Source organism: Pseudomonas sp. GL-B-19, assembly GCF_019956415.1.
In the GTDB taxonomy this organism is placed as follows: Bacteria; Pseudomonadota; Gammaproteobacteria; order Pseudomonadales; family Pseudomonadaceae; genus Aquipseudomonas.
On the sequence record NZ_JAHBDK010000021.1, the window covers coordinates 57,672 to 114,008 of the forward strand.

A 56,337-nucleotide genomic window follows, 5' to 3' on the forward strand; every position below is an offset into this window, starting at 1 on the left:
TCAAGAGAATTGCCACTTGCCAGATCAAGTCATAGCTCCCGGTTCGGTCATACACCACCCCGCCCAACCAGCCGCCGAGAAACGAGCCAAGCTGGTGAAACAGGAAAACAATCCCACCGAGCATGGACAGGTTTCGCACACCAAACAAGGTCGCCACCGTGCCGTTGGTCAACGGCACCGTCGACAGCCACAGAAACCCCATGGCCATGCCGAACAGGTACGCCGTGGTCGTCGTCACCGGCGCCCACAGGAATAGCGCAATCACCACCGCCCGCAGCAAGTACAGACCAGTCAGCAAGCGCGGTTTCGACATACGCCCGCCGAGCCAGCCGGCGGTGTACGTACCGAAGATGTTGAACAACCCGATCAGCGCCAGCACCGTGGTGCCGACGGTGGCCGGAAGGTGTTGATCCACCAGATAAGCCGGCAAATGCACCCCGATGAACACCACCTGGAAACCGCACACGAAGAAGCCGAACGCCAACAGCCAAAACCCCGAGTGAGAGCAAGCTTCATGTAGCGCTTCGGAGAGGGTTTGTTCATGGCCGAGAACCGGCAATGGTTTGTCCTTGAGCATGCTCACCAGCGGCACGATCAACGCCACCAACAGGCCCAGCACCAGCAACGCGGCGGACCAGCCGAGCCAACCGATCAAGCCCAACGTGCCCGGCAACATCGCGAACTGACCGAACGAACCGGCCGCACTGGCGATGCCCATGCCCATGCTGCGCTTCTCGGGTGGCACCGCACGGCCGACCACGCCGAGGATCACCGAGAACGAGGTGCCGGACAGGCCGATGCCGATCAACAGGCCGGCACTCAGGGACAGTGTCACGGCGGAATCAGACAGCCCCATGAACACCAGGCCCAGGGCATACAGAACGCCACCGACCAGCACCACTTTCGCCGCACCGAAGCGGTCGGCCAGCGCACCGGTGAAGGGCTGCGCCAGGCCCCAGATCAGATTCTGCAAGGCGATGGCAAACGCAAAGGTCTGACGCCCCCAGCCGAACTCGGCACTCATCGGCGCCAGAAACAGCCCGAAGCCGTGGCGCACGCCCAATGACAACGCAAGAATCAGCGCACTCCCCAACAACACCCAACCGCAAGTACGCCACATCGATGTCATTTCTTATTCCCCGGTAGCGGGTATATACCCGCTTAAGATCGGAAAAACCGGCTTCAGGCCAGTTCATCCAGCAGTCGCAGCAAGGTTTCACGTTTCTCGGCGCCCAATCGATCAATCAACCGTTGCTGGGCCGCTTCCCAGGCCGGCAAAGCGGCCTTCAGACGTTCGGCACCGGCCTCGGTCAGTCGGACGATGCGATTACGCATGTCCTCGCCCTCGACCAACATCACCAACCCTTCGCCTTCCAGCACCCGTAAGTTGCGCCCGAGGGTGCTGCGGTCCAGGCCCATGGCTTCGGCGAGGGTGGAGATACTCGGTTGATCCAGACGCTGTAAATTGCACAGCAAAGAATACTGGGCAACGTTGATCCCGAAGCCGTCGAGAGCGCCGTCGTAATGCCTGCTGACGCCACGGGCGGCGCGACGCAGGTTGATGCATAAACATTGGGAGTCGAGCATGGTGCGTGTATATACCCGCGGTTGTATTAAATCAAGATATCGATGTGTCTGATGGACCGTATTCGCGAGCGGGGCCGGTACTTTTACCACAGGAGCCGTCAGACCAACGCCAATCCTATCAGCACCGCCGTCTCCAGTAACTCCAGCATCGCCCCGGCCGTGTCCCCTGTCGTCCCGCCCAATCGACGCAACATCACCTGCCGCAGCCACGCAAAAACCACTGCCGCCAGCACAAGCGCCCAAACCCCACTCAGACCTGCAATCAAAACACAGCCCAACGCACTGACCACCAACACCTGTTTACCCGCCAATCGCGGCAGATGATCAGCCAGCGCCTGCCCCAGTCCGCCCGCGCGCACATACGGCGTGGCCAGAAACAAACCCAGCATCGCGCTACGGCCGATCAGCGGAACGATGATCAAGAACACACCGTGCTGCTGCTCGATCAATGCCAGCAACGCCGCGAACTTCAGCAACAACACCAACACCAGCGTCACCACCGCAATCGGTCCGCTGCGCGGGTCTTTCATGATCGTCAGCGTACGTTCCCGGTCGCCAAATCCGCCGAGCCATGCGTCGGCGCTATCGGCCAGACCGTCCAGGTGCAACGCCCCGCTGAGCAGAACCCAAACCGTCAGCAACAACGCGGCATGCAGCAACAATGGCGTACCCAGTAACAGCCAATTCAGTGCCCATAGAATCGCGCCGAACAACAGCCCCACCAGCGGATAAAACAACAGCGAACGGCCCAATTCCAGAGGCGTCGGCATGCCGGGCAGGCGAATCGGCAGACTGCTCAAAAATTGCAGGGCAATCCAGAATGGCAGCATGGTCAGATCGCTTCCTTGAGAATAACGCCGGGTTCGACGCTCAACGAAAACAACGAGCCATGAGCGACTTCGACATTGAGTAACTGCTCGCGCGGCAAACCCCGGGCTTGCGCCAGCAACAAACGCATGACCCCACCATGGCTGATCAACAGAATCCGCTCGCCAGCATAAGCAACAACCAGTCGTTCAATGGCCGCCACTACCCGTTTGGAAAAGTCCGCCACCCGCTCACCGTCCGGCGGCGTAAACGAATAAGGATCAGCCCAGAACAGGCCCAATGCTTCGGCATCGGTTTCCATCAACGCCGCAGCGCTCTGCCCTTCCCAGGCACCGAAGTGCATTTCTTGCAGGTCTTTTTCCAAGTGCACCGGCAATCCCAGTTGCTCGCCGAGCTCTTCAGCAAACCGTGCACAACGCTGTAATGGCGAGCTGACCAAACGATCCCATGGCCCCTGCTCGATCACCGCCGCGCGCATCTGCTCCCAGCCTTTTGCGGTCAGTGCGTCATCGAGACTGCCGCGCAACCCGCCACCGAGTTCGGTCTCGCCATGTCGCAACAGGTCCAGACGCAACGTCATGCCGGACGGTCCGCAACGGCCGCTTCGGCGAAGGTCGCCATCTGCCCGTGAAGATCGCAGGCCAGACGCAACAACGGCACGGCCAGCGCAGCACCGCTGCCCTCGCCCAGGCGCAGACCAAGATCCAGCAACGGTTCGGCGTTCAGGGTTTCCAGCACATGACGATGGCCAGGCTCGGCGCCACGATGACCGAACAGCAGCCACTCACGACAATCAGGATTCAAACGCACCGCCACCAATGCCGCGACACTGCAAATGAACCCATCGACCAGCACCGCCACGCCATCCTGCGCACACGCCAGATACGCGCCAACCAGCGCGGCAATTTCAAAGCCGCCGAGGTTGAACAGCGTCTGCAAAGCGTCCCCGCGCTGAGCACTGTGCAGCGCCAACGCACGCTCGATAACCTGAGCTTTGTGACTGACGCCCGCCGCGTCCAGACCGGTGCCCGGCCCGGCCAGATGCACCACCGGGCAATCGAGCAAGGCACAGGCCAATGCACTGGCTGCGGTAGTGTTGCCGATGCCCATTTCACCGCCGATAAACAACTGCACCCCGGCTGCGATGGCGCGCTGCACGCTGTCACGACCTGCCTGCAATGCCAGTTCGCCCTGGGCCGTCGTCATGGCCGGGCCTTTGACGAAATTCGCCGTGCCGGGGCCAACGTTCAAGTGGCGCACACCAGGCAGATTCAAGGTTGGCGTGACCGTGCCCAGATCCACCACCTCAAGGGAAGCGCCCAACTGTCGCGCCAATACACTGATCGCCGCACCGCCGTTGACGAAGTTGTGCAGCATCTGCCCGGTGACTTCCTGAGGAAACGCCGACACGCCTTCAGCCACGACACCATGGTCACCGGCAAAAATCGCGATCCACAGGTGATCCAGACTCGGCTTGACCTGCCCCTGCAACCCGGCCAATTGCACCGCCACTGATTCCAGTTGGCCGAGGGAGCCGGCTGGTTTGGTCAGTTGCTGTTGGCGCGCCTGCGCCTGTTCGACGGCTTGCGCATTGATCGGCTTGCACGGGTTCAGCCACCAGGATTGAGTCATAACGCAGTTCCTTTCAAAGTCAGGGGCAGGCCAGCGACGGTCAGGACGACACGCTGGCAGCGCTCGGCCAACGCTTGATGCAGCCAACCGGCTTCATCGACGTAGCGGCGAGTCAATTCGCCCAACGGCACGACACCCATTCCGGTCTCGTTGCTGACAAAAATGATTTCACCCGGCAACGAGGCCAGGCAGTCCAACAGGGCTTCGCGTTCAGCGTTGAGGCGTTCGGCGTCATCGAGCATCAGTAGATTGGTCATCCACAGCGTCAGGCAATCCACCAGCAGGCAGCGGTTGGCACGTGCGGTTTCGCGCAGGACGCGGGCGAGTTCGACCGGTTCTTCGATCAATGCCCATTCGGCGGGACGCCGGGCGCGGTGATGGGCGACGCGGTCGTTCATTTCGCCGTCCAGCGGTTGGCTGGTGGCGATGTAGGTCACGGCCAGTTGGCTGTCGGTGGCGAGTTTTTCGGCCAGACGACTTTTGCCGGAGCGGGCGCCGCCGAGAATCAGTTGGAGCATGGTCATTTACCTTTAAATGGCGGCGTTGCGACTGGCCTCATCGCGAGCAGGCTCACTCCCACAGTGGGTCGATGGCGAACACAAAATTTATATTCACTGGCGATCCAATGTAGGAGTGAGCCTGCTCGCGATGAATTCACCTCAAATCCCGCAGAGCTGACGCAGCAGCCCGGTATCCAAATGCTGCTCCACCAGATCCGCCAACCGCTCGATATCCCGCTCGCGTAATGCGTGGTAATCGACCTCCTGCACCGCCTGCAAACCCGCCCAGCGCAGCAACGCACTGCACGCCGCCGGTGATTCAAACAGACCATGCAGATAGGTGCCGAATATCTGCCCATCCACACTTTGCGCACCATCGCAGCGACCATCGTCCAACTGCACGGCTGCGTTTTCCAACGCGGGCCCGGTGGTCACGCCGGCATGGATTTCATAACCGCTGACGACGGCATCTTCCAGGGCCAAACGCCCGCGCACGTTGCGCAATTGCTTCTCTTCTTCGAGCTGTGTTTCGAACGCCAGCAGCCCCAGACCGGCACTCGAACCCGGTGCGCCTTCCAGGCCCAACGGGTCATGCAGGTGCTCACCGAGCATTTGCAAACCGCCACAAATCCCCAGCACTTTTCCGCCATAGCGCAGATGGCGACTGATCGCCAAATCCCAGCCATTGGCCCGCAAATACGCGAGGTCGCTACGCACACTTTTCGAGCCGGGCAGGATGATCAGGTCGGCTGGCGGAATCGCCTGGCCGGGGCCGATGAATTGCAGATCCACTTGCGGGTGCAGGCGCAGTGGATCGAAGTCGGTGTGGTTGCTGATGCGCGGCAGCACCGGCACCAGCACTTTCAGCACCTGATCGGCCTTGTCGGTCTGGCGCTGATCGATGCCGTCTTCGGCCTCCAGGTGCAGGTCCATCACGTATGGCAGGACACCGATCACCGGTTTGCCGGTGCGCTCTTCGAGCCAATCGAGGCCGGGCTGCAGCAAGGCGATGTCGCCGCGAAAACGATTGATGATGAAGCCTTTTATTCGCGCCTGTTCAGTCGGCGAGAGCAATTCCAGCGTGCCCACCAGATGCGCAAAAACTCCGCCGCGATTGATGTCGGCAATCAGCAACACCGGGCAATCCACCGCTTCGGCAAAGCCCATGTTGGCGATATCGCCGGCCCGCAGATTGATCTCGGCGGGCGAGCCCGCGCCTTCGACCATCACCACCGGATACGCCGCGCTCAAGCGTTCATGGGAGGCCAGCACCGCTTGCATGGCGATGGCTTTGTAGTCGTGATAAGCGACGGCGTTCATCGTCGTGACGGCGCGACCATGAATGATCACTTGAGCGCCGGTGTCGCTGTTGGGTTTGAGCAGCACCGGGTTCATGTCGGTGTGCGGTTCAAGGTTGGCGGCCTGGGCCTGCACGGCTTGCGCGCGACCGATTTCACCACCGTCAGCGGTCACCGCGCTGTTGAGCGCCATGTTCTGCGGCTTGAACGGTACGACACGCACGCCCTGGCGCACCACCCAGCGACACAGCGCCGTCACCAGAGTGCTTTTACCGGCGTCGGACGTGGTGCCCTGCACCATCAATGTGCTCATTGGGCTTCCTTGACGTAGGTTTCAAAGGCTTGCGCCAGGCGTGTCCAGTCCGCTTCGTCAGCGGGCAAGCCAAAACGAAGACTGCTGTTGTGTGGGAACAAGCGCAGCAAAATGCCCTGACGGGCCATGAACTCATGCAACTGCTCGGCTTGATCGGTGATCAGCCATTGGAACAAGGCGCATCCGCCCTGCGGCTTGAACCCGAACTGCTCAAGCAGCCGCGCCAGCCGCTCGCTGGCTTCTTCGCTGCGCTGTCGCTGGCGGGCGTGACCTTCGGTGTCCAGCAGACAGGCCTGGCCAATCACTCGGGTCGGCCCGCTGACCGCCCACGGCCCCACTTGCTCGGCAAGCAAGTTGAGCAGCTTGCGCTCAGCGAGTACAAAGCCCAACCGCACACCAGCCAGACCGAAAAACTTGCCGAACGAACGCAATACAATCAAGCCGACCAGATGGGTAAACGGCGCCACACTCAACTGCGGCGTGTTGTCCATGAACGCCTCGTCCACCACCAGCCAGCCGCCGCGCGAGGCCAGTCGGGTGTGCCAGTCGAGCAGACGACTCGGGGTCAGGCTCAGGCCGGTCGGGTTGTTCGGGTTGACCACCACCAGCACGTCGAGGCTGTCGATAAAGAAGTCGACTTCCTGCTCCAGCACCTCACGCACGATGTAACCACAGCGCCGCCAGGCTTCGGCGTGTTCGGCGTAGCACGGCGACAGCACGCCGACCTTGCCGGCACGCCGTAAACGCGGGAGTAATTGGATGGCCATTTGCGAACCGGCGACCGGCAGCACTTGAGCCGCGCTGTAATAGTCGCAGGCCGCCTGCTCCAGGCCGTCTCCGGTTTCCGGCAAACGTGCCCAGGCGCGCAGCGGGATGTCCGGGACCGGAAATGGCCAGGGCGCCAGGCCGCTGGACAAGTCGAGCCAATCAGCTTCTGCGATGCCGTATTCGCGCGCCGCCTTGCGCAATCGGCCACCGTGCTCAAGCATAGAATTCAGCCCCCACGCAGAGAATCAGCAACCATAACCATACCCCTCGCTGAACCAATTGCCAGCCACGGTCAATGGAATCGGCATCCGCCGGCACGCCTTCGCCCAGTTGCGGACGCTGATGCAGTTCACCGTGATAAATCGCCGCCCCGCCCAACTCGACGCCCAATGCACCAGCGCCCGCCGCCATCACCGGGCCGGCATTCGGGCTGTCCCAGGTCGGGCCTTGCGTACGCCAGCATTTCAACGCCAGGCGGGTTTTTCCCAGCAGCGCGTAGGTCAACGCCACCAAGCGTGCGGGAATGTAATTGAGGACGTCGTCGATCTTCGCCGCCGCCCAGCCGAATCGCTCAAAGCGTTCATTGCGATAACCCCACATCGCATCCAGCGTGTTGCTCAAACGGTAGAGCACCACACCGGGCGCACCGGCCACGGCAAACCAGAACAGCGCGGCAAACACCGCATCGCTGCCGTTCTCCAGCACCGACTCGGTGGCCGCACGGGCGACTGCGGTTTTATCCAACTCGCTGGTCTGGCGACTAACCAGATACCCCACACGTGTACGCGCTTCTTCCAGGTCATCACTGCGCAGGGCTTTGGCCACCGGCTCGACGTGTTCACCGAGGCTGCGCATGCCGAGGGCGCAATACAGCGCGAGAATCTCGACGACCCAACCGACATAAGGCGCCCAGGACAATGCCGTGGCGAGCAAGGTTAGCGGCAGCACCGCCAGCACCCACGCGGTGACGCCATGGCTGCGCCAGCCGCGGCCACCGCCGTTGAATCGTTGCTCGATGCGCTCGGCAAAACGGCCGAACGCCACCAGCGGATGCCAGCGTTTGGGCTCACCCAGCAGCGCGTCCAGCGCAACCGCGGCGACACTCAATAACGCCACACTCATTGACTCACTCCCCAATAATTTTCATACAGCAACTCACTGAGCGGACGCGCTTGCGCCCACCCTTCGAGCACCAGCATCGGCGCTGGATAGAATTCCTTGACCGGTCCCAGACAAAGAATCGCCAATGGCTTGGCCCCGGCCGGCAAACCCAGCAGGTCCGCCAACGCTTGCGGCTCAAACAGCGACACCCAGCCCATGCCCAGGCCTTCGGCACGAGAGGCCAGCCAGAGGTTCTGGATCGCACAGGACAACGAGGCCATGTCCATTTCCGGCAAGGTGCGCCTGCCGAAGATGTGGCGTTCGCGATCGTCCATCAACGCCGCGACCAACACCTCGGCGCAGTCGTTGATGCCTTCGACCTTGAGCTTCATGAATTCGTCGGTGCGCTCGCCGAGGGCTTCGGCGGTGCGGATGCGTTCTTCTTCCACCAGCAACTGGATCTTGCCGCGCAGGGCTCGGTCACTGATGCGGATGAAGCGCCAGGGCTGCATCAGGCCGACGCTCGGCGCTTGATGCGCAGCTTCGAGCAGGCGTCGCAATAGTTCGGGCTCGACGGTGCCGCCGCTGAAGTGACGCATGTCGCGACGTTCGGCGATGGCGCGGTAGACCGCTGCGAGTTCGGCTTCGGAGAATGCGTTGTCGCTCATGGCCTCTTCGCGAGCAGGCTCGCTCCCACAGGGTTCAGGTGATCCAATGTAGGAGTGAGCCTGCTCGCGATGGCGGCTTCAAGGTCAGGCGCAAAAAGCGCGGCAACCGCCGATGGATTGGACGGAAAATAAAAGTGCACATAAGAAGCTGTCATCCGCCCCTCACGATAAACCGCCTCCGCACCCCGCCCGCCATTCGGGCTCAGGCCACGCGCAATCGGCTCAAGCTCGGTACTGGTCAGCGAATGGTGATACGTGTGCCCGCGCAACGCACCTTCCGGCAGTTCGACCGCTTGCAACGCCAACGCGGCCAGACGCTTTTGCATCACCGCGTCGCCGTTGAGCAGCCCCACCAGTTCGGCGCGAGTGCCTTCGACATCAGTCAACGAGTCGAGCAGATACAACATGCCGCCACACTCGGCCAACAGCGGTTTACCCGCTGCTTGGTGTGCGCGAATCGCATTCAGCATCGAGGTATTTTGTGACAGCGCCACATGGTGCAATTCCGGATAACCGCCGGGTAGATAAAGGCTGTCAGCCTCCGGTAATTCACTGTCGCGGATGGGTGAGAAAAAGGACAGCTCGGCGCCCATGGTTCGCAACAAATCCAGGCTCGCGCCGTAGGTGAACGCGAACGCTTCATCACGGGCCACAGCAATTCGCACACCCGCGAGCAACGGTTCGACCGCGATTACATCCGGGGCTGCAAATTCCACCGCCGGCGGCAATGCCACTTCACAGCTGCTGGCCAACGCATTGGCCGCCGCATCGAGGCGCAGATCGAGATCATTCAGCTCACTGGCCTGGACCAGACCTAAATGCCGACTAGGCAATTCGATCCCGGTTTCCCGCGACAAAGCGCCGTACCAGCGCAAACCTTCGGTCAGGCTGCCTTCGAGCAATTGCGCGTGACGCAAGGTGCCAACACGGTTGGCCAACACGCCGGCAAACGGCAAGTCCGGCTGATACTTCGCCAAGCCCAACGCCAACGCACCAAAGGTCTGCGCCATGGCAGTGCCGTCGATTACAGCAAGCACCGGCACACCAAAGTGCCGCGCCAGGTCGGCGCTGGACGGCGTACCGTCGAACAGCCCCATGACGCCTTCGATGAGGATCAAGTCCGCGTCACCCGCCGCTTCCCACAACAGTCGACGACTTTCCTGCTCGCCGACCATCCACATGTCCAGTTGATACACCGGCGCACCGCTGGCGCGCTCGAGAATCATCGGGTCGAGAAAGTCCGGGCCGCATTTGAACACGCGCACCTTGTGCCCCTGATTGCGATGCAAACGGGCCAGGGCGGCGGTGACGGTGGTCTTGCCCTGACCGGAGGCCGGCGCGGCAATCAGTACCGCCGGGCAATGACGTGGTTGATTCACAGCTCGACGCCTTTTTGCGCTTTGATCCCGGCCTGGAACGCGTGTTTGATCACGCCCATGTCGGTGACGGTGTCGGCCAGTTCAATCATTTCCGGCTTGGCGCCGCGACCGGTTACCACCACATGTTGCATCGGTGGGCGCGCCTGCAAATCGCTGAGCACCTGATCAAGGTCGAGGTAGCCGTGCTTGAGGGCGATGTTCAACTCATCCAGTACCACCAGACCGATGGACGGATCGCTGAGCAATTCACGGGACACTGCCCAGGCGGCTTCGGCGGCGGCAATGTCACGCTGGCGGTCCTGGGTTTCCCAGGTAAAGCCCTCGCCCATGACATGAAAACGCACTTGCTCCGGGAAGCGGCGGAAGAACAGTTCTTCGCCGGTGCTGTTGCGGCCCTTGATGAACTGCACCACACCGCATTGCATGCCGTGGCCCATGGACCGGGCGAGCATGCCGAATGCCGAACTGCTTTTGCCTTTACCGTTACCGGTCAGCACCAGCAGCAAGCCGCACTCGTTCGGGGAATTGGCGATGCGTTCGTCGATCACGGCTTTTTTGCGCTGCATGCGCGCCAAATGACGTTCGTCACGATCTGGGGTATCGGTCATGGGGGAGCTCTCCGTTGAGGCTGGATAACGGCGGGCAGGCACAAGAATAGACGGCAAGAAGCCTGGCATCGCCCACCGTGATGCCACTGGATGAATCAGGCCGGTCTCCGGGCTCATGAGCAGCGTTCTGCCGGACTGCGCGCCTTCCCATGTCGACAATTGACACAGTGGCTCAAGGCACAGTCTTGACTCATTTACCGTTGCGGGGGCAGCGCCGGGATCGTGAGGATTCGTCGTTTGACGATAGTCACTCACCGGCTTCCCTGTTTCACTCTGTCGGCCACTGCCACAGAGCACCTGAAACAAGCCGCGAAGGTTAGAGGGTTGGGGGTGGAGCGTCAAATGAAGACAAAGCCGCGGCGAGCGATATACTGCCGCCGGCCAATTTACTGACGCCAATCTTGCAGCACACGGCCAGCAGTGATATCAAAGAGCCACAACCCAACAACAACACAATTACAAGGGTGAGCAACATGCAAGGCATGATCATCAGCAATCCGAAGCTGGAATTCCTGCGGCCGGTACTGGAACGCTGGTTTGACTGTATCGACCGCTACAACACGACTCGCGGCGATAACGAAGCGCCTTACTGGCATGACGAAAAGGCCAACCTTGGCTTGCTCTCTACTGCTGCGTGGATGGCGGAAATGGTCACACTGCAAAACTCACCGACGCGCAAACAAATCGAAGAGGGCGAACGCAACGCCCGCGCCGATCTGTTTATCGCGACCGCCGAACAGCGTGCCTATCTTCAGGCCACTCAACGCTGGCCCAAGGTCAACAGCCTGAACCTGTCGCAGGCGTTGCAGGACATCACCAGCGACGCCAAACGCATCAGTTACGCCAGCGACCTGAAACTCGGCTGTTTGTTCGTTGCCCCGCAAAAAGCCCAGCAGAGCGCCACCCCGGAAGAACTTCAGGACATGGTCGACGACCTGCAAAAGGAACATTGCTGCGCGGTGGCCTGGTATTTCCCCTACGCCTACCGCAAGTTGCGTAACGAAGCCGGTAACTATCACCCGGGCATCGCCGTCTTGTTCAAGGAAGCTCGCGGCTGACTGGTTGAACCATCGCTGCGTTTATCTTCTCTATGAATAAGACACTGCATTCATAGGGAAGACCAGCATGCGCAAGTCCCCGATTGTTCTCGTCATCGTGCTCGCCGGAGGGCTTGCCGCCTGTGGTGAAACCTCCCGCCTGCAAGTCTCCGACGGCACCGGCCCGTCACCCAAGCTACCCGAACCGAATAAAACCCTGATCCCGACGGTGAACGTCGCTCAGGCGGTCGGCTGGCCAGACGGCGTTAAACCCACAGCTGCCGCCGGGACCCAAGTGGCCGCCTTTGCTGAAGGCCTCGATCACCCGCGCTGGCTCTACGTACTGCCCAACGGTGACGTGCTGGTGGCCGAAACCAGCGCGCCGCCCAAACCCGATGACCGCAAAGGCATTCGTGGCTGGGTCATGGGCAAAGCCATGGGGCGCGCCGGTGCTGCGGTCCCCAGCCCGAACCGCATCACGCTGCTGCGTGACAAGGACCACGACGGCATCGCCGAAACCCGCACGGTGTTCCTGGAAAACCTCAATTCACCCTTCGGCATGACGCTGGTCGGCAATGACCTGTACGTGGCCGACACCGACCGCCTGCTACGTTTTCACTATGAAAGCGGTGCCACGGCGATCAAGTCACCACCGATCAAAGTGGTTGATCTGCCAGGGGGCACGCTGAATCATCACTGGACCAAAAACGTCATCGCCAGCAAAGACGGCAGCAAGCTATACGTCACGGTGGGCTCCAACAGCAACGTCGGGGAAAATGGCCTGGACCAGGAAGAAGGCCGCGCGGCGATCTGGGAAGTGGACCGCGCCACCGGCAATCACCGGATATTCGCTTCCGGGATTCGCAACCCCAACGGCTTGGCCTGGGAGCCCCGCAGCGGCGCGCTGTGGACGGCGGTCAACGAGCGGGACGAGATCGGCAGCGACCTGGTGCCGGACTACATCACCTCGGTCAAGGATGGCGGGTTCTATGGCTGGCCATTCAGCTATTACGGCCAACATGTCGACATTCGCGTCGAGCCGCAAAATCCGGACCTGGTGGCCAAGGCCATCAAGCCGGACTACGCGGTGGGTCCGCACACTGCATCGCTGGGCCTGACGTTCGCTGAAGGCAACACCCTGCCCGCGCAATTCAAGGAAGGGGCTTTCATCGGCCAGCACGGCTCGTGGAACCGTAAACCGCACAGTGGCTACAAAGTGATTTTCGTGGCGTTTGCGGGCGGCAAACCGAAGGGGCAACCGGTTGATGTGCTAACCGGTTTCCTCAATAACGACGAAGAGGCCAGGGGTCGGCCGGTGGGCGTGGTGATCGATCAACAGGGTGGCTTGCTGGTGGCGGATGATGTGGGGAACAAGGTGTGGCGCGTGACCGCAGCCAAATAACTGCCCCCCCCCAATCCCCTGTAGGAGTGAGCCTGCTCGCGATAGCGTTGGGACAGTCACATCGATATTGCCTGATCCAACGCTATCGCGAGCAGGCTCACTCCTACAGGGTTCAGCGCTTTATTAGGGATTGCGTGCCAGGTGCTGGGGCTGCAGAACGCGTTTGGCGCTCAGGTATGCCCTCTGCCAATAGGCTTTGGACAGACTGTCGAGCTTCACCGTGCCGCCAGTCGCGGGCGCATGCACGAAGCGGCCTTCGCCGACGTAAATCCCGGCATGGCTGACCTGAGAGCCGCCATTGGTGGCGAAGAAAATCAGGTCACCGGTTTGCAGGCCTTCCTTGCCCACATTGGCGGCTTGCATGCTGATCATCTCGCGCGTGGTACGCGGCAAGGAAATGCCGGCAACATCACGGTAAACGTAGCCGATCAACCCACTGCAATCGAAGCCCGAATCCGGCGTGTTGCCACCCCATCGATACGGCGTCCCCACCAGGCCGAGCGCGCGGAACAGCACGTCTTCTGCTTCAGGGGAAAAGGACTGCGGGTTACCGAAAATAATCGGCGCGCGAACCACCGGCGCAGGCGGGGTGCGGCTGGCGCAGGCGCTGAGCAGCGCTGCGGAGAAGAACAGGAGTGCGAGGCGGGCCGACATCGTCATAAGCAGAACATCCTGATCTGGCTGCGGCTTTTTCTGCCGGGAGTGCAGAAAAGAAAACCGCCTGCGCGGGGCGCAGGCGGTTTGCCATCATTGATAGATCAGAATTCTAGCGGCTACACGGCAAACTTCAAGTAAGACTTTAACTTCGCCTTACTATTTGTACGTTTACTTGCGAGCGGTGACCACGGTCGGGGCCATCGCGAGGGCGCGCTTGGCTTCGATGAAGGTCTTGTTCCAGTAGCTGTCACCCAGGCTATCGACCCGAACACCACCGCTTTTGCGGCTGCTGGAGTGGATGAACTGGTTATCACCCAGGTAGATCCCGGCGTGACTGACGCGGCCGCGACGACCGTTGGTGGCGAAGAACAGCAGGTCGCCTGGCTTCAGTGCGCTGCGAGCTACCAGTGGCGCGTCCACGTTGATCATTTCGCGAGTGGAGCGTGGCAGGTTCATGCCCGCTTCTTCGCGGAACAGATAACCGATGAAGCCGCTGCAATCGAAACCGGCTTCAGAGGTACCGCCGAAACGGTAACGGGTACCGATCAGGGACATGCCACGTTCGAGAATGCTGTCGGCCAGACCCGGAAGCTGGTACGACTTGCCGTCGGCAAAGCTGGCCAGTTCTTTATTGGTGGCCGCCTCTTCCTGGTAAAGAGAATCCTGGAAAAGAACGGAAGAAGACTGTGCCGTAACTGAATTTTTAGCCTGCTGTTGTTGCTCTTGCTGGGACACTGGAGAGTGAGCAGCGCAACCGAACAACAGGGTGACGAGTGCGAGAGGCACGAGGGGTGCGAAGCGCTTTAGCATGGGCACGACCGTGGCTGATAGTTCTAAAGAAGCCGAGACTATGCCCGCTATCATCCTCATTTGCAAATTCAATCGAACTTTATGTGACTTATCGGTTTCTCGCTAACATCTAAGCGCTTAAGCCCATTTTAGACACTCGCGCAGCCTGCAGCCCTGTAGGAAAGTGCATTTCCTGGCGCCTGAAATATGCCAAAACCCCTACCAGGCTTAGGTTTTACCAGGCTTTGTTACCCGGCTTTTGTTACCAGCCCAGGGTTTCTTTCAGGAAGGGGATTGTCAGCTTGCGCTGAGCTTGAAGAGAGGCCTGATCGAGACGCTCAAGCAACTCGAACAGCGCACTCATGCTGCGAGTACCGCGGGTCAAAATAAAATGTCCGACTTCATCGGTCAGGTGCAAACCGCGACGCGATGCACGCAATTGCAAAGCGCGCAATTTGTCTTCATCGGAAAGCGGGCGCATCTGAAAGATCAGGGCCAGGGTCAAACGCGACTTCAAGTCCGCCAGCTTCACCGGCAATTCACGCGGCGAGGTCGACGCGGCGATGAGCAGGCGACGACCGCTGTCGCGCAGACGATTGAACAGATGGAACAGCGCCTCTTCCCAATCCGCGCGACCGGCAACCGCCTGCAAATCATCCAGGCAGACCAGTTCGTATTGTTCGAGGTTATCGAGAATGGAGATGCCACGATCAAGCAGCTCGGCCAATGGCAAGTACACCGCCGGCTCGCCCAACTGCTCGAAGCGCAGGCAGGCCGCCTGCAACAAGTGCGTACGCCCTACCCCGTCCTTGCCCCAGAGATAAATCAGGCTTTCGGTCCACCCGGCGTCGGCTTCGCATAGCCGCTCGACATAGCCGAGTGCTGCGGCATTGGCGCCTGGGTAGTAATTGATAAAGGTAGCGTCATCACGCAGACGCACACCTAGGGGCAGCTGAATCGGTTTCATGCTGACTGAACAGTTCCAAGGGAACCGTTAGTGACCTCTGTGTAAAGTTTGCGAAGTTTATACCCGTGACGCTGGTCGCACAATGCGACAGACCACAAGCAAAATCAAAGGTTTGCGTTAACGCACTGGTTTGGTGACAGTTTTGTTGGCGGTGCATGTGACAGCCACACAGGGGATGCAGGCCAACCCGACAATGACTCGGGTTGGCCGCGACGCCCCTTCAACGAACCTTACCGCTATGGCTAATCCGCACCGCTGTACATATCAGAATCTTTATATAAATCATTCACATGGCGCACCAGCACCATGATTACCGCCGCCACCGGCAACGCCAGCAACACACCCGTGAAACCGAACAGCTCGCCGCCCGCCAGAACGGCAAAAATCACCGCCACCGGGTGCAGACCGATCCGGTCCCCTACCAACATTGGCGTGAGCACCATGCCTTCCAGCGCCTGACCGACCATGAACACCGCGACGATGCCCAACATTGGGTAAAGGTCGCCACCGAACTGGAACAGTCCGGCAATCAGTGCCGCGCCAATCCCGATGACAAAGCCCATGTATGGCACGATCGCGGCCAGACCGGCGATCACACCGATCAACAACCCCAACTCCAATCCCACCAGCATCAAGCCCGCAGAGTAGATCACCCCCAGCGCCACCATCACCAGCAATTGCCCGCGCACGAATGCACCCAGCACTTCGTGGCATTCGCCAGCCAACAAGACAGCGCGCTCTTCGCGATCTCGGGGCAACAGGTTTCGCAGCTTCACCATCATCAGGTCCCAGTCCCGCAGCAGGTAAAAACTCACCACCGGGATCAACACCAGATTGGCCAACCAGCCAATCAACACGAGACCGGACGCGGTGGCCTGACTCAGCACCACACCGACGATGTCACTGGTCTGCGTCATGTGTTCGCTGATCGCAGCCTTGAGCCTGTCAAATTTCCAGAAGCCTTCCGACAACCCGAACTTCGATTGCGCCCACGGCAGTGCGGTGTGCTGCAGCCAGTCGAGCATTTGCGGTGCCAACTCATACAAACGAAACAGTTGCTTGGCCAGCAGCGGTACCAAGACCAATAGCAGCGTGGTGAAAATCAGGGTGAACAGTGCGAATACCGCCACCACACCCCACGTCCTTGAAAGCCCGACCTTCTCCAGTCGATCCACCAGCGGATCGAACAGATAGGCCAGCAGCAACGCCACCAGAAAAGGGGTCAGGATCGGATGCAACAGCCAGACAAACGCGCAGAGCAGAACCACTCCACCCAACCAGAACCAACGGCGCGTATCGGCCATGTACCACTCCATATGCATCTATATAAAGAAAGAAAACCTTACCAGCGGAAGCGCAATTGCGGCGTCGGTGCCGGGGCTGGCGCTACAGCAGGCGCCGAACCCTGCACCACAGGCTGAACTGGCGCTACGGGCGTGACAGCTTCACCGGCCGGTACTTCCTGCAACTTCGCCAGCGACAACTGCGAGCGCAGCTGCTCAGCGCTGCCATTGACCCGATAAAGAATGCGATCACCGCTAACACTTTGCAGACGCGCGCCAAACGGATCGAGCAATCGCCCCAGCGTCGCGTAACGCTCCAGGTTCATGCCCTGCACTTCCAGCAATTGTTCGCCCGAAGCACCTGGCCTGACGACAAACCGTGGCGCCATTCGCTCGCTGACCGCCAGCATCACCGCATCGGCCACCGCGGCCTGATCCGCGCCTTCCACGCTGCCCGCTTCCTTCTTGTCGCCCATCCACAAATTCCATTTAGCTTGCCATTGACCGCCCTCTTCCCGGGCATGCACCGCCAGCAAAGCGTCAGCGTTGTAACGTTCCGATGCTTTATGCAGAGGCGCCTCATCCGTGCCTTCAAGCGTCGGCGCTGTCGCCACCAACTGCTCACTCAAATCCGCCAGCGGCAAGCGCAATGGCAAACCGCGGTGCTGTGCCGCTCGACGCAGAGGTGCGGCACTGGCCTGGCCATCGCCCACCAGGCTCGAACCTTCGGTGGAGTCGTTCAACCACCAGCCGAGAATCGACGGCCGATTCGCGCCCCACAACGACAGACCCGCACGACGCAACGCCTGCTCGGTGGAGGCCGGGTCGAAGTCGACCTTCAGCACTTCCGGCGGCCCCGCGTCAAAACCGTATTGACTGATGATTTGTTGCGGATCCTTGCGCAGGGCTGCCAACCCCGGACTTTGCGCCGCCTTGGGATCGCCGGTCAGTCGTAACACCAGCGTGTCCAGCGCGCGCTGGGTCGCTTGATCACGCTCCTCGGGCGCCTGACTGGTGACAGGCTCGCGCACCTGATAGAGACCTTTCACGGTTTCGGCATGGCTGGCGAGGCTGAAAAGGGAAAAACAGCTCAAACACAAAAGCTTGGAAAGAAAACGCATGGAAGATTCCTGACGACAAGAGCGGCTGGAACTGACCGCATGAAGACATTGAGCAAGGCTGTGACCATCGCCTCGCGCAAAACATTCACCCGACCCCGATAAGTTTTTGACGCTGCCATAACGATAGACGGTTAATCGCGATACCTTATACAGCCGCTAATACGGTCAATATCAATTTTTTTAATGGGATATGCCCCTGCCGTCGGCGTGAGGATGGCCGCTGCCCCTCAAGCCTGATAAAATCGCGCGCCTTCGCAGACCGGCAACAGCCGGGTAGTCCGAATTTCGTGTGAGGCAATCGCCCCCCGTCGAATTCGGTGTCCCCGCTGGACTCGGTCGTTACCCCTGAATCCCCCCTAAAGGCCTGGATCATGAGCAAGCAACCCTCCCTGAGCTACAAGGACGCCGGTGTAGACATCGACGCCGGTGAAGCATTGGTCGAACGCATCAAGAGCGTCGCCAAGCGCACTGCGCGCCCGGAAGTCATGGGCGGCCTGGGCGGTTTCGGCGCCCTCTGCGAAATCCCGGCTGGCTACAAGCAGCCCGTACTGGTTTCCGGCACCGACGGTGTGGGCACCAAGCTGCGCCTGGCACTGAACCTGAACAAGCACGACAGCATCGGCATCGATCTGGTGGCCATGTGCGTGAACGACCTGGTGGTCTGCGGCGCTGAACCGCTGTTCTTCCTCGACTACTACGCTACCGGCAAACTCAACGTCGAAACCGCGACCCAGGTCGTGACCGGCATCGGCGCAGGCTGCGAACTGTCCGGCTGCTCCCTGGTCGGCGGCGAAACCGCTGAAATGCCTGGCATGTACGAAGGCGAAGACTACGACCTGGCCGGCTTCTGCGTCGGCGTCGTGGAAAAATCCGAAATCATCGACGGTTCGAAAGTCGCTGCCGGCGACGCCTTGCTCGCCCTGCCGTCTTCCGGCCCGCACTCCAATGGCTACTCGCTGATCCGCAAGATCATCGAAGTGTCGGGTGCCGATATCGAAAACATCCAGCTCGACGGCAAACCGCTGACCGACCTGCTGATGGCCCCGACCCGTATCTACGTGAAGCCGCTGCTCAAGCTGATCAAGGAAACCGGCGCTGTCAAAGCCATGGCCCACATCACCGGTGGCGGCCTGCTGGACAACATTCCGCGCGTTCTGCCAAAAGGCGCACAAGCGGTGGTTGACGTGGCGAGCTGGACCCGCCCTGCCGTGTTCGACTGGCTGCAAGAGAAAGGCAACGTCGACGAAAACGAAATGCACCGCGTGCTGAACTGCGGCGTGGGCATGGTCATCTGCGTGGCTCAAGAGCACGTTGAAACCGCATTGAACGTACTGCGTGAAGCTGGCGAGCAGCCATGGGTCATCGGCCAGATCGCCACCGCTGCCGAAGGCGCGGCCCAGGTCGAACTGAAGAACCTTAAGGCGCACTAATGTCCGCCACCTGTGATGTCGTGGTGCTGCTTTCCGGCACTGGCAGTAACTTGCAGGCCTTGATCGACAGCACGCGGACCGGCGACAGCCCGGTCCGCATCGCTGCGGTGATTTCCAACCGCGCCGATGCTTATGGCCTGCAACGCGCCAAGGACGCGGGTATCGACACCCGCACCCTGGATCACAAGGCTTTCGAAGGCCGCGAGGCCTTCGATGCCGCACTGATCGAATTGATCGACGCGTTCAATCCCAAACTCGTGGTACTGGCCGGTTTCATGCGCATTCTCAGCGCTGATTTCGTGCGCCATTACGCGGGTCGCCTGCTCAATATCCATCCGTCGCTGCTACCCAAATACAAAGGGTTACACACTCATCAGCGCGCGCTGGAGGCCGGCGACACCGAGCACGGCTGCTCCGTCCACTTCGTCACCGAGGAACTCGATGGCGGACCACTGGTCGTACAAGCAGTAATACCGGTAGAGTTGCAGGATTCGCCGCAGAGTCTGGCGCAGCGAGTCCATGCTCAGGAACACCTGATCTACCCGTTGGCTGTACGCTGGTTTGCCGAAGGTCGCTTATCACTTGGCGAACAAGGTGCTTTACTGGATGGGAAGCTACTCGCGGCCAGCGGCCACTTGATTCGAACCTAGGAGATATTATGCGTCGTGCCCTGCTCTTCGCTTGCGCTCTGCTTGCCTTGCCCCTGACACAGGCTTCGGAACTTCAACCTTTCTCCGCCAGCTATACCGCCGACTGGAAGCAGCTTCCCATGAGTGGCACGGCTGAACGCAGCCTGACCAAGGAAGCCAACGGCGTCTGGAAGCTCAGCTTCAAGGCGTCGATGATGATTGCCAGCCTGACTGAAGAAAGTACTCTGACCCTGGACAAGGACACCCTATTGCCTCAGTCCTACCGCTTTGAGCGTGGCGGCCTGGGTAAAGCCAAAAAGGTTGATCTGGATTTCGACTGGACCACCAAAATGGTCACCGGCACCGATCGTGGCGACCCGGTCAAGGTTCCACTGAACCGTGGAATGCTCGATAAGTCCACGTATCAGCTGGCCCTGCAGGAAGATGTCGCCGCCGGCAAAAAGAGCATGAACTATCAGGTCATCGATGGTGGCGAAGTCGATACCTATGACTTCCGCGTACTGGGTTCGGAAAAAGTCGACACCAAGGCCGGCCAGATCGATGCGATTAAAGTCGAGCGCGTGCGCGACCCGACACAAAACAAGCGCATTACCGTCCTGTGGTTTGCCAAGGACTGGGATTACCTGCTGGTCCGTCTGCAACAAGTTGAAACCGACGGCAAGGAGTACAACATCATGCTCCTCGACGGCACGGTCAACGGTAAAGCGGTCAAAGGCAGCTAAACCGGGCTCGACACGAAAATCCGGAATCCGATAAGGGTTCCGGATTTTTTTTGCCTGCTGGAACTCAAATCAGCGCCAACGCTTGCGCCAGATCGGCGCGCAGGTCGTCGACGTCCTCGACCCCCACGGACAATCGCACCAGCGCATCGCCGATGCCAAGTTGCGCACGGGTGTCGGCGGGGATGGTCGCGTGAGTCATGATCGCCGGATGCTCGATCAGGCTTTCCACCCCGCCCAGGCTCTCCGCCAGCGCAAATATCTGCACACTCTCCAGAAAGCGTTTGGTACCCGCCAGGTCGCTGTTCAGATCGAGTGAAATCATCCCGCCGAAACCGTGCATCTGCTGCCGCGCCAGTTCGTGCTGCGGATGTGACGGCAGGCCAGGGTAGTAGACGCGCGCCACTTGTGGCTGTTGTTCCAGCCATTGCGCCAACGCCAAGGCGTTGCTGCAGTGGCGCTCCATGCGCAATGCCAGGGTTTTCACGCCGCGCAGGGTGAGGAAGGCGTCAAACGGCCCGGCGATGGCGCCCACTGCGTTTTGCAGAAATCCCAGCCGCTCGCGCAGCTCCGCGTTCTGCCCAACCACCGCGATGCCGCCGATCACGTCGGAGTGACCGTTCAAATACTTGGTGGTCGAATGCACCACGATATCGAAGCCCAATTCCAGAGGACGTTGTATCCACGGGCTCGCGAAGGTGTTGTCGGCCACGCAAATGATGCCGCGCTGGCGGCAGATGCGTGCGATGGCAGCGAGGTCAGTGAGGCGAAGTAACGGATTGCTCGGCGTCTCGACGCAGACCATTCGTGTGTCGTCTTGGAGCGCCGCTTCGAAGGCTGCAAGGTCCGTCAGATCGACGAAGCTGAAACGATGCCCGGCGCTGCGCCGACGCACCTTGTCGAACAGGCGAAACGTACCGCCATACAAATCATTGCCCGAGACGATATGCGAATCGGCATCAAGCAATTCGAGCACCGTGGAAATCGCCGCCAGCCCGGACGCGAATGCAAAGGCCTGGGTTCCCCCTTCGAGATCCGCCACACAGCGCTCCAGCGCCCAGCGCGTCGGGTTGTGCGAGCGCCCGTAGTCGAGACCTTTGTGCACGCCAGGGCTTTGCTGCATATAGGTGGAGTTGGCGTAAATAGGTGGCATCAACGCCCCGGTGGAAGGGTCCGGCGCCTGCCCGGCATGGATCACGCGTGTGGCAAATCCTTGTGGCGCAGCCTCTTTATCGTGACTCATTTCAGGGATCTCCGTAGATGATTGAGTAGATCGAAGCGGGTAATCAGTCCGTGGAAGCCCGAGGCATCGGCAATGATCGCCACCAGCCCACGGTCGAGTTCCGCCTGCAATTGCGCCAGACTGGCAGCGGCAGGCAGGGTTTGCAGCTTGTCGGTCATCGCGCTGGCCACCGTCAAACGGAAGTGCGAGGCCTCCTGGTGCACCCCCAGCAGAATGTCGGACTCGTCAATCACGCCGACCAGCCGCTGGCCGTCCACCAGCACTGGCAGCTGTGACACGTCCGCCAGGCGCATGCGCTGGAAAGCGGTCAGCAGCGTGTCGTCAGGGCCCACGCTGATCACTCGACCATCCTCGAAACGGCGCGAGATCAAGTCGCGAAGATCGCCGTAGTGTTTGTATTGCAACAGGCCCTGATCGTTCATCCACTGATCGTTGTAGACCTTCGACAGGTAGCGGGTACCGGTGTCGCAGACAAAACTCACGACCCGTTTCGGCTCGGTTTGCTCGCGGCAATAACGCAGCGCCGCCGCCAGCAATGTGCCAGTCGACGAGCCGCCGAGAATGCCTTCGGCGCGCAACAGTTGGCGGGCATGATCGAAGCTTTCTTCGTCGCTGATCGAATACGCGTGGCGCACGCTGGACAGGTCGGCAATCGAGGGAATGAAATCTTCGCCAATGCCTTCCACCGCCCAGGAACCGGGGGTTCCCAGGGTGCCGCTGCGGCTGTATTCGGCCATCACCGAGCCGACCGGGTCGGCCAACACCATGACCAGGTTCGGCTGCACGCGGTTAAAGAAGCGGGTCAAGCCGGTCAGCGTGCCGGCCGAACCGACGCCAACAACGATGGCATCCACATCATGCTGGGTTTGCGCCCAGATCTCTGGCGCGGTGCTGCATTCGTGAGCCAGCGGGTTGGCCGGGTTGTTGAATTGATCGGCGAAGAAGGCGTCGGGAATCTCCTTTGCCAGCCGTGCGGCTACATCCTGGTAGTACTCGGGATGGCCCTTGCCGACATCGGAGCGGGTGATGTGCACCTCGGCGCCCATCGCCTTGAGGTGCAAGACTTTCTCGGTGGACATCTTGTCAGGCACCACCAACACCACTCGATACCCCTTGGCACGCCCGACAAGGGCCAGGCCCAGGCCGGTGTTGCCGGCAGTGGCCTCGACGATGGTGCCACCGGGTTGCAGGCGACCATCGCGCTCGGCGGCGTCGATCATCGCCAGACCGATGCGATCCTTGATCGATCCACCGGGGTTTTGTGATTCGAGTTTGAGGAACAGCGTACACGGGCCGGTATCGAAACGGCTGACACGCACCAGCGGCGTGTTTCCAATCAGTTCAAGGACGGCGGGGCGGGATTCGTTCGGCATGTCTTCACCTTGCTATGGTTATTCGCACTGGATGGACACCAACCTGCGGCGCGTCATCGTGTGACGGTTGCAGGAAATACCTCGCTTGGACCATAGGCCGCGATAGCGTCATTCGCAACCGCGTACGGCCGGCCGGTCGCCCGATATTCATTCAGCGAACGGGTATGAACCCGTAAGAAAGTGGAACGCGTGCGCAGAGGAATGCTCTATAACTTCAAGGTCTTTTTTGACCGAACGACTTTTCCAGCCTGGGAGGCTTTCCATGACCGTTACCGTCAATACCATTTGCGCCGAAGGTTTTCGCCACAGCGTTCAAATCGACGACCATGAACTGTTTGCCGACGTGCCGACCTCGTCAGGCGGTGAAGGCTCGGCACCAGAACCCCACGATTACTTCGATGCGGCGTTGGGGGCGTGCAAAGCCTTGACCCTGAAGATGTATGCCAGGAAAAAGGACATCCCGCTGACCGGTGTCACGGTCGAAGTCAAACGCGACAACAGCGAAGAACAGAAAGGCAAATATGCGCTGCACGTCAAACTGACCCTCAAGGGCGTGCTTACCGATGCGCAGCGCGAGGAACTGCATCGCGTGGCCGACCGTTGCCCGGTCCACAAGTTGATGACCACCACCGACGTCAGCATCGAAACCCACCTGTCGGAAGGTGCGTTCAGCCAGTAGCGGCAATGGCTGTGCAAGCGGGTTATGCTCCACGCATCACCCGCTCAACCTGGAATGCAGCATGAATACTCCGCTCGTGATCCGCCCTCGCGTCGAGGATGTCGAAGGCCAGCCGATTCTTCGACCGTTGCCATCAGCCAAATGCCGCAGCGTCGGGCCTTTCGTGTTTTTCGACCACATGCTGCAAACCCGGTATCCAGCGGGAAAAGGCATGAACATCCGGCAGCATCCGCACATCGGCCTATCGACGCTAACCTATTTGTTTGAAGGGCAAATCCAGCACAAGGACAGCCTCGGCTCCGATCAAGTGGTGAATGCCGGAGATGTCAGCTGGATGACCGCCGGCAGCGCGATTGCCCACGTTGAGCGCACCCCCGAGGCGCTGAAGAGCATGGGTTTCACGATGCACGGCTTGCAGATCTGGCTGGCATCGCCCAAGGAGCACGAACAGGGCCCGGGGCACTACAGCCATCATCCGGCGGCGACCTTGCCGGTCAGCGATAACCTTGGCGTGAAGATCCGGATGATTGCCGGGTCAGGCTTTTGTCTGGAATCGCCGGTACCGGTGCTTTCTCCTACGTTGTACGCGGAGTTGAACCTGCAAACGGCGACTACGTTGCTGATTCCCACCGAGCATGAAGAGCGAGCGCTGTATGTCTTGAGCGGCGAGGTGCTGCTGGATGGCGAGGCGCTGGAACTGAATTCGCTGGTGGTGTTGCCTGCGGGGGAAGAGATGACCCTGTTTGCCGAGAGCGATTGCCATGCCGTGTTGTTTGGTGGCGCTCCGCTGGACGGGCCGAGGAGGATCAACTGGAATTTTGTGGCGAGTGATCCGGCGGTCATCGATGAAGCACGGCGGCGCTGGGCGGCCGGGGATTGGCCGACGGTGCCGGGGGAAAGTGAGCGGATCGAACTGCCGCGGTAGACCTGATCGCCTGATCGTTCTCACGCGACCCGTCTGATCGTTCCCACGCTCCGCGTGGGAATGCAGCCCGTGACGCTCCGCGTCACTGGACGCGGAGCGTCCCTAGAAGCATTCCCACGCGGAGCGTGGGAACGATCAGCCAGAATGAAAAAACCCGCCGAAGCGGGTTTTTTTTTACAACGCAGTTAAACCGACAGTTCAACCAAAAGCTTATTCAGACGGCGCACATACGCGGCCGGATCCTTCAAGCTGTCACCGGCAGCCAGTGCCGCCTGATCGAAGAGAATGTGCGACAGGTCGCCGAAACGCTCGTCGCTCTGCTCGTTGTCGAGCTTCTCGATCAGCGGGTGAGCCGGGTTGAATTCGAAGATTGGCTTCGAATCCGGAACCTTCTGACCGCTGGCCTCCAGGATCTGACGCATCTGCATGCCCAGGTCCTGCTCGCCGATCGCCAGAATCGCCGGGGAATCGGTCAGACGGTGAGAAACCCGTACTTCAGCAACCGATTCACCCAGTGCAGTTTTCAGACGTTCAACCAGACCTTCTTTGGACTTGGCGACTTCTTGCGCAGCCTTCTTGTCCTCTTCCGAGTCCAGATTGCCCAGGTCCAAGTCACCGCGCGCCACGTCAACGAAGCTCTTGCCGTCGAAATCGCTGAGGTAGCTCATCAGCCACTCGTCGATGCGATCGGTCAGCAGCAGCACTTCGATGCCTTTCTTGCGGAAGACTTCCAGGTGCGGGCTGTTTTTGACTTGTGCGTAGGTTTCGCCGGTCAGGTAGTAGATCTTGTCCTGTCCTTCCTTGGCGCGAGCCAGGTATTCGGCCAGCCCAACCACTTGCTCGCCTTCATTACCGTTGGTCGATGCGAAACGCAGCAGGCCAGCGATTTTCTCTTTGTTGGCGAAGTCTTCTGCCGGGCCTTCTTTCATGACCTGACCGAAGTTCTTCCAAAAGCTCTTGTATTGCTCAGGCTCGTTCTTCGCCAGTTTTTCCAGCATGTCCAGAACGCGCTTGGTCAGCGCCGACTTCATCGAATCGATGATCGGGTCTTTCTGCAGGATTTCCCGCGACACGTTCAGCGACAGGTCGTTGGAATCGACCACGCCTTTGATGAAACGCAGGTACAGCGGCAGGAACGACTCGGCCTGGTCCATGACGAACACGCGCTGCACGTACAGCTTCAGGCCTTTCGGCGCTTCACGCTGGTACAGGTCGAACGGAGCACGGGCCGGCACGTAGAGCAGCGAGCTGTATTCGAGCTTGCCTTCGACCTTGTTGTGGCTCCAGCTCAGCGGATTCTCGAAATCGTGAGCAACGTGCTTATAGAACTCCTGGTATTCCTCGTCCTTCACTTCGGTGCGAGGACGGGTCCACAAGGCGCTGGCACGGTTGACGGTTTCCCATTCCGCGGCCGGCTGCTCTTCACCTTCAGCGGCGGCCACTTCTTTTGGCAACTCGATCGGCAGAGCGATGTGGTCGGAGTACTTCTTGATAATGTTGCGCAGACGCCAGCCATCGGCGAATTCGTCTTCACCGGACTTCAGGTGCAGGACGATGCGAGTGCCGCGCTCGGCTTTCTCAATGGTGGCAACTTCAAAATCGCCTTCGCCCTTGGACGACCAGTGCACGCCTTCGCTGGCAGCATCACCGGCACGACGGCTGAACACGTCGACTTTGTCGGCGACGATGAATGCAGAGTAGAAACCCACACCGAACTGACCGATCAGGTGCGAATCTTTCTTCTGATCACCAGACAGGTGTTTCATGAAGTCGGCAGTGCCGGATTTGGCGATGGTCCCAAGATGGGTGATCGCTTCTTCCCGGCTCATGCCAACGCCGTTGTCTTCGAGAGTGACGGTTTTGGCGTCCTTGTCGAAGCTCACACGGATTTTCAGTTCGGCGCCACCTTCCAGCAATTCAGGCTTGGACAGGGCTTCGAAACGTAATTTATCGACAGCGTCAGAGGCGTTCGAGATCAATTCGCGAAGGAAGATTTCCTTGTTGGAATACAGCGAATGGATCATGAGGTGCAGCAGTTGCTTCACCTCGGTCTGGAAGCCCAGGGTTTCCTTTTGAGTTTCCACACTCATGGTCATCAAACTCCAATCAGATGGCAGTGGCCGCGACCTTCAGGGTCAGCGGCGGGTTGTCATCCAAGTTGGGGGCTGTGTTCAGGATTTCAAGGGCTCTTCAATTTTGAAATGAGCGCGGGCCGTCGCAATGGGCTCGGATTCAGTACTTTGCCAGGCTGTAACGGCCACGTTGGCGACCCGGCGCCCCTGTCGGCACACCTGACATTTGGCCCAGGTATCGCGAAATTGCCCGGCGCGCAGGTAATCGAGGGAGAAGTCGATGATTTTCGGCACCCCCGGTGAGCCGGTGAAAATCAGCAAATGCAGCGCGGCCGAGAGCTCCATGAACCCGGCGATCACGCCGCCATGAATCGCCGGCAATAAAGGGTTACCAATGTTGTCCTTGTTAGCCGGCAGGCGAAACAGCAGATCATCCCCCACCCGCGAACATTCGACGCCGATCAGTTTGGCGTAAGGAATCAGGTGCAACAGTGACGCGTAGTTGCCCTCCTCGTGAGCCTGTTGCAGTTGTTCCTTGAAGGAATCAGTCATTGCGCACCTCCTGCGATGACGCCGCCAAAGCTTTTAGTGCCTTTGATGGCTTTACCCATGCGCATGAACGTGCCGACGACATGCGCGATGGGGTGCTCGGGATCGTCTTGATAGGCGAAACCGCGAGCGAAGATCACGTCGGTGGTCACTCGGTAGCATTGGGCGAAACCGTAGACATCTTTATGCGGTTCGGCGGCATGCATGTAGTCGATGCGTAGGTCGAGGGTCGGGCAGACTTCAAATTCGGGCAGCACGCACAGGGTCGACATGCCGCATGCGGTATCCATCAACGACGTCAGCGCACCGCCGTGGATCACGCCGGTTTCCGGGTTACCAACAATTTGCGGGCTGTACGGCAAGATGACCGTTAGTCCGTCATTACTGGCGCTGTGCACCCGCAACCCGAGGACCTGACAATGCCTGAGTGCTGACAGGAATCGCGTCGCACGCTCAAAAACAGGGTTTTCGGCCATGTGATAAAAAACTCTAGTTAGTGGGGATCCGAAGTTTTGGAAAGACCAAAAAGTTCCTGACAGAAATTACCCGATATATTTGTGTGAAATGAGGAACTTATCATTGCCGGCTGTGCTCGAAAGGCCAGTAGTTATTTCCATAAGGAGAAACACCCCATGCGTAAGACTTTAGCTATTGCCTTGATGTTGACCGCTTCCCTCGGTCTCGCTGCCTGCGATAAAAAATCCGAGGACAAAGCTCAAGATGCAACCAAACATGCTGAGCAAGCTCAGCAAGATATGAACAAAGCTCAGGATAAAGTGAACGACGCTGCGAAAGAAAACGCCGAAGCTGCCAAAGCTCAGGCTGAATCGAACAAAGCCGCCGCACAGGAAGCCGCACCAGCAGCTCCAACCGAAGCACCTAAAAACTAAAACAGTTTTTAGCGTGATAAAGAAAACCCGCCAAGTGCGGGTTTTCTTTTGCCTGCCATTTGCTCAGTTAGAGCAAAACGCTTCTAAAACCCGGACTAAGCATCAGTAACAACGAACAGACGAAACCGACAAACCAGACCAAACTGCGCTGCCAGGCCAAATCGCCCCAGTAACACAGTAAGTAGATAACGCGTGAGATCACAAAGATGATCGCCAGCAGGTCGATCAACCATCCTGCGGTTTGTGTGGTGTGGGCCATCAACACCCCCACCGCAAACAATATAAAGGCTTCAAAACAGTTTTGATGTGCTGCCACCGCACGGGCGCCGAAGCCGGTAAGTTGCGCCTGTTGCTGACGCGGCAGGTGATTGTTGTAACCGCCCAGCTCCTTCATCGCCTTGGCCACCGGCATGCGAGCGACATAAATCAGTAATGCACTGATGAACACACACCAGAACGGAATATTCATCAAGCGGCCTCTTTGTTTGCCTCGGGCAAGGGTGCCTCTGTAGGGGTATAGACCATCACGTCTAGAACGTCGGAATGAAACTCCCGGCGATACAACACCAGCACTACGCCGGCACTCATCAGCATGAACAGCCACGGACTGACGAACCAGGCCAGCATGGTCATGCCGAAGTAGTAGGAACGCAGGCCGAAGTTGAACTGGTTGGCCGCCATGGAGATGACCCGTGCCGCTCGGGCAGCGAAGGCTTTGCGTTCTTGTTCGGAAACGTGGCGCTCACCGACCATCGGCGCCGAGCCAATCAGAATCGCCGCAAAGTTGTACTGCCGCATGCACCAACTGAAGGTGAAGAAGGCGTAGACAAACACCAGCGCCAGGCACAGCAATTTGATCTCGGACATGCCCTGGGACGCCTGCTGCACCATCGGGATATCCGCCAACAACGACACCGCCCTTTCAGAAGCACCGAGCACGGTGAGAATGCCGGCCAGAATAATCAGGGTGCTGGAGGCAAAAAACGAGGCGTTACGCTCCAGGTTACCGACCACGCTGGCATCGGCGATGCGGTTGTCGCGCAGCAGCATGCGACGCATCCAGTCTTCACGGTACAGGTGCAACACACTGGCCAGGCACGCGGTGTCGCGGCCCTTCCACGTGGCATAACGGGTGTAACCGCCCCAGCAGATGACAAACCAGAGCGCGGCGAGGATGTGGATCAGGTTGGCGTGGATGAACGACATGCAGGTCCTTTTGATGTAAAGGCGAAATACTCGAAACCTTGTGGGAGCGAGCCGGCTCCGGGCGGCGTTCCGACGATAGCGGTAGATCAGTCAACATCTCTGTTGAAAGTAAAATCGCCATCGCGAGCAGGCTCGCTCCCACATTGGAAATTTGCAAGGCTTCGACGTTAGCTTATGGAAAAAGACACTGCACTGACTCCAAAAAAAATGCCCCGTATCGATTGATACGGGGCATTTCTGTTTCAGCTTGATGGCCCGCTTGTGGCAGGCCATTCAGCGACTTAAGCCAGCGCTTCTTCGCGCTTGCCCAGCAGGCGATCGCAAACTACTGCGACCACCAACGTCATGACCGCGGGCACCAGCCACGCCAGGCCCTGCTCGCTCAGCGGCAAGTGAGACAGCTGAGTCGGCATCCAGTCCGCCAGACCCGCGCCCTTGAGCGCGTCGATCATGCCGAAGAGGAACGATACCAGCATCACCGGACCGACAATCCGGCCTTGCTCATGCCAGAAGTCCTTGCAGAAGCTCAGCGCCACCAAGGCGATGCAAGGCGGGTAAATCGCTGTCAGTACCGGGATCGAGAAGGCAATCAGCTTGGTGAGGCCCAGGTTGGACACCAGCAAGGAGAACACCGCCAGGATGATGACCAGCGTCTTGTAGGACAGTGGCAGCACACGGCTGAAGTACTCGGCGCAGGCACAGGTCAGGCCGACCGCTGTCACCAGGCAGGCCAGCGAGATCAGCACCGCCAGGAAACCGCTGCCCAACGAACCGAAGGTGTGTTGAACGTAGGCGTGCAATACCGCCGCGCCATTGGTCGCACCGGCTGCCACTTCATGGCTGCCCGAACCGAGGCGGAACAGGCTGACGTAAACCAGCGCCAGGCCCACGCCGGCAATCAGCCCGGCAATGATCGCGTAACGGGTAATCAGCACCGGCGATTCAACGCCACGGGAGCGGATCGCGTTAACGATGACGATGCCGAACACCAATGCGCCCAGGGTATCCATGGTCAGGTAACCATTGATGAAACCTTGAGAGAACGGCGCCGCGACGTACTCCGGCGTGGCCACGCCGATATCACCGGCAGGCAACGCGAATGCGGCGATGCCGAGCGCGGCCAGGGCTATGATCTTCAGCGGTGCGAGAAACCGTCCTACGGTATCCAGCAATCGGCCCGGGTAGAGCGAGATGAAGAACACGATCAGGAAGTACACCGAACTGTAGAGGAACAGCGCCAACGGGCTCTCGCCGGTCAACGGCGCCAGGCCCACTTCGAACGATACAGTGGCTGTGCGCGGGGTGGCGAACAACGGGCCAACCGCGAGGTAGCACGCGGCAGCCAGCAGACCACCGGCAATTTTGCCGATCGGACTGCTCAGGGCATCCATCGCACCACCGACTTTCGCCAGCGCTACCACGGTGATCACCGGCAAACCGACCGCGGTGATCAGGAAACCCAGCGCCGCCATCCAGACATTAGGCCCTGACTGCAAACCGACGATAGGCGGGAAGATGATGTTGCCAGCCCCGACAAACAGGGCAAACGTCATAAAACCAAGTGCCAGGATGTCCTGGCCTTTCAACACTTTCATTAAGGAAATACCACACTACTGAATCGGAATTTAGAGAGGGATTTCCCTTGGGGGTGAGGGAAATGCTGTCGATCCGTATAGGACTGACCCTTTAGCGCGTCACTGCCTTGTGGGCGGCGTTCGCAAAAATGGCGGCTAGCCTAACGAATTTGCCCGACAAACGCACTGTTAGAGGGCGAACTATCCGATACGCGACGTTTCTGTGTCGCGTTTACGTACGAAATTTCACCTTGTAGGAGCTGGCTTGCCAGCGAAAGCGCCATACCTGACACACCGCGTCGCCTCATTCGCCGGCAAGCCGGCTCCTACAGATTCCGCAGAAACGACAAAGGCCACCCGAAGGTGGCCTTTGTTTGGTGAAGCGTCAGTTAAGCGCGAGGCTTATTTGATCGCCCAACCGGTCAGCTCGGACAAAGCCTTGCCGATATCTGCCAGCGAACGCACGGTTTTAACGCCTGCGTCTTCCAGGGCAGCAAACTTCTCGTCTGCAGTGCCTTTGCCGCCAGAGATGATTGCGCCAGCATGGCCCATGCGCTTGCCCGCAGGGGCAGTCACACCAGCGATGTAGGAAACAACCGGCTTGGTCACGTTTGCCTTGATGTAGGCAGCCGCTTCTTCTTCAGCCGAACCGCCGATCTCACCGATCATTACGATCGCTTCGGTCTTCGGGTCTTCCTGGAACAGCTTCAGGATGTCGATGAAGTTCGAACCCGGGATCGGGTCACCGCCGATGCCGACGCAAGTCGACTGACCGAAACCGGCGTCAGTAGTTTGCTTGACAGCTTCGTAGGTCAGGGTGCCGGAACGGGAAACGATACCGACCTTGCCTGGCAAGTGAATGTGACCTGGCATGATGCCGATCTTGCATTCGCCTGGAGTGATCACGCCTGGGCAGTTAGGACCGATCAGGATTACACCCAGCTCGTCGCACTTGACCTTGGCATCCAGCATGTCCAGGGTAGGAATGCCTTCAGTGATGCAAACGATCAGCTTGATGCCGCCGAAAGCTGCTTCCAGGATGGAGTCCTTGCAGAAAGGAGCTGGAACGTAGATCACGCTGGCGGTGGCGCCAGTGGCAGCTACAGCATCTTTCACGGTGTTGAACACTGGCAGACCCAGGTGTTCGGTGCCGCCTTTGCCCGGAGTTACGCCGCCAACCATCTTGGTGCCGTATTCGATGGCTTGCTGGGTGTGGAAACTACCTTGCGAACCGGTAATACCCTGGCAGATAACTTTGGTGTCTTTATTGATCAGGACGCTCATTATTTGCCCTCCGCAGCTTTAACGACTTGTTGAGCAGCGTCGGTCAGGCTGGTAGCAGCGATGATGTTCAAACCGCTTTCTGCCAGTACTTTAGCGCCCAGCTCAGCGTTGTTGCCTTCAAGGCGAACAACAACCGGGATTTTCACGCCGACTTCTTTCACAGCGCCGATGATGCCTTCGGCAATCATGTCGCAACGAACGATGCCGCCGAAGATGTTGACCAATACTGCAGCGACGTTAGTGTCGGACAGGATGATCTTGAACGCTTCGGTAACGCGTTCTTTGGTAGCACCGCCGCCCACGTCGAGGAAGTTGGCTGGTTTGCCGCCATGCAGGTTGACGATGTCCATGGTACCCATGGCCAGGCCAGCACCGTTGACCATGCAACCGATGTTGCCTTCCAGTGCTACGTAGTTCAGTTCGAACTTGGCAGCGTGCGCTTCGCGCGGATCGTCTTGCGACGGATCGTGGAAAGTCTTCAGCTTAGGCTGACGGTACATGGCGTTGGCGTCGATGTTGATCTTGGCGTCGAGGCAATGCAGATCGCCGTCAGCCTTGATCACCAGCGGGTTCACTTCCAGCAGAGCCAGGTCGTGATCCTTGAACAGTTTGGCCAGACCTACGAAGATCTTGGCGAACTGAGCAACTTGCTTGCCTTCCAGACCCAGCTGGAATGCCAGCTCGCGACCCTGGAATGGCTGAGCGCCAACCAGTGGATCGATAGTGGCCTTGAGGATTTTCTCAGGGGTGTCGTGAGCGATTTTCTCGATGTCCACGCCACCTTCGGTGGAAGCCATGAACACGATGCGACGGCTCGAACGGTCAACGACAGCGCCCAGGTACAGCTCTTTAGCGATATCAGTGCACGATTCAACCAGGATCTTGGTGACTGGCTGACCATTGGCGTCAGTCTGGTAAGTCACCAGACGCTTGCCCAGCCACTGCTGTGCGAATGCCTTAGCGTCTTCTTTGCTGCGAACCAGCTTAACGCCGCCCGCTTTACCGCGACCGCCAGCGTGGACCTGGGCTTTGACAACCCACTCGGTGCCGCCGATTTTGTCGCAAGCTTCTGCTGCTGCTTCCGGGGTGTCTACTGCGTAACCGGTAGAAACTGGCAGGCCGTATTCAGCGAACAGCTGCTTACCCTGATACTCGTGAAGATTCATGCTTATTACCGTCTTCGTTAGGTACTGCGCATTCGGTGCTGCACTTGTTCAAGTGCCGCACCACCTGTGACTGCTGCTTGCGTAGCCTTTCCGGACAACCGGTGCAACTACGCAAGACTGCGTCCAGCGGATATTCCGCGGTGAGTCTTGCATGCAAGGCTCACGACGGGCCATTCCGCCGTGGTTTCTTATTGTCTTAACGCTTCTTGCGGTTGGCGATGTGAATGGCGCCGCCATTCACTGCCAAAGCTGCTTCGTGCAAGGCTTCAGACAGGGTCGGATGGGAGAAAACCATCATGCCCAGGTCTTCAGCGCTGGTGCCGAATTCCATACCGATCGCGCCCTGCTGAACCAGTTCTGCAGCGCTCGGGCCAATCACGTGGACGCCCAATACGCGGTCAGTCTTGGCATCGGCGATGACTTTGACGAAACCACCGGTGTCGTTGGCTGCCATGGCACGGCCGCTGGCTGCGAACGGGAAGGTGCCAACGTTAACTTCAACGCCTTCAGCCTTCAAGGCCTGCTCGGTTTTACCGACCCACGCGATTTCCGGGTGAGTATAAATAACCGAAGGGATCAAGTCATAGTTCATCTGGGCTTTGTGGCCCTTGATGCGCTCAACGACCATGATGCCCTCTTCCGAGGCCTTGTGTGCCAGCATCATGCCGCGAACCACGTCGCCAATGGCGTAAACGCCCGGTACGGTGGTGGCGCAGTGATCATCAACGTGCACGAAACCGCGCTCGTCGAGGGTCACGCCGCAATCAGCGGACAGCAGATCAGTGGTCACTGGACGGCGACCAACGGCTACGATCAGCTTGTCGAAAGTGATGTTCTGTTCGCCCTTGGCATCGGTGTAGTTCACAACGACTTCGTTGCCGTTCACTTTGGAACCGGTAACGCGTGCGCCCAGCTTGATGTCCAGACCCTGTTTGGTCAGGGTTTTCAGCGCTTCCTTGGAGACGGCAGCATCAGCGGCCATCAGGAAGGTGTCCAGCGCTTCGAGAACGGTCACTTCGGCGCCCAGACGGGACCAGACCGAACCCAGTTCCAGACCGATAACGCCAGCGCCGATCACGCCCAGACGCTTAGGTACGGACTGGAATTCCAGTGCGCCAGTCGAATCGACGATCACATTCTGGTCAACCGGAGCCGGTGGAATGTCGATCGGACGCGAGCCTGGAGCCAGAATCACGTTTTCGGCTTCGATGATTTCTACCGAACCGTCAGGCTTGGTAACTTCAACTTTCTTGCCGGCCAGCAGCTTGCCGTGACCCTGAATGGAAGTCACACCGTTGGCTTTGAACAGGGTGGCAACACCCGAGGTCAGGCCTTTGACGATGTTGGCTTTACGGCCGACCATTGCTGGCACGTCCATGGTCACGCCAGCGTGGTTGATACCGTGGATCGCGAAGCCGTCTTGGGCTTCGTGGAACTTCCAGGAGCTGTCCAGCAGCGCCTTGGATGGAATGCAGCCGACGTTCAGGCAAGTACCACCGAGGGCCAGTTTGCCTTCCTTGTCGGTGTACTTCTCGATGCAGGCAGTGGTGAGGCCCAGTTGTGCTGCTTTGATGGCAGCTACATAGCCGCCAGGGCCCGCGCCGATCACTACTACGTCAAATTTCTGCGACATTCAAAAAATCCTCTTTTTTGCGGCAAGCTTGAAGCCGCAAGCTCCAAGCCAGGCTGTCCTTTCGTGCAGCCTGGAACTTGAAACCTGCAGCCGCTTCTATCAGATATCCAGCAACAAACGAGCCGGGTCTTCCAGCAGGTTCTTGATGGTAACCAGGAAGGTCACAGCTTCTTTGCCATCGATCAGACGGTGATCGTAGGACAGAGCCAGGTACATCATCGGACGGATAACGACCTGACCGTTGATCGCCATAGGGCGCTGCAGAATGTTGTGCATGCCCAGAATAGCTGCTTGCGGCGGGTTGACGATCGGGGTCGACATCATCGAACCGAAAGTACCACCGTTGGTGATGGTGAATGTGCCGCCGGTCATTTCGTCCATCGACAGTTTGCCGTCACGGGCTTTCTTGCCGAAGGTAGCGATGCCGCCTTCGATTTCAGCCAGGCTCATCAGTTCGGCGTTACGCAGAACCGGCACAACCAGACCACGGTCGCTGGAAACAGCAACACCTACGTCGGCGTAGCCGTGGTAAACGATGTCGCCGCCGTCGATCGAGGCGTTAACAGCCGGGAAGCGTTTCAGCGCTTCGGTGGCCGCTTTCACGAAGAACGACATGAAGCCCAGGCGTACGCCGTTGTGGGACTTCTCGAACAGGTCCTTGTACTTCGAACGCAGGGCCATGACTTCGGTCATGTCGACTTCGTTGAAGGTGGTCAGCATCGCCATGTTCGATTGAGCTTCTACCAGACGCTTGGCCACGGTAGCGCGAACGCGGGTCATCGGAACACGCTTCTCGATGCGGTCGCCAGCGGCGAACACAGGAGCAGCGGCAGCAGGCGCAGCAGCCTTGGCAGGCGCGGCAGCCGGAGCGGCTTTCTTGGCAGCAACAGCAGCCACCACGTCTTCCTTGGTCACACGACCGCCTTTGCCAGTACCGGCAACGGACGCGATGTTGATGCCGTTTTCTTCAGCCAGCTTGCGAGCAGCCGGTGCAGCAACAGGATCGTCCTCGCCTTCAGCAGCTGGAGCAGCCGCTTGTGCAGCGGCCGGAGCGGCCGGAGCGGCAACAGCAGCGCCGCCCGCTTCGATGGAGCCCAGAACTTCGTCGGACAGAACGGTGTCGCCTTCGTTCTTGACGATAGCGCCCAACACGCCGTCAGCAGTGGCCAACACTTCCAGCACAACCTTGTCGGTTTCGATATCGACAATCAGGTCGTCACGCTTTACAGCGTCGCCCGGTTGTTTGTGCCAGGTGGCAACGGTGCCATCGGCAACCGATTCCGGGAAAGTGGGGGCTTTGATTTCGATAGCCATTATCTGTGGGTCCTTAAATTCGGTTTCAGGTGCGCGAAGGCGTTAAACAGTAAAGGCGTCTTGCAGCAGTTTTTCCTGCTGCTCAGCGTGCATCGATGCATAACCGCATGCAGGTGCAGCAGAAGCCTCACGGCCCGCGTACTCGAGTACGAGAGACTTGTTGAGGGTACTGATACTGCGACGCAAGTGGTGTTGGCTGCAGTACCAGGCACCCTGGTTCATCGGCTCTTCCTGACACCAAACGGCATGTTTGGCGTTGGTGTAAGGAGCCAGGACTTCTTTCAAGTCGTCCTCAGGGAATGGGTACAGCTGCTCGATACGCACGACGGCGATGTCGTCACGACCTTCGGCACGGCGTTTTTCCAGCAGGTCGTAGTAGACCTTGCCGCTACACAGAACAATGCGCTCGACCTTTTTCGGATCTTGAACATCGATTTCCGGGATCACGGTCTGGAACGAACCTTCGGCCAGATCTTCCAGGGTCGAAATGGCCAGTTTGTGGCGCAACAGCGACTTTGGAGTCAGAACGATCAATGGCTTGCGCAGCGGGCGAATGACCTGACGACGCAGCAAGTGATAGATCTGAGCCGGCGTGGTCGGTACGGCTACCTGAATGTTGTGCTCGGCGCACAGTTGCAGGTAACGCTCCAGACGAGCCGACGAGTGCTCCGGACCCTGACCTTCATAACCGTGCGGCAGCAACATGGTCAGACCGCAGAGACGGCCCCACTTGTGCTCGCCACTGGTGATGAACTGGTCGATAACCACTTGGGCACCGTTGGCGAAGTCGCCGAACTGGGCTTCCCAGATAACCAACGCATCAGGCGTGGTGGTCGAATAACCGTATTCGAACGCCAGAACCGCTTCTTCGGACAGGAACGAATCGTACAAGTCGAAACGTGGCTGGCCGTTGTACAGGTTTTGCAGCGGGATATAGGTGCCTGCGTCTTTCTGGTTGTGCAAGACAGCGTGACGGTGCGAGAACGTACCGCGACCGATGTCCTGACCCGTCATGCGAATCGGGTGACCTTCGAACGCCAGGGTCGCGTACGCCATGGTTTCGGCGTAACCCCAGTTGATCGGCAGGCCGCCGGCTTGCATCTTCTGACGGTCTTCGTAGATTTTCGCGACCTGGCGCTGAACCACGAAGCCTTCCGGAATTTCCAGCAGCTTGGCGGACAGTTCCTGCAAGGTTTTCAGATCGAAACGCGTGTCGTGACGCGCGGTCCAGGCGTGGCCCAGATACGGACGCCAGTCCACGAACAACTCTTTGTTCGGCTCTTTGACCAGGCTTTTTACAACATGCAGACCGTTGTCCAGCGCGTTGCGGTATTCGTCGACTTTCGTCTGAACACGCGCGGCGTCCAGCACGCCGGCCTGAGTCAGGCGATCGGCATACAGTTCACGGGTGGTGCGCTGCTTGGTGATCTGCTGATACATCAGAGGCTGGGTGCCGCTTGGCTCGTCGGCCTCGTTGTGGCCGCGACGACGGTAGCAGACCAGGTCGATCACCACGTCACGCTTGAACTGCATGCGGTAGTCGATGGCCAGCTGGGTCACGAACAACACGGCTTCCGGATCATCACCATTCACATGGAGGATCGGCGCCTGGATCATTTTCGCAACGTCGGTCGCGTACTCGGTGGAACGCGAGTCCAGCGGGTTGCTGATGGTGAAACCGACCTGGTTGTTGATCACGATGTGCACGGTGCCGCCGGTTTTGAACCCGCGGGTCTGCGACATCTGGAAGGTTTCCATCACCACGCCCTGACCGGCGAATGCCGCGTCACCGTGGATGGAAATCGGCAGAACCTTCTCACCGGTAGGGTCGTTACGACGATCCTGACGGGCGCGAACCGAACCCTCGACCACTGGAGAAACGATTTCCAGGTGGGACGGGTTGAACGCCATGGCCAGGTGAACTTCACCGCCGGAGGTCATCACGTTGGACGAGAAGCCTTGGTGATACTTAACGTCACCGGAACCCAGCTCGACCTTCTTCTTGCCTTCGAACTCGTCGAACAGCTCGCGCGGGTTCTTGCCGAAGGTGTTGACCAACACGTTGAGACGGCCACGGTGGGCCATGCCGATGACGATTTCCTTGGTGCCGTAGGAACCGGAACGCTGGATCAACTCGTCGAGCATCGGAATCAGGCTCTCGCCGCCTTCCAGACCGAAACGCTTGGTACCCGGGTATTTGGTGCCCAGGTATTTTTCCAGACCTTCGCCGGCGGTGACGCGTTCGAGCAGGTGGCTCTTGATGTCGGCGGAGTACGTTGGACGGCCGCGCACGCTTTCCAGACGCTGCTGGAACCACTGGCGCTGCTCGGAATCGGTGATGTGCGTAAATTCAGCGCCGATGGTGCGGCAATATGTCTGCTGCAACGCTTCGTGAATTTCGCGTAGGCTCGCTTCCTCTTTGCCGATGAACAGGTCGCCGGCACGGAAGATCGTATCAAGATCGGCATTGGTCAAGCCGTAATGATTGATCGACAGGTCTGCAGGTGCAGGACGCTGCCACAGCCCCAGCGGGTCAAGCTGGGCTGCCTGGTGGCCACGCATACGGTAGGCCTGGATCAATCGCAGCACTTCAACTTGCTTCTTCTCGTGCTCACTGCTCACGCTGCCGGCGGAAACCGGTTGGGCGCGGCGCTGGTTCTTTGCCAGCAAGACGAAATGATCGCGAATTGTGGAGTGCGAAACATCGGTAGCAGTGTTGCCGTCAGCCGGCAACTTCTGGAAGTAGGTGCGCCACTCTTCTGGCACAGCGTTAGGGTCGTGCAGGTAGAGCTCGTAGAGCTCTTCCACATAGGCAGCGTTACTACCAGATAGGTAGGCGCTGTTCCACATGCGCTGCATCACGCTTTCTTGCATGCTTGGTCACCCTCGGTTAGGGGAACACCACCGGCGTCGACACCGAGCACACTTGCAGAAGTCCGAATGCAGCGACCAAAACAAGCCACTTAGGATCACGCTGATAGTCCGGGTACCAGCCCGGATGCCCCTGCTTGTCTCATTTCTTCAAAATAAGAGCCGCAGCCTTGTAAGCTGCTGCTCAGGTTAAAACTACGGCGCCGGTTGAAGCCTGCGCCGTAGCATCTACGGGTACAGCGGTACTACATTTACAACAGCCGGGTTACAACAGCTGAGTCACACGCCGCTTTGCAGCAGCATGTTACGTACGTGACCGATGGCCTTAGTCGGGTTCAGGCCTTTCGGACAGACGTTGACGCAGTTCATGATCCCGCGGCAGCGGAATACGCTGAACGGGTCATCCAGCGAAGCCAGACGCTCGGCAGTCTTGGTGTCGCGACTGTCTGCCAGGAAGCGGTACGCTTGCAGCAGAGCAGCTGGACCCAGGAACTTGTCCGGGTTCCACCAGAAGGACGGGCAAGAAGTCGAGCAGCAAGCGCACAGGATGCACTCGTACAGACCATCAAGCTTTTCACGCTCTTCCGGAGACTGCAGACGTTCGATGGCCGGAGCCGGCGTATCGTTCTGCAGGAATGGCTTAACCTTCTCGTATTGCTTGTAGAAGATGCTCATATCAACGACCAGGTCACGGATAACCGGCAAACCTGGCAGTGGACGAACAATCAGTTTGTTACCTTTTACGACAGCAGACAGCGGCGTGACGCATGCCAGGCCGTTTTTGCCGTTGATGTTCATGCCGTCGGAACCGCAAACGCCTTCACGGCAAGAGCGACGATAGGAGAAACCTTCGTCCTGCTCTTTGATCAGGGCCAGCACGTCCAGCACCATCAGGTCTTTACCACCGGTATCGACCTGGAATTCCTGCATGAACGGCGCAGCGTCCTGATCAGGGTTGTAGCGATAAACACTGACTTGCAACATGGCGGCCACCCTTAATAAGTCCGAATCTTAGGTTCAAAAGTCGGAACAGTCTTCGGCGAGAAGTTCACAGCACGCTTGGTCACGCGCTTGTCACCCGGGAAGTACAGGGTGTGGCACAGCCAGTTTTCGTCGTCGCGGTCTTCGTAGTCTTCACGGGCGTGAGCGCCGCGGGACTCTTTGCGGATCTCTGCAGCGATGGCGGTGGCTTCGGCCACTTCCAGCAGGTTTTGCAGTTCCAGCGCTTCGATACGAGCAGTGTTGAACGCCTGGCTCTTATCGTTGATCTTGACGTTGGCGATACGGCCACGCAGATCAGCCAGCTGGGCAATACCCTTCTGCATGTATTCGCCGGTACGGAACACACCGAAGTAGTTCTGCATGCAGTTTTGCAGTTCTTTACGCAGGGTAGCGACGTCTTCACCCTCGGTACGCGAGTTCAGGCCATCGAGACGCGCCAGGGCAGCGTCGATATCGGACTGGCGAGGACGAGCGTAATCAACGCCTTCTTTCAGGGTCTGTTCCAGGAACAGACCGGCGGCACGGCCGAATACCACCAGGTCGAGCAGCGAGTTGCCGCCCAGACGGTTGGCACCGTGAACCGATACGCACGCCACTTCGCCTACGGCAAACAGACCAGGAATGATCTGGTCAACGCCTTCGGCGTCCTGAGTGATTGCCTGGCCATGAATGTTGGTGGCAACGCCGCCCATCATATAGTGGCAGGTTGGAACGACCGGAATCGGCGCCACGGCTGGATCGACGTGAGCGAAGGTCTTGGACAGCTCCATGATGCCTGGCAGACGGCTGTGCAGAACGTCTTCACCGAGGTGATCGAGTTTCAGCATTACGTGGTCGCCATCCGGACCGCAACCGTTGCCGGCGATGATTTCTTTAACCATCGAACGGGCAACAACGTCACGACCAGCCAGGTCTTTGGCGTTCGGAGCATAACGCTCCATGAAACGCTCGCCGTGCTTGTTGATCAGGTAACCGCCTTCACCGCGGCAGCCTTCTGTCACCAGTACACCGGCGCCGGCGATGCCGGTCGGGTGGAACTGCCACATTTCGATGTCTTGTACCGGCACACCAGCACGCAGAGCCATGCCGACGCCGTCACCGGTGTTGATCAGGGCGTTGGTGGTGGACGAGTAGATACGACCTGCACCGCCCGTCGCCAGAACGGTGGCGTTAGCGCGGACGTAGGAAGTTTCGCCAGTCTCGATGCAGATGACGATCATGCCGACAAAGGCACCATCTTCGTTCTTCACCAGGTCGACGCCGTAGTATTCGTTAAGGAATACGGTGCCTGCCTTGAGGTTGGCCTGATACAGAGTGTGCAGCAGAGCGTGACCGGTACGGTCGGCAGCGGCGCATGTACGGGCAGCCTGGCCACCTTTACCGAAGTCTTTCGACTGACCGCCGAACGGACGCTGATAGATGCGACCCTGTTCAGTACGGGAGAACGGCAAGCCCATGTGCTCGAGTTCGAAAACGGCTTCCGGGCCTACGGAACACATGTATTCGATAGCGTCCTGGTCACCGATGTAGTCGGAACCCTTGACGGTATCGTACATGTGCCAGCGCCAGTCATCGTTCGGATCTGCCGAGGCGATGGCGCAGGTGATGCCACCCTGGGCGGATACAGTGTGCGAACGAGTCGGGAAAACCTTGGTAACTACGGCAGTCTTGTGACCACCTTGCGCCAGCTGCAGAGCAGCGCGCATGCCAGCACCGCCGCCACCAATGATGATGGCGTCGAACGAAAGCGTATTAACTGTAGTAGACATGAATCAGATACCCCAAAGAATCTGCACACCCCAGACGAAGTAGGCGAACATCGCGACGCCGCATACTGCCTGGAAGAGGAAACGTATTGCAGTCGCGGACTTGCCGAACGCCATTGGCGTCAGGTAGTCGGTCGCGATGGTCCACATGCCGACCCAGGCGTGAGCGCCGAGGGCAACGAGAGCCAGGAGACTGAAAATACGCATCCAGTTGCTTGCGAACAGTTCATGCCATTGGGCGTAGCCGAGGCCAGGATGGGCAACGACGTATCCGATCAGGAAAATGAAGTAAGCCGCGAGAACGACCGCAGACACACGTTGTGCCATCCAGTCATAGAGGCCCGAACGCGACAGGTTCGTGACGTTAGTTACCATATCCAAACTCCTGCCAGAACGATTACCACCACGGAAACGGCGATAACGATTTTCGAGCCCAGTTTGCCGCCTTCAAGCGACTCGCCGATGCCCATGTCCATCATCAAATGGCGCACACCGGCAACCAGGTGATACAGCAAGGCGGACAGGATGCCCCATGTCACTAGCTTGGCTAGCGGACTGGTCAGACACGCCTTCACCTGGCCAAAACCTTCTTCCGAGCTCAGCGACTTGTCCAATGCATAAAGCATGATGGCCAGGCTGACAAAGAGGATGATTCCGGAGATCCGGTGAAGAATGGACGTGTAAGCAGTGACTGGGAGTTTGATGGTCCTTAGGTCTAGGTTTACAGGTCGTTGGCTATTCACGGCTTTTTTTCACACTGAAGAGCCCCTAACAATCAGGGCAAAGTTGTTGGGGAGTGCACTGGTCAGGTACCCACCACCCAGGGAGTGCGACCCCCAATAAAGCAGGCCCAAAAGCCCCTGGCGGTCGGAGGCCGAGTATAGACAGTTAGGCTACTAATGACAACGCGTTCACCTTCCCCTAATAGCTGATTGCACAAGTTGGATAAAAGGCGTAAATGGCAGTCAATTTCGAGGAAAAAGTCCGGTTAAAGCCTTCTGGAGCAAGACTTTAGGCAAATTGACATTCGAATTTATCTCACTATAGTGGTGCGGGCCCTGCGTGGGGGGTCTGTCTGATGATTTCAAGCATAAATAGGAGGCCACATGGCTGACAAAAAAGCGCAGTTGATCATCGAGGGCGCAGCCCCCGTCGAGCTGCCCATTTTAACCGGCACCGTTGGTCCCGATGTTATCGATGTTCGGGGCCTGACGGCCACGGGCCGTTTCACCTTTGACCCTGGTTTCATGTCGACCGCTTCCTGCGAGTCGAAGATCACCTATATCGACGGCGACAACGGCATTCTGTTGCACCGCGGCTACCCGATCGAACAGCTGGCTGAAAAGTCGGACTACCTGGAAACCTGCTATCTGCTGCTCAACGGCGAATTGCCGACCGCAGAACAGAAGGCCCAGTTTGTCAGCACCGTCAAGAACCACACCATGGTTCACGAGCAGCTGAAGACCTTCTTCAACGGCTTCCGTCGCGACGCCCACCCGATGGCCGTCATGTGCGGCGTAGTCGGCGCCCTCTCGGCGTTCTACCACGACTCCCTCGACATCAATAACCCGCAGCATCGCGAAATTTCCGCGATCCGCCTGGTTGCCAAGATGCCGACACTGGCAGCGATGGTTTACAAGTACTCCATGGGCCAACCCATGATGTACCCGCGCAACGACCTGACGTACGCGGAAAACTTCCTGCACATGATGTTCAACACCCCGTGCGAGATCAAACCGATCAGCCCGGTGCTCGCCAAGGCCATGGACCGGATCTTCATCCTCCATGCCGACCACGAGCAGAACGCATCGACTTCCACCGTACGCCTGGCCGGCTCTTCGGGTGCCAACCCGTTCGCCTGTATCGCCGCCGGCATCGCTGCACTGTGGGGCCCTGCCCACGGCGGCGCGAACGAAGCCGTTCTGACCATGCTCGATGAAATTGGCGATGTGTCGAACATCGACAAGTACATCGCCAAGGCCAAGGACAAGAACGATCCGTTCAAACTGATGGGCTTCGGTCACCGGGTTTACAAAAACCGCGACCCACGCGCTACCGTCATGAAGCAGACCTGCGACGAAGTACTGAAAGAACTGGGCATCAACAACGATCCGCAACTCGAACTGGCCATGCGCCTGGAAGAGATCGCCCTGACCGACCCGTACTTCATCGAACGCTCGCTGTACCCGAACGTCGACTTCTACTCGGGGATCATCCTCAAGGCGATCGGCATTCCAACCAGCATGTTCACCGTGATCTTCGCTCTGGCGCGGACTGTCGGCTGGATCTCCCACTGGAAAGAAATGCTCTCCAGCCCGTACAAGATTGGCCGCCCGCGCCAGCTGTACACCGGCTACGAGTCGCGTGACATCACCAAGCTGGAAGACCGCAAATAAGACCTGTCTTGCGATAACGTCTTAAGCTGCACCGTAAACGGCCTCTATATATAGAGGCCGTTTTTGTTTGTGTGCTTTGAGGTTTGGTTGGTTGTGTACATATCCGTTTCTTTGGGTGTGGCTGCTGGCGGTTTCGCTCTTACAGCGAGTCACTTTCGAAAAGCGCGAAAGTAACCAAAGCGCTTTTGCCCCTCCATTCGGTGCCTCGCCCAGGCTCGGCATGCCCTCACTCCGGCATTGCTCCGGGGGCGGCTACCGGAGCGAAGGAACGCCGAGCCTAGGCGAGGGGCCGGACGCTCGGGGCGAGACCTTTGCTTCCTTTGGGCTGGGCCGGCACTCCGGCGTTTGCCAAAGGGAGTCGACCGTCAGGGCGAAACCATAAGTCGCCGTTACCGCAGAAATGGATATGTACCCAATCAACAAAACTCAGGTCGATTACCGCCCAACAAAAAATGCCCCGATCTCTCGACCGGGGCATTTCTGTTTAACGCAATTTACATAACCAAATCTGAAGCCTTAGTGCGAAACCGCCCCACTCGCCCCCAAACCAGTCTGCGAACGAACAAACTGAGGAAAGAACAGCGCGCGCTCGTTGTCAGCCGCAGTCGACTTGTCAGTGATCGAGAAGAACCAGATACCAACGAAGGCAATCGCCATGGAGAACAGTGCCGGGTACTCATACGGGAAGATCGCCTTCTCGTGATGCAGGATCTGCACCCAAATGGTTGGCCCAAGCACCATCAAGCCAACAGCACTCACCAGGCCCAACCATCCGCCGATCATTGCACCGCGGGTGGTCAGCTTCTTCCAGTACATGGAAAGCAGCAGCACCGGGAAGTTACAGCTCGCCGCGATGGAGAACGCCAGGCCCACCATGAACGCGATGTTCTGGCTTTCAAACAGAATGCCCAGGCCGATCGCCAGCACCGCCAGAGCGATAGTGGTGATTTTCGAGACGCGAATCTCGTCTTTCTCGTTGGCCTTGCCCTTCTTGATTACGCTGGCATACAGGTCATGAGACACCGCCGATGCACCGGCCAGGGTCAGACCGGCAACAACTGCCAGGATGGTCGCGAACGCTACCGCCGAGATGAAGCCGAGGAAAATACTGCCACCCACCGCGTTGGCCAGGTGCACCGCCGCCATGTTGTTGCCGCCCAACAGCGCGCCCGCCGCATCTTTGAATTCCGGATTGGTGCTGACCAGCAGGATCGCGCCGAAGCCGATAATGAATGTCAGGATGTAGAAGTAACCAATGAAGCCGGTTGCATACAGCACGCTCTTGCGAGCTTCTTTCGCGTCACTCACGGTGAAGAAGCGCATCAGAATGTGCGGCAGGCCAGCGGTACCGAACATCAGTGCCAGGCCCAGGGAGAACGCCGAGATCGGGTCTTTCACCAGACCGCCCGGGCTCATGATCGCTTCACCTTTAGGGTGAACCTTGATCGCCTCGGAAAACAGCATGTTGAAGTCGAAGTTGACGTGCTTCATCACCATCAGTGCCATGAACGAGGCACCGGACAGCAGCAGCACGGCCTTGATGATCTGCACCCAGGTGGTCGCCAGCATGCCGCCGAACAACACATACATGCACATCAGGATACCGACCAGGATCACCGCAACGTAGTAGTCGAGACCGAACAGCAGCTGGATCAGCTTGCCGGCACCGACCATCTGCGCGATCAGGTAGAACGCCACCACCACCAGCGAACCGCAAGCGGACAGCGTGCGGATCTGGGTTTGCCCGAGGCGGTAGGACGCCACGTCGGCGAAGGTGTATTTACCCAGGTTGCGCAGACGCTCGGCGATCAGGAACAGAATGATCGGCCAGCCCACCAGGAAGCCGATCGAGTAGATCAGGCCGTCGTAGCCAGAGGTGAACACCAGGGCGGAAATACCCAGGAAGGACGCCGCGGACATGTAGTCACCGGCAATCGCCAGACCGTTCTGGAAACCAGTGATCTTGCCGCCCGCCGCATAGTAGTCGGCGGCCGAGTTGTTTTTCTTGGAGGCCCAGTAAGTGATACACAAAGTCGCGCCGACGAACACCACGAACATCAGGATTGCGGCAACGTTCAGCGGTTGTTTAGTCACTGCACCGGTCAAGGCGTCAGCCGCCCAGGCCCCAGGTGCGAATGCTGCAACGCTCAATAGAGCCATTAGACGCCGGATCATTGCTGAGCCTCCTTGAGAATCGCATTGTTCAGGTCGTCGAATTCGCCATTGGCGCGTCGTACGTAGATTGCAGTCAGGATAAAGGCCGAGAGAATCAGCCCGACACCAATCGGTATCCCCCAGGTAATCGAAGACTCAGGGCTGATTTTCGCCCCCAGTACATGCGGCCCGTAAGCAATCAAAAGGATGAATCCGGAGTAAAGCCCAAGCATGATCGCCGAAAGTATCCAGGCGAATCGCTCCCTCTTACTGACCAGCTCCTTGAAGCGCGAGCTGTTTTGAATCGAGAGGTAAATGCTGTCGTTCATTGTTTTTATCCTCGCAGCACAGATTATTGTTAGAACGTTATCCACTCTATGCGGCTGCGAAACAGGTTCCAGACGACCTTAGTCTTAGAACGACATGACAGTTTTGTTCCCTGTAGGAGCCCGGCTCGCCGGCGATGGCGATCTTGAGGCCGCCTTCGCCGGCAAGCCGGACTCCTACAGAAAAGCAAAAGGCTGCTTGGCAGTAATGCCAAGCAGCCCTTTAAGGTGCTGACCAGACGCGTCAGCTCAAATCATTTGGTCCAGTCGGCAACGCGCTCCGGGTGTTTGGCCACCCAATCTTTCGCAGCGGCTTCCGGCTTGGCGCCATCTTGAATCGCCAACATGACTTCGCCGATTTCGTCTTTCGACGCCCACTGGAAGTTTTTCAGGAACTTGGCCACTTCCGGCGCTTTGGTGGCGAGTTCTTTGCTGCCGATGTTATTTACAGTTTCAGCGGCGCCATAAACGCCTTTCGGATCGTCCAGGAAGCGCAGTTTCCACTTCGCAAACATCCAGTGCGGCACCCAACCGGTTACCGCGATGGATTCGTTTTTCTTCTCGGCACGGGTCAGCTCGGCAATCATGCCGGCGCCGGAACTGGCCTTGAGTTGATACCCGGTCAGGTCGTAGTCCTTGATGGCCTGTTCGGACTTGAGCATCACGCCTGAACCGGCGTCGATGCCGACGATGCGGTCTTTGAAGCTGTCGTCGGTTTTCAGATCGCCGATGGTTTTGGCCTTGACGTACTCCGGTACGATCAAACCGATTTTTGCATCTTTGAAGTTCGGACCGTAATCAACGACTTGATCCTTGTTCTTGGTCCAGTAATCACCGTGTGTCACCGGCAGCCAGGCCGACAACATGGCGTCGAGTTTGCCGGTGGCCACACCCTGCCACATGATTCCGGTCGCAACGGCTTGCAGCTTTACGTCATAACCGAGTTTCTGCCTGATCACTTCTGCCGCCACGTTAGTCGTGGCAACGCTGTCCGACCAGCCGTCGACATAACCGATAGTCACTGCCTTGCCTTCGGCGCTGGCCACAGTAGAACTGATCGCCAGCACCAAAGCGGCACCTGCGCCCAAGAGTCGTCGCATCTTCATTGTTACTTCCCCGAAAGTGCTGCGCTCGACGGGTGCCGAGTCGCGTCAACGTATTGTTATGATGCACAGCGCCCCCATCACGCCCACCGCAAACTCGTTCGAACATCAGCGTGATTTATCTATGAGAGCACTGATGCGTCGATAATCAACCTCACGACAACTGCGACCTGCTCTGCCAGCGACCTCAAGGCACCGAGAAACGACATCAGAACGCCATAGTTCTTGGCCAGCGCAAACACCCCGGCCAATCCGCCCGAACTTTGCGTGTCAACGTTATGCGGGGCACCTGATCTGCGGCAAATGCAGGTAACATGCGCGGCTTTGTTCCCAGACGGCCTGACCATGCCCGCAACATCACGTTTTCCTTTTTCTGCTTATTTATTCGCCTGCGTGCTGGGGCTATTTGCCTTCGTCGGCTTCTGGTACGGCTTGGGCAAACCGGTGATTTTGCCGGACGTGGCCAGCGCGACGCACAAGCTGCAATGCGCCTCCTACACGCCGTTCGACAAGGATCAATCACCGTTCGATCAGCCGTTCAAATTGCGCCCGGAACGCATGGACGCCGACCTTGCGCTGCTGGCCAAAAGCTTCGAATGCATCCGCACCTATTCCATGACCGGTCTGGAGGCCATCCCTGATCTGGCACGCAAGCACGGTCTGAAACTGATGATTGGCGCTTGGGTCAACAGCAATCCGATCGACACCGATAAAGAGGTCGACCTGCTGATCGCCTCGGCGAATACCAACGCCGACGTGGTGACTGCGGTCATCGTCGGTAACGAAACCCTGCTGCGCAAAGAGGTCACCGGCGCGCAACTGGCCAAGCTGATTAACAAGGTCAAAAGCCAGGTCAAACAGCCCGTCACTTACGCCGACGTCTGGGAATTCTGGCTCAAGCACCCGGAAATCGCCCCGGCGGTCGACTTCCTGACCATCCATTTGCTTCCGTACTGGGAAGATAATCCCTCGAACATCGACGCGGCCCTGCAACATGTGGCCGAAGTGCGTCAGGTGTTCGGCAACAAGTTCGCACCCAAAGACGTGATGATCGGGGAAACCGGCTGGCCGAGCGAAGGCCGTCAACGTGAGACCGCCCTGCCGAGCCGGGTCAATGAAGCCAAGTTCATTCGCGGTTTTGTCGTCATGGCTGAACAGCAAGGCTGGCATTACAACCTGATCGAAGCCTTCGACCAGCCGTGGAAACGTGCCAGCGAAGGTGCGGTCGGCGGTTACTGGGGACTGTTCGACGCGGATCGTCAGGACAAGGGCGTACTGGCAGGTCCGGTGACTAACGTGCCGTACTGGTCGCAATGGCTCGCTGTGGGCGGCTTGATTTTCCTCGGCACGCTGATCCTCGGCGGTCGCGTTCGCAGTACTCGCGCGGCGCTGGTGCTGCCACTGCTCGGCGCGCTGGCGGCTTGCTCGATTGGCGCGTGGGGTGATCTGGCCCGCGTTACCACGCGATTTGCGAGCGAATGGTTGTGGGTGGCGCTGCTGACGGCTTTGAATCTGCTGGTGCTGGCGCATGCAGCGCTGACGTTGAGCGCACGCACCGGTTGGCGTGAGCGGGCATTCAACGCGCTGGAGCGCCGCGCTGGCTGGCTGCTCGCGACGGCGGGGTTTGCCGCGGCGGTGATGATGCTGGAGCTGGTGCTTGATCCGCGTTATCGCAGCTTCCCGAGTGTGGCATTTATCCTGCCGGCACTTGTGTACCTGTGCCGCCCGGTGAACGTGCCACGTCGGGAGATTGCGTTGCTGACCTTCATTATTGGCGCAGGCATTGCGCCGCAGCTGTACCGTGAAGGTTTGCAGAACCAGCAGGCCTGGGGTTGGGCGCTAGTTAGTGTGCTGATGGTGGCGGCTTTGTGGCGCAGTTTGCGGGTTCGCAAAGCTTAAATTCTCAGCACGGCTGCCGGCCTCATCGTCGGAACGCCGCCCGGAGCCGGCTCACTCCTACATTTGATCTTCGTCGCACACAGATTTTGTATTCACTGAAGATCTACTGTAGGAGTGAGCCGGCTCCGGGCGGCGTTCCGACGATGGCTGACGATCAGACGCCGCGACTTTCCCGAACCAACCGCAACCCCGCAATCACCACCGCAAAAACAGCCAGCGTCGTGTTGTACAACGCCAACGCCGGAAACCCGAACACCAGCGACAGCACCGCCAGCCACCACCCTGCCCGTCCCGGCAGCACGAAGCCAAGCACGGCCGCCGCGATCGCCGCCCAGCCCAACACACTGAAGTGAATCATCAAGCCCAGGTTCGAACGAACCGCACATTCCCATCGGCTCGCCTCGTCGACGCAGAGGCCCACCCACTGCGCATCCTCCATGAAGCCATAACGCGCGCCGTAACTGGCGGCCAGCCATAAAGGCAGCAAAACGAGTAGCAGGACCACGGGCAGACGGCGGGACATGAAACACTCCAATAGGCAAAAACGGCGGCCAGCTTAATCCTCCGACAGCGGTATGCAAACGTGAGCAACATAAAACTGGTCACGAAATCGCTGCTAAGTGTATCGTCCAGCTACTATTACCCGGAAATAAGCCTCTTTGGTGCCGATGCGTGGCACTTTGGCGCAACACCGATGGTCATAGCCTGCGAACTTCATTCGGCACCTTCTTCTAAGGGATCTAGTCATGCTCCGTTCCTTGCGCTTCGCCGCCCTCTTTGGCGGCCTTATTTTGAGTGCATCCGCACTGGCGGTCGATATCGACGCCGCCAGTTATGGCTACCCCTTGACCAACCCGTTCGAGGCGACCATCGCCACGACACCTCCAGACCTGCGTCCGGAATTACCGCAGAACGCCGACATCAATCAGGAAGATCGCAGTATCACGCTGCGCCCGGAGCGTGCATTCGAACTGCCAGACAACTTCTGGGCGGTGAAGAGCCTCACCTACCGCATCGCTACGCAAGATAAAGCCGCACCGCTGATCTTCCTGATTGCCGGCACCGGCGCACGTTTTGACAGCAGCCTCAATGAATACCTGAAAAAGCTTTACTACCAGGCCGGCTACCATGTGGTGCAACTGTCATCGCCAACCAGTTTCGACTTCATGAGCGCCGCTTCGCGCTTTGCCACTCCGGGTGTCACCAAGGAAGACGCCGAAGACTTATACCGGGTGATGCAGGCCGTGCGGGCAGAAAACCCGAAAGTGCCAGTCACCGATTACTACCTGACCGGTTACAGCCTGGGCGCACTGGACGCAGCGTTTGTCGCGCACCTGGACGAGACACGCCGCAGCTTCAACTTCAAGAAAGTCTTGCTGCTCAACCCGCCGGTCAACCTGTACACCTCGATCACCAACCTGGACAAGCTGGTCCAGACCGAGGTCAAGGGTATCAACAGCAGCACCACGTTCTATGAGCTGGTGCTAAACAAACTGACCCGCTACTTCCAGGAGAAAGGTTACATCGACCTCAACGATGCCCTGCTCTACGACTTCCAGCAGTCCAAGGAGCACCTGACCAACGAGCAATTGGCCATGCTGATCGGCACGTCGTTCCGCTTCTCGGCGGCCGACATTGCGTTCACCTCGGACCTGATCAACCGTCGCGGCCTGATCACGCCACCGAAGTTCCCGATCACCGAAGGCACCAGCCTCACGCCGTTCCTCAAGCGTGCGCTGCAGTGCGACTTCGACTGCTACATCACTGAACAGGTCATCCCCATGTGGCGTGCCCGCACCGACGGCGGCAGCCTGCTGCAACTGATCGACCAGGTGAGCCTCTACGCCCTCAAGGACTACTTGCACAACAGCCCGAAAATCGCCGTCATGCACAATGCCGACGACGTGATCCTGGGCCCTGGCGACCTCGGCTTCCTGCGCAAGACATTCGGCGATCGCTTGACCGTTTATCCATACGGCGGCCATTGCGGCAACCTTAACTACCGCGTCAACAGCGACGCCATGCTGGAGTTTTTCCGTGGCTAAATACCTCCTGCTAATCGCTGCGTTACTCTGTGCAGGCGTCGCCAATGCCGACAACAGCAAAGCCAGCACGCCTGTTGTGGTCGACAGTGACGGTTTCAAGGAACCGTTGAGCAAACTCAAATTCAACCCAGGGCTGGACCAGCGCGAGTTCGAACGCTCGACGCTCAACGCACTGGCCGTCTACGACCCGCTGGAAGAGTGGAACCGTCGGGTTTATCACTTCAATTACCGCTTCGATCAATGGGTGTTCCTGCCCGTGGTCGACGGCTATCGCTATATCACCCCAAGCTTCCTGCGCACCGGCGTCAGTAACTTCTTCAACAACCTCGGCGATGTGCCGAACCTTGTGAACAGCCTGTTGCAGTTCAAAGGCAAGCGCTCGATGGAAACCACTGCGCGCCTGCTGCTCAACACCACCATCGGCATCGCCGGCCTGTGGGACCCGGCCACCGCCATGGGCCTGCCGCGCCAGAACGAAGACTTCGGTCAAACCCTGGGTTTCTACGGTGTACCAGGCGGCGCCTACCTGATCTTGCCAATCCTCGGCCCTTCCAACATCCGCGACACAGGCGGACTGGCGGTCGATTTCACCGTAGAGTCGGCAATCAACTTCCTGAACGTTTCTGAAGTCAGCTCAAACCATCCTGAAGTCTGGATCCTGCGCGGCATCGACAAACGCAACCAGACCAACTTCCGTTATGGCCAGCTGAACTCCCCGTTCGAGTACGACAAAGTACGGTACGTGTACACCGAGGCGCGCAAGCTGCAGATCGCCGAGTAAATCCGGCGGCAACGAAAAAGGCCATTCGATGGGAATCGAATGGCCTTTTTGTATTCCAGCCACACCACAAATCCCCTGTGGGAGTGAGCCTGCTCGCGATAGCGATTTAACCGTCAACACAGATGCTACTGTTATGGACTCATCGCGAGCAGGCTCACTCCCACATTGGGATAGTGGATAGCTTCAGCCTTTTATTGAGCCCCAGATTTTGCTGGCAACCAGCACACCCGCCAACACCACCGCACCCGCGACAATCCCCGCCACTGCATTCAGCAACGTTGGCACGATAAACCCGGCACCGCCTGCCCCCGCGCTGACGCTTTCGATCCAGTGATGAATCGCCGGTACGCCATGAGTCAGGATCCCGCCGCCCACCAGGAACATCGCGGCAGTACCAATCACCGACAGACTTTTCATCAAGTACGGTGCCGCTCGCAGAATGACACCGCCGATGCTTTTGGCTACCTGGCCCGGTTTTTGGGTCAACCACAAGCCGAGGTCGTCGAGTTTGACGATGCCCGCCACCAAACCATACACGCCGATGGTCATGACGATGGCAATGCCCGAGAGCACGATCACTTGCTGGGTCAGCGGGGCATCCGCCACGGTGCCGAGGGTGATGGCGATGATTTCTGCCGACAATATGAAATCGGTACGCACCGCGCCCTTGATCTTGTCCTTCTCAAAGGCCACCAGATCGACTGCTGGATCCGCCACCGCTTCAACCAGCTCGGCATGTTCGGCCTGGTCCTCAGCCTTGCTGTGCAGGAATTTGTGCGCGAGTTTTTCGAAACCTTCAAAGCACAGGTACGCGCCGCCGACCATCAATAGCGGGGTAACCAACCATGGAATGAACGCGCTGATCGCCAATGCCGATGGCACCAGGATCAGTTTGTTGTAAAACGAGCCCTTGGCGACGGCCCAGACCACCGGAATTTCTCGCTCGGCCCGCACACCGCTGACCTGCTGGGCGTTGAGCGCCAGATCGTCGCCGAGCACGCCGGCGGTCTTCTTGGCGGCCAATTTGGTCATCAACGCCACATCGTCGAGCACCGCGGCGATGTCATCGATCAGCACCAGCAAACTGCTTCCTGCCATGAATCAGGTTTCCTTCTTGAATGAATGCCAAGCAGCATAGCGCGGCAGCACGCCACACGGGGCATTCTTGAGCGCCGCGCGAGGCCGGTGATACCATGCGCAACCGCCAGAACAGGCAAGGAACCCCCTGGTTTATGAGCACTATCCGCGAGCGCAACAAAGAACTGATCCTGCGTGCCGCCAGTGAGGAATTTGCCGACAAGGGCTTCGCTGCGACCAAAACCAGTGACATCGCAGCCAAGGCGGGTTTGCCCAAGCCCAACGTCTACTACTACTTCAAATCCAAGGAAAACCTCTACCGCGAGGTCCTGGAAAGTATCATCGAGCCGATTCTGCAGGCCTCGACGCCGTTCAACGCCGACGGGGAGCCCAGCGAAGTGCTGAGCGGCTACATCCGCTCGAAAATCCGCATCTCTCGCGACCTGCCGTTCGCCTCCAAGGTGTTCGCCAGCGAAATCATGCACGGCGCCCCGCACTTGAGCCCTGACCTGGTAGAACAGCTCAACGGTCAGGCCAAACACAACATCGACTGCATCCAGACCTGGATCGACCGCGGCCAGATCGCCGCCATCGACCCCAACCACCTGATGTTCAGCATCTGGGCCGCGACCCAGACCTATGCCGACTTTGACTGGCAGATCACGGCCATTACCGGCAAAGCCAAGCTGGATGAGGTGGATTATGAGGCGGCGGCGCAGACGATTATTCGGTTGGTGTTGAAGGGGTGTGAGCCGGATCGGTAGATCGCAGCGCCTCCTTCGCGAGCAGGCTCACTCCCACAGGGTTTTGTGTTAAATGCAAATTTAGTGATCACTGAAGATCCACTGTGGGAGCCAGCCTGCTGGCGATGGTGACAACTCGGTTTTAGATCAAACCCAGATAGCATCCCATAGTGGATAGTCACCAAGCCGTTCTACCAACCCGGCCCGCAATGGGTTAGCCACAACATACCGAGCGACTTTTACCAAATCTTCCTCACAACGCAACGCTCGATCATGGAAACCCCGCTGCCAAAGACTGGTTGTACGGCCGGTGGACAGATTCACTGCTTTGGTACTCAGTGATTTAGTCCTTTGCATCAGCCCACCCAACGATCCTCGCTGCAATTCGATCAACCAATGAAAATGATCGGGCATGACCACCCAGGCCAACGAGTTTGCACAGCCTCGGTCCTGCGCGGCGCGAAATTGCGAGACGAGCAATCTGCCCAAGGTGAAATCCTTGAAAACAGGTGCTCGATCGAGTGTGTTTGTTGTAAAGAGATAGATACGGTTCTGCTCGGCATAACGGCCGATGCGCAAGCGGTTTGAGGCGGGTAGATCAGGCATTCCTTTGCCCCTTGCATGATTAATTCATGAAGAAGGCTAGACCTTTGGTTGGCCTAGGGCGAAGCGAACTTTTAGCTGGATGTGTCTGGTAGACCGCCAATCGCCAGCAGGCTGGCTCCCACAGGGGATCTCTGACACTCAGATAATCCACCTGTGGGAGCCAGCCTGCTGGCGATGGCGGCAGATCAGTCACCCATCAATCAAGCAGTAACCCCAGCATCCGCCGTCAGCCCCAGCGCCTCGATCGCATTGATCGCACACTGCTCATCGACATCCGATAGATCGCCGCTAATCCCCACCGCCCCTAGCACGTTGCCGTCCTGATCCCGAATCAGCACACCACCCGGTGCCGGCACCACACTGCCCTGCCCCAGACTGTTCAAGGCGGCAATAAAAGCCGGACGTTGCTGCGCATCCAGCGCCAGTAAACGTGAGCCTTTGCCTAGCGCGATTGCGCCCCAGGCTTTGCCGATGGCGACCTGCGGGCGGAGCAGACTGGCGCCGTCTTCGCGTTGCAGGGTGATCAAGTGCCCGCCGGCATCCAGTACCGCAATGGTTAATGGAGCCGCCGAGATTGCACGCCCTGCGGAGATGGCCTGGTTGATCAGGTTGACTGCAACTTTCAAGGTTAAAGCGCTCATGGTGCCGTCCTCATTTTGTTTTTCGGAAAGCCGTTGGACTGCGCCGTTGTGCCGCAGTCCGATGCAACAAATAGAACACAATGAGTTATTTTTTTGTATACAATAATTCTCGAAAAGCGCCATATGCGACGAAAAGCCACACAAGACAGGGCTTCAGACGAATGAAACAAGCGCTTGAGAAAATGGATTGACCTGCGCCGTCCGCCGTGAATACACTCTGCGCAAAGCCACTTGTATACAATTACAAAACGTAAGAGGCACAAAACCATGAGCAAAATGAGA

55 protein-coding genes and 1 riboswitch (2 of these 56 running past the window's edge) are annotated in these 56,337 nt (G+C 58.7%); of the genes, 14 read left to right on the top strand and 41 right to left on the bottom strand.

Annotation, left to right across the window (positions count from 1 at the left end; translation table 11 throughout):
- The 12 genes from KGB06_RS08775 to cobO all read right to left on the bottom strand — a co-directional run.
- Positions 1-1,129, bottom strand: the 5' portion of a protein-coding gene (locus KGB06_RS08775; RefSeq protein WP_223514035.1) for an MFS transporter. It extends 80 nt beyond the left edge of the window; only the first 1,129 of its 1,209 coding nucleotides appear in the window; its start codon is at positions 1,127-1,129; the stop codon falls past the left edge of the window.
- Between the two features lie 53 nt (positions 1,130-1,182).
- Complete coding sequence (locus KGB06_RS08780) at positions 1,183-1,587, bottom strand: MarR family winged helix-turn-helix transcriptional regulator (protein WP_223514036.1); 405 nt, start codon at positions 1,585-1,587, stop codon at positions 1,183-1,185.
- A gap of 98 nt (positions 1,588-1,685) precedes the next feature.
- Positions 1,686-2,417 (bottom strand): adenosylcobinamide-GDP ribazoletransferase, encoded by a 732-nt coding sequence (locus tag KGB06_RS08785; RefSeq protein WP_223514039.1) that lies wholly within the window; start codon positions 2,415-2,417, stop codon positions 1,686-1,688.
- Positions 2,418-2,419: 2 nt separating this feature from the next.
- Positions 2,420-2,995 (bottom strand): alpha-ribazole phosphatase family protein, encoded by a 576-nt coding sequence (gene cobC, locus KGB06_RS08790; protein WP_223514042.1) that lies wholly within the window; start codon positions 2,993-2,995, stop codon positions 2,420-2,422.
- Entirely contained in the window at positions 2,992-4,047 is a 1,056-nt protein-coding gene (gene cobT, locus KGB06_RS08795) for a nicotinate-nucleotide--dimethylbenzimidazole phosphoribosyltransferase (RefSeq protein WP_223514045.1), read from the bottom strand. The genes cobC and cobT overlap by 4 nt, the downstream gene beginning before the upstream one ends.
- Positions 4,044-4,565, bottom strand: coding sequence for a bifunctional adenosylcobinamide kinase/adenosylcobinamide-phosphate guanylyltransferase (gene cobU / locus KGB06_RS08800; RefSeq protein WP_223514047.1), 522 nt, complete (start codon positions 4,563-4,565; stop codon positions 4,044-4,046). Before cobU ends, cobT begins: the two co-directional genes overlap by 4 nt.
- Positions 4,566-4,706: 141 nt before the next feature.
- Positions 4,707-6,158, bottom strand: coding sequence for a cobyric acid synthase (locus KGB06_RS08805; protein WP_223514049.1), 1,452 nt, complete (start codon positions 6,156-6,158; stop codon positions 4,707-4,709).
- Positions 6,155-7,147, bottom strand: a complete 993-nt coding sequence (cobD, locus tag KGB06_RS08810) for a threonine-phosphate decarboxylase CobD (RefSeq protein ID WP_223514051.1) — start codon at positions 7,145-7,147, stop codon at positions 6,155-6,157. The genes KGB06_RS08805 and cobD overlap by 4 nt, the downstream gene beginning before the upstream one ends.
- Positions 7,140-8,048, bottom strand: a complete 909-nt coding sequence (gene cbiB, locus KGB06_RS08815; RefSeq protein WP_223514053.1) for an adenosylcobinamide-phosphate synthase CbiB — start codon at positions 8,046-8,048, stop codon at positions 7,140-7,142. Before cbiB ends, cobD begins: the two co-directional genes overlap by 8 nt.
- On the bottom strand, positions 8,045-8,695 hold the full coding sequence (bluB, locus tag KGB06_RS08820) for a 5,6-dimethylbenzimidazole synthase (protein ID WP_223514055.1): 651 nt from the start codon (positions 8,693-8,695) through the stop codon (positions 8,045-8,047). Before bluB ends, cbiB begins: the two co-directional genes overlap by 4 nt.
- Positions 8,692-10,074 carry a cobyrinate a,c-diamide synthase gene (locus KGB06_RS08825; protein WP_223514057.1) on the bottom strand — a complete coding sequence of 461 codons (1,383 nt, stop codon included), beginning with the start codon at positions 10,072-10,074 and terminating at the stop codon, positions 8,692-8,694. The genes bluB and KGB06_RS08825 overlap by 4 nt, the downstream gene beginning before the upstream one ends.
- Positions 10,071-10,682 carry a cob(I)yrinic acid a,c-diamide adenosyltransferase gene (gene cobO, locus KGB06_RS08830; RefSeq protein WP_223514086.1) on the bottom strand — a complete coding sequence of 204 codons (612 nt, stop codon included), beginning with the start codon at positions 10,680-10,682 and terminating at the stop codon, positions 10,071-10,073. Before cobO ends, KGB06_RS08825 begins: the two co-directional genes overlap by 4 nt.
- 80 nt (positions 10,683-10,762) lie before the next feature.
- A riboswitch (cobalamin riboswitch) is annotated at positions 10,763-10,998 on the bottom strand.
- A gap of 157 nt (positions 10,999-11,155) precedes the next feature.
- Between cobO and KGB06_RS08835 the strand changes: the two genes are divergently transcribed.
- Both KGB06_RS08835 and KGB06_RS08840 read left to right on the top strand, forming a co-directional pair.
- On the top strand, positions 11,156-11,740 hold the full coding sequence (locus KGB06_RS08835) for a hypothetical protein (RefSeq protein ID WP_223514090.1): 585 nt from the start codon (positions 11,156-11,158) through the stop codon (positions 11,738-11,740).
- A 67-nt stretch (positions 11,741-11,807) separates the two neighbouring features.
- Entirely contained in the window at positions 11,808-13,121 is a 1,314-nt protein-coding gene (locus tag KGB06_RS08840; protein ID WP_223514093.1) for a PQQ-dependent sugar dehydrogenase, read from the top strand.
- 123 nt (positions 13,122-13,244) lie between these two features.
- Here KGB06_RS08840 and KGB06_RS08845 read toward each other — a convergent pair whose 3' ends face one another.
- The 5 genes from KGB06_RS08845 to KGB06_RS08865 all read right to left on the bottom strand — a co-directional run bounded on the left by KGB06_RS08845 (position 13,245) and on the right by KGB06_RS08865 (position 17,938).
- Positions 13,245-13,781, bottom strand: coding sequence for a C40 family peptidase (locus KGB06_RS08845; protein WP_223514096.1), 537 nt, complete (start codon positions 13,779-13,781; stop codon positions 13,245-13,247).
- Positions 13,782-13,946: 165 nt separating this feature from the next.
- Complete coding sequence (locus KGB06_RS08850) at positions 13,947-14,588, bottom strand: C40 family peptidase (RefSeq protein ID WP_223514099.1); 642 nt, start codon at positions 14,586-14,588, stop codon at positions 13,947-13,949.
- Positions 14,589-14,829: 241 nt separating this feature from the next.
- Entirely contained in the window at positions 14,830-15,534 is a 705-nt protein-coding gene (gene hda, locus KGB06_RS08855; RefSeq protein ID WP_010456804.1) for a DnaA regulatory inactivator Hda, read from the bottom strand.
- 242 nt (positions 15,535-15,776) lie between these two features.
- Entirely contained in the window at positions 15,777-16,838 is a 1,062-nt protein-coding gene (locus tag KGB06_RS08860) for an AI-2E family transporter (RefSeq protein WP_223514103.1), read from the bottom strand.
- 38 nt (positions 16,839-16,876) lie between these two features.
- Positions 16,877-17,938 carry a DUF2066 domain-containing protein gene (locus tag KGB06_RS08865; protein ID WP_223514106.1) on the bottom strand — a complete coding sequence of 354 codons (1,062 nt, stop codon included), beginning with the start codon at positions 17,936-17,938 and terminating at the stop codon, positions 16,877-16,879.
- A gap of 371 nt (positions 17,939-18,309) precedes the next feature.
- Here KGB06_RS08865 and purM point away from each other — a divergent pair, with 371 nt between their 5' ends.
- From purM to KGB06_RS08880, 3 genes are read left to right on the top strand one after another with little or no spacing between them, the layout of a single operon-like run.
- A complete protein-coding gene (gene purM / locus KGB06_RS08870) occupies positions 18,310-19,368 on the top strand; it encodes a phosphoribosylformylglycinamidine cyclo-ligase (RefSeq protein ID WP_008013877.1) in 1,059 nt (352 codons plus the stop codon).
- Positions 19,368-20,018, top strand: a complete 651-nt coding sequence (purN, locus tag KGB06_RS08875) for a phosphoribosylglycinamide formyltransferase (protein WP_223514109.1) — start codon at positions 19,368-19,370, stop codon at positions 20,016-20,018. The genes purM and purN overlap by 1 nt, the downstream gene beginning before the upstream one ends.
- 8 nt (positions 20,019-20,026) lie before the next feature.
- Positions 20,027-20,740 (top strand): DUF3108 domain-containing protein, encoded by a 714-nt coding sequence (locus KGB06_RS08880; protein ID WP_223514112.1) that lies wholly within the window; start codon positions 20,027-20,029, stop codon positions 20,738-20,740.
- A gap of 64 nt (positions 20,741-20,804) precedes the next feature.
- Here the strand turns inward: KGB06_RS08880 and KGB06_RS08885 are convergent, their stop codons facing one another.
- A complete protein-coding gene (locus tag KGB06_RS08885) occupies positions 20,805-21,980 on the bottom strand; it encodes a trans-sulfuration enzyme family protein (RefSeq protein ID WP_223514122.1) in 1,176 nt (391 codons plus the stop codon).
- Positions 21,977-23,353 (bottom strand): pyridoxal-phosphate dependent enzyme, encoded by a 1,377-nt coding sequence (locus KGB06_RS08890; RefSeq protein WP_223514125.1) that lies wholly within the window; start codon positions 23,351-23,353, stop codon positions 21,977-21,979. The genes KGB06_RS08885 and KGB06_RS08890 overlap by 4 nt, the downstream gene beginning before the upstream one ends.
- 262 nt (positions 23,354-23,615) lie before the next feature.
- On the opposite strand from KGB06_RS08890, the gene KGB06_RS08895 reads away from it, so the two are divergent.
- Positions 23,616-24,032 (top strand): OsmC family protein, encoded by a 417-nt coding sequence (locus KGB06_RS08895; RefSeq protein WP_223514128.1) that lies wholly within the window; start codon positions 23,616-23,618, stop codon positions 24,030-24,032.
- A gap of 61 nt (positions 24,033-24,093) precedes the next feature.
- On the top strand, positions 24,094-24,957 hold the full coding sequence (locus KGB06_RS08900; protein ID WP_223514131.1) for a pirin family protein: 864 nt from the start codon (positions 24,094-24,096) through the stop codon (positions 24,955-24,957).
- 185 nt (positions 24,958-25,142) lie between these two features.
- Here KGB06_RS08900 and htpG read toward each other — a convergent pair whose 3' ends face one another.
- From htpG to KGB06_RS08915, 3 genes are all read right to left on the bottom strand, one after another.
- On the bottom strand, positions 25,143-27,047 hold the full coding sequence (htpG, locus tag KGB06_RS08905) for a molecular chaperone HtpG (RefSeq protein ID WP_223514134.1): 1,905 nt from the start codon (positions 27,045-27,047) through the stop codon (positions 25,143-25,145).
- An 81-nt stretch (positions 27,048-27,128) separates the two neighbouring features.
- Complete coding sequence (locus KGB06_RS08910; protein WP_007945152.1) at positions 27,129-27,581, bottom strand: PaaI family thioesterase; 453 nt, start codon at positions 27,579-27,581, stop codon at positions 27,129-27,131.
- Entirely contained in the window at positions 27,578-28,054 is a 477-nt protein-coding gene (locus tag KGB06_RS08915; RefSeq protein WP_223514137.1) for a PaaI family thioesterase, read from the bottom strand. The genes KGB06_RS08910 and KGB06_RS08915 overlap by 4 nt, the downstream gene beginning before the upstream one ends.
- A gap of 156 nt (positions 28,055-28,210) precedes the next feature.
- On the opposite strand from KGB06_RS08915, the gene KGB06_RS08920 reads away from it, so the two are divergent.
- Positions 28,211-28,468: a hypothetical protein gene (locus KGB06_RS08920; RefSeq protein WP_223514140.1), complete on the top strand. Its 258-nt coding sequence runs from the start codon at positions 28,211-28,213 to the stop codon at positions 28,466-28,468.
- Between the two features lie 67 nt (positions 28,469-28,535).
- Here KGB06_RS08920 and KGB06_RS08925 read toward each other — a convergent pair whose 3' ends face one another.
- The 12 genes from KGB06_RS08925 to sdhC all read right to left on the bottom strand — a co-directional run bounded on the left by KGB06_RS08925 (position 28,536) and on the right by sdhC (position 43,027).
- The gene (locus KGB06_RS08925; RefSeq protein ID WP_223514142.1) at positions 28,536-28,937 is read right to left on the bottom strand and encodes an MAPEG family protein; all 402 of its coding nucleotides are present in this window, start codon (positions 28,935-28,937) and stop codon (positions 28,536-28,538) included.
- Positions 28,937-29,674, bottom strand: coding sequence for a DUF599 domain-containing protein (locus KGB06_RS08930; RefSeq protein WP_223514143.1), 738 nt, complete (start codon positions 29,672-29,674; stop codon positions 28,937-28,939). Before KGB06_RS08930 ends, KGB06_RS08925 begins: the two co-directional genes overlap by 1 nt.
- A 281-nt stretch (positions 29,675-29,955) precedes the next feature.
- Entirely contained in the window at positions 29,956-31,269 is a 1,314-nt protein-coding gene (gene brnQ / locus KGB06_RS08935) for a branched-chain amino acid transport system II carrier protein (protein WP_007945145.1), read from the bottom strand.
- Between the two features lie 381 nt (positions 31,270-31,650).
- On the bottom strand, positions 31,651-32,532 hold the full coding sequence (gene sucD / locus KGB06_RS08940; protein WP_223514145.1) for a succinate--CoA ligase subunit alpha: 882 nt from the start codon (positions 32,530-32,532) through the stop codon (positions 31,651-31,653).
- Positions 32,532-33,698: an ADP-forming succinate--CoA ligase subunit beta gene (gene sucC / locus KGB06_RS08945; RefSeq protein WP_007898980.1), complete on the bottom strand. Its 1,167-nt coding sequence runs from the start codon at positions 33,696-33,698 to the stop codon at positions 32,532-32,534. The genes sucD and sucC overlap by 1 nt, the downstream gene beginning before the upstream one ends.
- A 196-nt stretch (positions 33,699-33,894) precedes the next feature.
- Positions 33,895-35,331: a dihydrolipoyl dehydrogenase gene (gene lpdA, locus KGB06_RS08950; protein ID WP_223514146.1), complete on the bottom strand. Its 1,437-nt coding sequence runs from the start codon at positions 35,329-35,331 to the stop codon at positions 33,895-33,897.
- A 99-nt stretch (positions 35,332-35,430) separates the two neighbouring features.
- Positions 35,431-36,645, bottom strand: a complete 1,215-nt coding sequence (gene odhB / locus KGB06_RS08955; RefSeq protein WP_223514148.1) for a 2-oxoglutarate dehydrogenase complex dihydrolipoyllysine-residue succinyltransferase — start codon at positions 36,643-36,645, stop codon at positions 35,431-35,433.
- Between the two features lie 42 nt (positions 36,646-36,687).
- On the bottom strand, positions 36,688-39,519 hold the full coding sequence (locus tag KGB06_RS08960; protein WP_223514150.1) for a 2-oxoglutarate dehydrogenase E1 component: 2,832 nt from the start codon (positions 39,517-39,519) through the stop codon (positions 36,688-36,690).
- 276 nt (positions 39,520-39,795) lie between these two features.
- The gene (locus KGB06_RS08965; protein ID WP_223514152.1) at positions 39,796-40,500 is read right to left on the bottom strand and encodes a succinate dehydrogenase iron-sulfur subunit; all 705 of its coding nucleotides are present in this window, start codon (positions 40,498-40,500) and stop codon (positions 39,796-39,798) included.
- Between the two features lie 11 nt (positions 40,501-40,511).
- Entirely contained in the window at positions 40,512-42,287 is a 1,776-nt protein-coding gene (gene sdhA / locus KGB06_RS08970) for a succinate dehydrogenase flavoprotein subunit (RefSeq protein ID WP_223514155.1), read from the bottom strand.
- A gap of 3 nt (positions 42,288-42,290) precedes the next feature.
- Entirely contained in the window at positions 42,291-42,659 is a 369-nt protein-coding gene (sdhD, locus tag KGB06_RS08975) for a succinate dehydrogenase, hydrophobic membrane anchor protein (RefSeq protein ID WP_059402221.1), read from the bottom strand.
- Positions 42,653-43,027, bottom strand: a complete 375-nt coding sequence (sdhC, locus tag KGB06_RS08980) for a succinate dehydrogenase, cytochrome b556 subunit (protein ID WP_081502780.1) — start codon at positions 43,025-43,027, stop codon at positions 42,653-42,655. The genes sdhD and sdhC overlap by 7 nt, the downstream gene beginning before the upstream one ends.
- 363 nt (positions 43,028-43,390) lie before the next feature.
- Between sdhC and gltA the strand changes: the two genes are divergently transcribed.
- Positions 43,391-44,680 carry a citrate synthase gene (gene gltA, locus KGB06_RS08985; protein WP_017337241.1) on the top strand — a complete coding sequence of 430 codons (1,290 nt, stop codon included), beginning with the start codon at positions 43,391-43,393 and terminating at the stop codon, positions 44,678-44,680.
- Between the two features lie 516 nt (positions 44,681-45,196).
- On the opposite strand, the gene KGB06_RS08990 is transcribed toward gltA, so the two are convergent.
- The 3 genes from KGB06_RS08990 to KGB06_RS09000 all read right to left on the bottom strand — a co-directional run bounded on the left by KGB06_RS08990 (position 45,197) and on the right by KGB06_RS09000 (position 48,266).
- A complete protein-coding gene (locus KGB06_RS08990; RefSeq protein WP_223514158.1) occupies positions 45,197-46,855 on the bottom strand; it encodes a cation acetate symporter in 1,659 nt (552 codons plus the stop codon).
- Positions 46,852-47,163, bottom strand: a complete 312-nt coding sequence (locus tag KGB06_RS08995) for a DUF485 domain-containing protein (protein ID WP_223514161.1) — start codon at positions 47,161-47,163, stop codon at positions 46,852-46,854. The genes KGB06_RS08990 and KGB06_RS08995 overlap by 4 nt, the downstream gene beginning before the upstream one ends.
- A 251-nt stretch (positions 47,164-47,414) precedes the next feature.
- A complete protein-coding gene (locus KGB06_RS09000; RefSeq protein ID WP_223514163.1) occupies positions 47,415-48,266 on the bottom strand; it encodes a glycine betaine ABC transporter substrate-binding protein in 852 nt (283 codons plus the stop codon).
- A gap of 300 nt (positions 48,267-48,566) precedes the next feature.
- Between KGB06_RS09000 and KGB06_RS09005 the strand changes: the two genes are divergently transcribed.
- Positions 48,567-50,162 (top strand): beta (1-6) glucans synthase, encoded by a 1,596-nt coding sequence (locus tag KGB06_RS09005; protein ID WP_223514166.1) that lies wholly within the window; start codon positions 48,567-48,569, stop codon positions 50,160-50,162.
- A 154-nt stretch (positions 50,163-50,316) separates the two neighbouring features.
- Here the strand turns inward: KGB06_RS09005 and KGB06_RS09010 are convergent, their stop codons facing one another.
- Complete coding sequence (locus KGB06_RS09010) at positions 50,317-50,685, bottom strand: hypothetical protein (RefSeq protein WP_223514169.1); 369 nt, start codon at positions 50,683-50,685, stop codon at positions 50,317-50,319.
- 223 nt (positions 50,686-50,908) lie between these two features.
- Here KGB06_RS09010 and KGB06_RS09015 point away from each other — a divergent pair, with 223 nt between their 5' ends.
- Positions 50,909-52,207: a serine/threonine protein kinase gene (locus KGB06_RS09015; protein ID WP_223514172.1), complete on the top strand. Its 1,299-nt coding sequence runs from the start codon at positions 50,909-50,911 to the stop codon at positions 52,205-52,207.
- Positions 52,200-52,988, top strand: coding sequence for a VacJ family lipoprotein (locus KGB06_RS09020; protein ID WP_223514173.1), 789 nt, complete (start codon positions 52,200-52,202; stop codon positions 52,986-52,988). The genes KGB06_RS09015 and KGB06_RS09020 overlap by 8 nt, the downstream gene beginning before the upstream one ends.
- A gap of 183 nt (positions 52,989-53,171) precedes the next feature.
- On the opposite strand, the gene KGB06_RS09025 is transcribed toward KGB06_RS09020, so the two are convergent.
- Positions 53,172-54,086 (bottom strand): DUF808 domain-containing protein, encoded by a 915-nt coding sequence (locus KGB06_RS09025; protein ID WP_223514176.1) that lies wholly within the window; start codon positions 54,084-54,086, stop codon positions 53,172-53,174.
- A 134-nt stretch (positions 54,087-54,220) separates the two neighbouring features.
- Here KGB06_RS09025 and KGB06_RS09030 point away from each other — a divergent pair, with 134 nt between their 5' ends.
- Entirely contained in the window at positions 54,221-54,829 is a 609-nt protein-coding gene (locus KGB06_RS09030) for a TetR/AcrR family transcriptional regulator (protein ID WP_223514179.1), read from the top strand.
- A gap of 126 nt (positions 54,830-54,955) precedes the next feature.
- Here the strand turns inward: KGB06_RS09030 and KGB06_RS09035 are convergent, their stop codons facing one another.
- Together KGB06_RS09035 and KGB06_RS09040 are read right to left on the bottom strand one after the other, a co-directional pair.
- Positions 54,956-55,414, bottom strand: coding sequence for an REP-associated tyrosine transposase (locus tag KGB06_RS09035; protein WP_223514182.1), 459 nt, complete (start codon positions 55,412-55,414; stop codon positions 54,956-54,958).
- A gap of 200 nt (positions 55,415-55,614) precedes the next feature.
- Positions 55,615-56,055, bottom strand: coding sequence for a GlcG/HbpS family heme-binding protein (locus KGB06_RS09040; protein WP_223514185.1), 441 nt, complete (start codon positions 56,053-56,055; stop codon positions 55,615-55,617).
- Positions 56,056-56,322: 267 nt separating this feature from the next.
- Between KGB06_RS09040 and gcl the strand changes: the two genes are divergently transcribed.
- Positions 56,323-56,337: the start of a glyoxylate carboligase gene (gene gcl / locus KGB06_RS09045; RefSeq protein WP_223514188.1), read on the top strand. It continues 1,761 nt past the right edge of the window; only the first 15 of its 1,776 coding nucleotides appear in the window; the start codon lies at positions 56,323-56,325; its stop codon lies beyond the right edge, outside the window.

Excerpts from the sequence above, each read along its gene's own strand:
- KGB06_RS08860 (WP_223514103.1), bottom strand. The coding sequence starts at position 16,838 with ATGGCCGATACGCGCCGTTGGTTCTGGTTGGGTGGAGTGGTTCTGCTC.
- KGB06_RS09005 (WP_223514166.1), top strand. The coding sequence starts at position 48,567 with ATGCAGGTAACATGCGCGGCTTTGTTCCCAGACGGCCTGACCATGCCC.
- KGB06_RS08840 (WP_223514093.1), top strand. The coding sequence starts at position 11,808 with ATGCGCAAGTCCCCGATTGTTCTCGTCATCGTGCTCGCCGGAGGGCTT.
- KGB06_RS08785 (WP_223514039.1), bottom strand. The coding sequence starts at position 2,417 with ATGCTGCCATTCTGGATTGCCCTGCAATTTTTGAGCAGTCTGCCGATT.
- KGB06_RS08915 (WP_223514137.1), bottom strand. The coding sequence starts at position 28,054 with ATGGCCGAAAACCCTGTTTTTGAGCGTGCGACGCGATTCCTGTCAGCA.
- KGB06_RS08885 (WP_223514122.1), bottom strand. The coding sequence starts at position 21,980 with ATGAGTCACGATAAAGAGGCTGCGCCACAAGGATTTGCCACACGCGTG.
- cobD (WP_223514051.1), bottom strand. The coding sequence starts at position 7,147 with ATGCTTGAGCACGGTGGCCGATTGCGCAAGGCGGCGCGCGAATACGGC.
- KGB06_RS08895 (WP_223514128.1), top strand. The coding sequence starts at position 23,616 with ATGACCGTTACCGTCAATACCATTTGCGCCGAAGGTTTTCGCCACAGC.
- KGB06_RS08995 (WP_223514161.1), bottom strand. The coding sequence starts at position 47,163 with ATGAACGACAGCATTTACCTCTCGATTCAAAACAGCTCGCGCTTCAAG.
- htpG (WP_223514134.1), bottom strand. The coding sequence starts at position 27,047 with ATGAGTGTGGAAACTCAAAAGGAAACCCTGGGCTTCCAGACCGAGGTG.
- odhB (WP_223514148.1), bottom strand. The coding sequence starts at position 36,645 with ATGGCTATCGAAATCAAAGCCCCCACTTTCCCGGAATCGGTTGCCGAT.
- KGB06_RS08925 (WP_223514142.1), bottom strand. The coding sequence starts at position 28,937 with ATGAATATTCCGTTCTGGTGTGTGTTCATCAGTGCATTACTGATTTAT.
- KGB06_RS08880 (WP_223514112.1), top strand. The coding sequence starts at position 20,027 with ATGCGTCGTGCCCTGCTCTTCGCTTGCGCTCTGCTTGCCTTGCCCCTG.
- KGB06_RS09010 (WP_223514169.1), bottom strand. The coding sequence starts at position 50,685 with ATGTCCCGCCGTCTGCCCGTGGTCCTGCTACTCGTTTTGCTGCCTTTA.
- lpdA (WP_223514146.1), bottom strand. The coding sequence starts at position 35,331 with ATGTCGCAGAAATTTGACGTAGTAGTGATCGGCGCGGGCCCTGGCGGC.
- KGB06_RS08990 (WP_223514158.1), bottom strand. The coding sequence starts at position 46,855 with ATGATCCGGCGTCTAATGGCTCTATTGAGCGTTGCAGCATTCGCACCT.
- KGB06_RS08920 (WP_223514140.1), top strand. The coding sequence starts at position 28,211 with ATGCGTAAGACTTTAGCTATTGCCTTGATGTTGACCGCTTCCCTCGGT.
- KGB06_RS09025 (WP_223514176.1), bottom strand. The coding sequence starts at position 54,086 with ATGGCAGGAAGCAGTTTGCTGGTGCTGATCGATGACATCGCCGCGGTG.
- KGB06_RS08900 (WP_223514131.1), top strand. The coding sequence starts at position 24,094 with ATGAATACTCCGCTCGTGATCCGCCCTCGCGTCGAGGATGTCGAAGGC.
- KGB06_RS08910 (WP_007945152.1), bottom strand. The coding sequence starts at position 27,581 with ATGACTGATTCCTTCAAGGAACAACTGCAACAGGCTCACGAGGAGGGC.
- brnQ (WP_007945145.1), bottom strand. The coding sequence starts at position 31,269 with ATGAAAGTGTTGAAAGGCCAGGACATCCTGGCACTTGGTTTTATGACG.
- cobU (WP_223514047.1), bottom strand. The coding sequence starts at position 4,565 with ATGCTCCAACTGATTCTCGGCGGCGCCCGCTCCGGCAAAAGTCGTCTG.
- cobO (WP_223514086.1), bottom strand. The coding sequence starts at position 10,682 with ATGACCGATACCCCAGATCGTGACGAACGTCATTTGGCGCGCATGCAG.
- gltA (WP_017337241.1), top strand. The coding sequence starts at position 43,391 with ATGGCTGACAAAAAAGCGCAGTTGATCATCGAGGGCGCAGCCCCCGTC.
- bluB (WP_223514055.1), bottom strand. The coding sequence starts at position 8,695 with ATGAGCGACAACGCATTCTCCGAAGCCGAACTCGCAGCGGTCTACCGC.
- KGB06_RS08845 (WP_223514096.1), bottom strand. The coding sequence starts at position 13,781 with ATGACGATGTCGGCCCGCCTCGCACTCCTGTTCTTCTCCGCAGCGCTG.
- sucC (WP_007898980.1), bottom strand. The coding sequence starts at position 33,698 with ATGAATCTTCACGAGTATCAGGGTAAGCAGCTGTTCGCTGAATACGGC.
- sucD (WP_223514145.1), bottom strand. The coding sequence starts at position 32,532 with ATGAGCGTCCTGATCAATAAAGACACCAAAGTTATCTGCCAGGGTATT.
- KGB06_RS09040 (WP_223514185.1), bottom strand. The coding sequence starts at position 56,055 with ATGAGCGCTTTAACCTTGAAAGTTGCAGTCAACCTGATCAACCAGGCC.
- hda (WP_010456804.1), bottom strand. The coding sequence starts at position 15,534 with ATGAAACCGATTCAGCTGCCCCTAGGTGTGCGTCTGCGTGATGACGCT.
- cobC (WP_223514042.1), bottom strand. The coding sequence starts at position 2,995 with ATGACGTTGCGTCTGGACCTGTTGCGACATGGCGAGACCGAACTCGGT.
- purM (WP_008013877.1), top strand. The coding sequence starts at position 18,310 with ATGAGCAAGCAACCCTCCCTGAGCTACAAGGACGCCGGTGTAGACATC.
- KGB06_RS08780 (WP_223514036.1), bottom strand. The coding sequence starts at position 1,587 with ATGCTCGACTCCCAATGTTTATGCATCAACCTGCGTCGCGCCGCCCGT.
- KGB06_RS08960 (WP_223514150.1), bottom strand. The coding sequence starts at position 39,519 with ATGCAAGAAAGCGTGATGCAGCGCATGTGGAACAGCGCCTACCTATCT.
- cobT (WP_223514045.1), bottom strand. The coding sequence starts at position 4,047 with ATGACTCAATCCTGGTGGCTGAACCCGTGCAAGCCGATCAATGCGCAA.
- sdhA (WP_223514155.1), bottom strand. The coding sequence starts at position 42,287 with ATGTCTACTACAGTTAATACGCTTTCGTTCGACGCCATCATCATTGGT.
- KGB06_RS09030 (WP_223514179.1), top strand. The coding sequence starts at position 54,221 with ATGAGCACTATCCGCGAGCGCAACAAAGAACTGATCCTGCGTGCCGCC.
- KGB06_RS08850 (WP_223514099.1), bottom strand. The coding sequence starts at position 14,588 with ATGCTAAAGCGCTTCGCACCCCTCGTGCCTCTCGCACTCGTCACCCTG.
- KGB06_RS09015 (WP_223514172.1), top strand. The coding sequence starts at position 50,909 with ATGCTCCGTTCCTTGCGCTTCGCCGCCCTCTTTGGCGGCCTTATTTTG.
- KGB06_RS08890 (WP_223514125.1), bottom strand. The coding sequence starts at position 23,353 with ATGCCGAACGAATCCCGCCCCGCCGTCCTTGAACTGATTGGAAACACG.
- KGB06_RS09035 (WP_223514182.1), bottom strand. The coding sequence starts at position 55,414 with ATGCCTGATCTACCCGCCTCAAACCGCTTGCGCATCGGCCGTTATGCC.
- purN (WP_223514109.1), top strand. The coding sequence starts at position 19,368 with ATGTCCGCCACCTGTGATGTCGTGGTGCTGCTTTCCGGCACTGGCAGT.
- cbiB (WP_223514053.1), bottom strand. The coding sequence starts at position 8,048 with ATGAGTGTGGCGTTATTGAGTGTCGCCGCGGTTGCGCTGGACGCGCTG.
- KGB06_RS08930 (WP_223514143.1), bottom strand. The coding sequence starts at position 29,674 with ATGTCGTTCATCCACGCCAACCTGATCCACATCCTCGCCGCGCTCTGG.
- KGB06_RS08835 (WP_223514090.1), top strand. The coding sequence starts at position 11,156 with ATGCAAGGCATGATCATCAGCAATCCGAAGCTGGAATTCCTGCGGCCG.
- sdhD (WP_059402221.1), bottom strand. The coding sequence starts at position 42,659 with ATGGTAACTAACGTCACGAACCTGTCGCGTTCGGGCCTCTATGACTGG.
- KGB06_RS09000 (WP_223514163.1), bottom strand. The coding sequence starts at position 48,266 with ATGAAGATGCGACGACTCTTGGGCGCAGGTGCCGCTTTGGTGCTGGCG.
- KGB06_RS08865 (WP_223514106.1), bottom strand. The coding sequence starts at position 17,938 with ATGCGTTTTCTTTCCAAGCTTTTGTGTTTGAGCTGTTTTTCCCTTTTC.
- KGB06_RS08965 (WP_223514152.1), bottom strand. The coding sequence starts at position 40,500 with ATGTTGCAAGTCAGTGTTTATCGCTACAACCCTGATCAGGACGCTGCG.
- KGB06_RS08805 (WP_223514049.1), bottom strand. The coding sequence starts at position 6,158 with ATGAGCACATTGATGGTGCAGGGCACCACGTCCGACGCCGGTAAAAGC.